The organism is Paenibacillus sedimenti, assembly GCF_014534655.1.
Lineage (GTDB): Bacteria > Bacillota > Bacilli > Paenibacillales > NBRC-103111 > Paenibacillus_E > Paenibacillus_E sedimenti.
Window position 1 is genome coordinate 57,672 of record NZ_JACVVD010000012.1, and the last position, 56,746, is coordinate 114,417.

Below are 56,746 nucleotides of genomic sequence, written 5' to 3' on the forward strand. Positions count from 1 at the left end.
CCGGTACTTACTCCAACAATACGACCAAGGGAACGCCGAGCCTTCAGGCCGACCTGTTCGGCGACTGGAGAGAGGAAGCGATGTGGAGAACGGAAGACAGCAGCGCACTCCGCATTTACACGACTACCGATTCTACCGAACATAGAATCTTCACCTTGATGCATGATCCTACGTACCGGTTAGGTGTAGCTTGGCAGAACATTTCTTACAATCAGCCGCCTCATCCCGGATTTTATTTGGGAGAAGGCATGACGATGCCGCCGGCGCCGAGTATTGCTGTTGTCGGTACGATTCCGCAACCAAAGCCGCCGGCGGATGCAACATTCGAAGCCAGCATCGCAGCGCCAACGAACAATGATGTCGTCGTCACGATTAACTATCCGGAAGATGCAGTCGTGAAGGAGTATAAGATTGGCGAAAACGGCACTTGGACGGTTTACACGGATCCAGTGATCATCACGGAAAATGCGACAGTTTATGCACGAGGAACCAATGCTGCTGGCCTCATGTCCAATGTAACCGACTATGTCGTAAGCAATATCGATAAGATCGCACCAGTAAGTGAAGCCTCTGTAAGCCCTGCTGCTCCTAACGGCAGCAATGGATGGCATACGTCGGATGTAACAGTAACCTTATCGGCAATAGATCATCTATCCGGTGTGGCGAAAACGGAATACCAAATAAATGACGGGGATTGGATCACTTATACGGGTACGATCCCAGCCTTCGAAGAAGGGATGTATAAGGTCGGTTATCGCAGCACGGATCATGCCGGCAACGTCGAGCAAATCAAAACGATCGAGTTTAAAATTGATAAAACGGTGCCGCTTCTAACCGTTCAATTAGATAAAACTTCGATATGGCCTCCAAATCACAAAATGATTGACATTAAAGCCACGCTGAATGCAAACGATGCGCTCTCAGGGGTAGCATCTGTGGTGTTGACTTCTATTACCATTAACGAGCCGGATAGCGGTCAAGGCGACATTCAAGCTAATTTGGGTACGGAGGCTGCAACATTCAGTTTACGTGCGGAAAGACTCGGTAATAAGTCGGGACGAATCTACACGATTACGTATACGGTTACCGACAAAGCAGGCAATCAATCCACCGCAGTAAGCACAGTCAGCGTACCGCATAATCAATAAGACTTCCGCGGAAAAGCCGCATCCGGTGCTTTTTTAGACTCGATGCGGCTTTTTTCCATTTCTCGCAGAGCCCATACGCTTGCTTACATTCGCAGTATTCGCACTCTGCTCTTTGGATCATGTAAAATAACAGTATGAAGGGAGTAGGTGAGTGCGATGTTATTCTATCTGATTATTGTCATTGTGACAGCAGCGGATCAATTGTCCAAATATGCCATTCGTTCTATGCTGCAGGTTGGTGAATCGATGCCGTTTTATAGAGATTTCCTTACATTCACGCATTATCAAAATACCGGTGCGGCCGGCAGCTCATTTCCGGGTTCGGCACGCTATTTAGGTGTTCTCGCAGTCATTTTTATCATCGTTGTCCTTTATTATCGGCAAAAGGGAAAGATACAAGGATTCTTGAAAGAAAGTGGAGCGGCCTTTTTCGTCGGTGGCGCGGTCGGTAATGGCGTAGACCGGTTGCTTTATGGAAAAGTAACGGATTTCCTCGTCTTTCGTTCCGGTAACGGAGTACTGAATCTCGCGGATTTAGCTATAAATCTGGGTGTATTGTTGATCGTTGCGGACTTGCTTGTCTCCTTGAGAGAAAGAAAAATGTGAGTCTCGGAACCTATATAGATAGATCAAAAGAACTAATTATGTTATTCTTCAGATAGATATATTTATCGACGAGTTTGACGTAATTAGGGAGATGGTTGGTTTGTCGGCACATAGACAAGATTTAATTGATGATTTTTTTGAGATGATTCGCAGTTTAAATCGTACCGGCATGGATATTATTCGGGTAAGAGACTTCTTCTGGAGAGCATCGGAGATCCGGACATTTATTCCTCCAACGGTGGAGTTTATGTCTGTACTTAAGACGTATAATGCAGTCTTGTTCCACGAATTCAGAACGTCGCTTGTTCCGAATTCAAGCATGCATCTGCTCGCAAGTGTCCATATGGAAGCGGGAGATGCGCTGATCAGCTTGGGCATCACGACGATCGAGGAGCTGGAGGTTGCGGTAAAAGGGATCGCGAGTTCAGGACGAGTATCATCTTGATTGGAGGAATCGTAAGACTTCCTTTTCGACGTAGTTCATCCCGGCAGTTTTCTCCGTTATTTCTTCAAAGTACCTCCCCATGAATTGCTGCAGCATTTGCTCGCACATGCGAGGCTTATCCTTCACATCGTCATAAGCAAAACGAAGAATCTTACATCCATCGATGACAAGATGATAAGTATTGGCAGGCTTATTGATGAAATTCATGCCTGACAACGAACAAAGGGCACTATTAACGATACATTTAGGCGTAATTTTCATTGAAAAACGGTAAGTATATATGGCTCAAGCGAACAAAGTTCTCTAATTTACGAACAAATGTTCGTTATATAGGGAACTTTGTTCGCTGTTACCATCCAATTCAGACTTTCTCACACTTTTAGCGTATCAAAGGTCTTTATTTGCTAATGCTGGGCGCTATTAAGTATGATGGGGCATTGGCAAATTAATTATGATATTGATTCTTAGTCTTTCTTCTCTTGCAGCGCAGCTTTGAGCTTATCAGCAAGACTGTTGCCCAGCGGCGCATTGTCTGAGAATTTCTCGATCAGCTGCCGGTTGGCCTTGGCCGAAGCGCGGCGACCGCTGGGAGCCTCTTGATCAAGCTTTTCGACCATGTTGCAAGGGCGGCATTGAAAATATTTGCCCGCTTTCCCTGTATGAATCTCCATTTTTTTGTGACATTGCGGGCATCGCCGGTTCGTCAGCTGTCCGTCCGCTTCACGTTTATACGAGCACTCTCTGCTGGAGCACACCAGGTAGCGGCCTCGCTTGCCCTTCACGTCCTGCAGGAACTCACCGCAGTCGGGGCATTTGCTCCCCGTCAGATTATGCGGTTTATACGCCGCCGAACTCGTTTTAATTTCTCTCACCAGCTCATCAGCTTTGGTGCGAATGCCGCTCAGGAATTGTTCCATGCTTCCCTTGCCTTTGGCAATCCGTTCCAGCTCAAGCTCCCAGCGGGCCGTAAGCTCCGGCGAACGCAGCTCTTCCGATGCCAGCTCAATAAGCTGGGCGCCTTTGCCTGTCGGTATCAAAAGGGAACCCTGACGCTCAATTGTGTCGGAAGATACCAGCTTTTCAATAATATCAGCACGCGTTGCGGGAGTTCCGAGATTATGCTTCTCCATCTGCGATAGCAGAGAAGCCTCTGTGTAACGGGCCGGCGGCTTCGTTTGGCGGCTCAATTGCCGGCCGTTCTTGACGGTTACGGCGTCCATCGCCTTGGCCGGCGGCAGCAATTGGGACGCTTCTTCATCGGAAGCATCCGTTTCGTCACGGTCCGGATCCGAGAAGTCGGCTGTTCCATAGACTTCCTTCCACCCGGCCTGCTTAATGACTTTGCCTGAAGCGTAAAGCTTCTCACCTGCTATTTCCACTGTTAGCTTGGTCTCATCATAACGGCACGGTCCATAAAAGAGAGCAAGGAACCTCTTCACGATAAGGTCGTACAAGCGGCGTTCGTCTGCACTCAAAGTAGCCAGCGAAATGGCTTCGCCCGTCGGGATAATCGCGTGGTGGTCGCTCACTTTGCTATCGTCGACAATGCGTTTCGTAATCGTGAGCGGCTTCCGCATAAAAGGTGCGGCAAGCGCCGCATACGGACCAATTGCTGCGCCCTTAAGCCTGCCCGGCAAAGTGGCGACCATATCGGAGGTCAAATACCGCGAATCGGTTCGCGGGTAGGTGACCAGTTTATACTGCTCATACAACCGCTGGAGCACATTGGACGTCTGTTTGGCCGAGAAGCCGAATTTGCGGTTCGCGTCCCGCTGCAGCTCGGTCAGATCGTAGGCTAGCGGGTGCGGGATTTGCTTCTCGGTTTGTTGAACCTGAGTAATCTTGCCGCTTTGGCCTTGCAGCTTTGCTTTCAGCGCATCCGCGCGCGCACGGTCGAAAATGCGGGTATCTCCCGTCTTCGGGTCCCGCCAGGTCGCGCGGAAAGATCCAAGATCAGCCTCGATGATCCAGTAATCGACGGAGCGGAAATCGCGAATCTCCTTTTCGCGATTCATCATCATCGCCAGCGTGGGCGTCTGCACGCGCCCTGCGGACAAAGACGCGCCGAACTTGCTCGTCAGCGCGCGCGTTACATTGAGGCCGATCAGCCAATCGGCCTCGGAACGGCAAACGGCTGCCTGATACAGCCGGTTATAATCCGTGCCCGGCTTCAGCTGCGCGAAGCCGTCGCGAATCGCCTGATCCGTCTGCGACGAGATCCAAAGCCGCTTAAACGGCTTTTCCCAACGGATCAGCTCCATGATCCAGCGCGCGACGAGCTCGCCTTCGCGCCCGGCGTCGGTCGCAATGACCAGCTCCGCGAGGTCATTACGACGGCTGAGCTGCTCAATCGCACGGTACTGATGCGACGTCTCTTTAATGACCTTGAGCTTCATGCGCTCAGGAATGATCGGCAAATCTTCAAGACTCCATGTTTTGTATTTGGCATCGTAATCATCGGGCTCGGCAAGGGTAACGAGATGGCCAAGCGCCCAAGTGACGACATATTTGGGACCTTCATAATGATGTTTTTGTTTTTGCGTGCAGCCAAGGACGCGGGCAATTTCTTTGGCGACGCTTGGTTTTTCGGTGAGTACTAATATTTTCATACTGCCAGCTACCTCATTTCAGAGTTCTTTTCCATAAAAATCATAAGTTAAGTTTAACACAGCGATAAGCGTCAAAAAAACGGCCCGTCTGCAACCAGGCAAACAGAGCCGTAAATCGGTAAGCATTCATACATGAAAAAGCAACGTCCATACTTGCTTGCCGATCAGCAGGACCGTGACAAGAATGAAGAGTGGCTTCACGAAGGTGCTGCCTTTGCGGATAGCCACTTGCGAGCCGATGAGTGCGCCAAAGACCATAGCGATTCCCATAGGCAGGCCATAATACCAATTGACGGATTTCATTAGGAAAAAGGTGCCGAGACTCGCCACATTACTTGCCAGGTTCAAGACTTTGGCATTAGCGGAGGCTCCGACAAAATCAAAGCCGACCATTAAGAATAGGAAGATGAGAAAGGATCCTGCGCCAGGGCCAAAAAATCCATCATAAAAGCCGATAGCCAACGCGCCAATGATTAACAGCGGGACCGTTTTCTTTGTCATCCCTCCGTATGTGGAGGTGGCTCCCCAGTTTTTCTTGGTGAGTGTATAAATGGTCACGGCGACCAGCATGCAGACAACGAGCGGTTTGAGAAAATCGGAAGGAATCTGCTTCACGGTATATGTACCTAAGATCGCACCTATAAAGGAAAGCGGGAAAAGCCAGGCAGCGAGCCGCATGTTCACTTTTTTGGACAGCAAAAAAGAACTGGTGCTGGTCAGCGATGACATCGTACCGCCAAGCTTGTTTGTTCCCAGACCGTACACAGGAGGAAGTCCGGCAAAGAGCAGAGCAGGCAGGGAAATCAGCCCGCCTCCCCCGACGACAGAATCGATGAAGGCCGCTAGGAATCCGGCCCCGATCAAAAATAGAAGCATTTCTAGACTTGGATATTCCATGGTGTTGGCTCCTTACCAGCGACATATGCATAATACAAGTTAGCATAAGCGATATAAGCCTGCTTTTCAACGACAAATGTTGACATGAAAGATTCTATATGCGTTGGGAAACAGCGTTGACTGCAATTTTTTCCAGAAGTATAATAATGCTATGAACGCGCGTTCACTAAATTATTGGATGCGCTTTCTTCCTGGCATAACGCAACGTAGTTTACAGCGCGATGATTCGATGTTTGTCAGAGAATCTTGCAAAGGAAGATGGAGCAATGGACAAAAACGTACTAGGAACGAATATTATCGCCCAAATCGGACTGCTGGTACATGATATTGAGGCGACAAGCAGGGCTTACGCCGACTTTTTCGGTATGGAGAAGCCCCAATGGTTCTGGACGGATGCGGTTGATAAAGCGCAGACGCAGTATAAGGGAGAAATAACGGAAGGCAGATGCAAACTGGCTTTTTTCAATATGGGATCTTTGCAGCTGGAATTGATTGAGCCTGACGATAAGCCGAGCGTGTGGCGCGAATGTCTGGATAGAGACGGCGAAGGCTTTCACCATATTGCGTTCATAATTGAAGGCATGCAGGAGAAAATCAGCATGATGGAACGCGGAGGTATGCCGCTTCTGCAAAAAGGCGAGTACACCGGGGGGCGTTATGCGTACCTGGATACAATTCCACAGCTGAAAGTGATGTTGGAATTGCTGGAGAACGACAAAAAGTAATACGGATTTGCAGGAGGTAAGCATGAATGTACTTATAACAGGAGCCAATCGCGGCCTTGGTTATGCGTTAGCCGAGTTGGGCGCAGAACGCGGGTTTGCTATTTATGCAGGTGTCCGGAGACTGGAACGTGCGCAGCAACTTCAAGATTTGAACAAACGCTATGCAGGGCGTGTACAGCCGGTAGCACTCGATGTGACGCAGGAATCTTCCATTGCAGCAGCTGCGAATGCGCTGCGTTCGCAAGGCGTAATGCTGGATGCCGTCGTGAACAATGCAGCCGTTCTCTTAGGACGATCGGTTCAAATAGAAGAGCTTGAGCTTGCCGATCTGATCGATTCATTCACCGCTAATTTATTTGGCCCGATGATGGTAATCAAACACTTTCTTCCGCTCGTAGCCAAAGGCCCGCAAGCCACGTTGGTCAATATAAGTTCCGAAGCGGGCAGCATGGCCGGCGCATACGGGGGAGATTATCCCTACGCGCTGTCCAAAGCTTCTCTTAACTATTTCTCCTTGCAGCTAAAGCAATATGTGAAGGATGCGGGCGTGCATGTTTATGCGGTGCATCCCGGCTGGATTCAAACCGACATGGGAGGAAGCGCGGCCCCGGGGGATCCTAATGTCTCGGCGAAAGGCATTCTGGATGTTATTGAGCGAAAAATAATGATCGGGCACGAAGCAGTCTTCATCGATCATAACGGTCAGCCTATGGCGCTTTGAATGTCGTGGATAAGAAGGAGGCAGACAGATGAAACGGGTTGTTGCCGTTGCGGGCGATTATTATCATCCACAGCAACTGATTCAGCAGACATTGCTTACTGCCATGAATGCGGATATTGCAGACCGCTCCATGCATATCGACTTCTGCGAAACCGAACATTTGGTGAAAGTTCTGCAAGAGCTGCCGGATGCCGTCATTCTTTTTAAAGAGGATCGTATCAACCCGCAGGATGATCAAGTCAGTACTTGGATGACCGAGGAGATTGCGGCGGCGATCGTTCGTTATGTGAAGGAAGGCGGAGGCTGGCTTGCATGGCATTCGGGTCTTGCCTCTTATTCAGTCGATGGTGCATATACGACTATGCTGCGCGGCTATTTCAACTACCATCCGGAACAGCACAGTGAGGTTACTTACTCTATCCTGGAAGATGGGGAGGCCAACCCAATACGTAAGTTTTCATTCATGGATGAACATTATTTCGTTCATTGTGATCAAGAACGAACCGAAGTCTTTCTGAAATCGGAGTCGAAAGACGGTCAAGCTGTCGCCGGTTGGCGGCATGAAGAAGGCAGCGGCAGAGTATGTTGCCTGACCCCGGCGCATACAGCGGCCGGTTTAAGCAATGCGGAAATGCTGGATCAATTGGCTTCATGCATACGGTGGTGCTGCAACAGCAATCATAAATGATTTCTTTCAATATCCCTTGGGAAGCTGCGATGAATAACGATCGCTTTCCAAGGGATGTTTTCGTTCATGGGTTCTAATAGGAAAAAGAAGATATATGTCGAAAAAAGTGGGTTTTATCTTTCTTTATCCTAGTTTATGGGTATAATCAAGAGATAAAGCGTGTAGGGGAGAACAAAACCTTGAAACGAGGGATCTATTCTTATTTTTTGAACCAGACGATACAGCAGCGGTTTCGCTTTTGGATTGCCGTTGTTATTGTTGTGCTGGGTTTTTCCATTATCATTCCTTTTTATTTCACGGAAAGGCACAGCCGCCTGACCGAAGTTGAGAGCCAACTTCAACAAATTGTAGCTTTGCAGAGCTTATATATTGAAAAATGGAGTCAGGAAAAGCTGGATACGATCAAAAGGTTTGCCAATTCCGACAATGCCAAGCGTCTCCAGATCGCAGCGCTAATAAAAGAAGTTGAAGTTTATTCACGGGTTCATTCCGAGTTTGACATGTTTTTCTTTGTCGATCAAGAAGGGTATACGTTGCCCGGTAAGGACTCTAATTCGAAGACGTATGTCGGGGACCGCCCCTATTTTGAACAGGCCGTAAAGAACAAGGAACATATATCCGGCGTCATGGTTAACAAGGTGACAGGGGAACCTATGATTACCTTTTCAGCCCCAGTGCATAGAGAGAGCGGAGAATTTCTAGGCGCAGTCGTCGGCACCGTATCGGTAGATATGTTGGATACGTTGATGGAGCAGCTTAGCTTCGGCCAAACGGGTGAAGTTTTTGTCCTGGATACGCAGGGCAAGGTAGTCACCGCTTCGAGAGCTCAGAGCAAGTTGGAAGTTAATGCCATGATGACGACTGACATTGTTCAGAGAGCCAAAGCTAAAGTCGCGTCAAATGAATCTTACATCGGATTTCACGGCAAAAAAGTGTATGGCCAGTACAAATGGTCGACAGGAAACAGATGGATCATTATCGGGGAAATCACCGAAGATGAAGTTTTCCGGAACCTCCATAAAATTAGCATGACGATTATTGCGATCACCCTGATCGCGCTCATATTGAGCTTTGCTGCTGCGATCGTCATCACATCGCGTATAGAACGGTCTATCCGTTATCTGATTCGAGGTACGAAAATCATTCAAAGCGGCAATTATGACTTTCAAATCGACGAGGATAAAATCAAACTTGCCCCCGTTGAGCTAAGACAGTTATGCAGAACGTTTAATTTAATGTCCAGCAAGCTTAAGGATAACATCGCGCTGCTGGAACATTCGGCGCTTGTAGACCAGTTGACCCAGATCCATAATCGGCGTTATATGATGCTTGAAGGCGGCAATAGGCTGCAAGCCTGCATAGCTGCGGGTCAAACCTGTTCGGTCATGATGATTGATATCGATCGTTTTAAGAAAATCAACGACACCTATGGTCACTTGATCGGAGATCGTGTCCTCCATCATGTGGCTTCCCAATTGAAGCGGCATGCGGCAGAATATATGATCGTCGCCCGTTATGGCGGGGAAGAATTTATTATCTTGGTTCCCTATCATAATGTGGAAGAATGCGCTCTTCAGGCTGAGAATTTGAGAGAACGGATCATGGAAGCGCCGTATGCGGATGAAAATATCGACATTCCAATTACGGCAAGTATCGGAGTGGCCGAGTACTCGCCAATCCCGGAGTATGGAACTAATGTCTTGGAGGATATGGTGTCACGCGCAGACCATGCGCTCTATCGAGCTAAGTCTGGCGGACGGAATAGAGTGGAACTAGATCGATCAAGTGTCACTTAACCGAATAAGATTGCCGCTTAGGCAAAGCTTATGCTTCCATTTTAACGCGGTAAACTTATGCTTCCTAAACAAAAAAGCCCTTGAATCCACCCAAATGGCCATAACGGTTTTTTGACCATGCGTATTGAACTTAACGTTCTTTATTAGTCTCATGTTCTTACTAGCGGCTGCTCTAAGACCTCGAGCATGCGTTCGAGCAGTGCGATACCAGACGTCTCGGCGGCTTTAGCCTCCAGTAGCAGTGTCAATGCGCGCTCGGCTTGCGCCTCGCTGTTCGGTTCGCCGCCGTGCGGGAAGGGGAACATGTCACGCATTTCGCCTAGCCGTTCGGCAACAGCAGCGTATTGCTCCGACGCTTCCCTGGACAGGGTACGGAGCCGGTCGTCCTGTGGAGATACCCCTTTCCAGTTCTGCGAAAGCTCAAGCAGGAACTGGGCCGCAAACTCCCGCGTATCCCACACTTTGCCAGTGTTGACGCCGTTTCCGAACGGATCGACGGTCCGTTTCTTGAACACTTCGATCCAAGCGTCGTATGCGGCCAGACCGTTACGATGGCTGGCGTGCTCGCCCTCGAAATTTTGCCGGTACGCATGTTTAACTGCAAGCTTCAGCGCGCCTTTCAGCATGCTGCGCTTATCGACAGGGAAGGAGCCGGTGATCGTCAGCACATACAATTCCGTCACTTCACCCCGGCCAAGCTTCTCATATGGAAGATCGCCGTCCTTCCGCACGTCGCGGCAGCGAAGCACTTTGTTCTCGTCGTCATAGCCGTAAATTACGCCCCACTCAGGGATGAATAGATCCCAGCTGAGAGCGGGAATACCCTTGTCAAGGCTCGTCTGTATGTAACCAATCGCTTCCTCCAACTCATCCGGAGTAGGAGGGATATGGTTCGGTTTGCCCGCAGTCTGCACTGTAAAGCCAAGATTTTGCAGCTGCTCCGTATGTTGAAACGGCCAATCGAAAGCGGAGTAGCTGCCTACTTCGACCGCTTCCCGGTCAATAATGATGCGAAACGCATGGGCGGTGTAGCCCATAACGTCGACTAACGACATGCCTGCTTTGTCGGTATACTCAATCATGCTGTGGATCGCGATCGTGTCCGTATTCTTGCTCCATGTAAAATCGTCCCTTGTCCTTTTCCCCATGCGAACTCTCAATCCTTCCATAATGGTTTGAATGAAGGCGGGGCAAGTAGCACTTTGCCCGGTTTGCCCATTTTCCTGCGTTGCTGTACATACATGCTAATGTGGACGCGAATTCGCTCCTGATGCATCTTGCTGCGCGCCCGGGAGATGCTGTTGTACACGTTTGCTACCGCGGTGTTCAGCAGAGCGGCGATATCTTGCGGGGGAAGCTGTTCAAAGAAATAGGCTTCAAAAATTCGCTTCTCCCTGGGGCTTAAACAGTGAAGCATGCTGCGGATGCCGTCGACCAACTCTTTGCGTAATAGAGCTGCGGACGGGTCGTGCGCCTGTCTCGCGGAGTCCAGCGCCGAGCGGCTAAGTTGGAAGAGGACGCGGTCGATGTCGTGCCAATCGTCGGCGCCGATTTCCGGGGATGTGCCTTCCAGGCTGGTGAACGGCCGTTCCTTCCCATGCGGACCGCCCCGCCGTATCTTCATGTATGCCTCGTTGCGAATGATTTTCGCCAGCCAAGGCGAGAAGCGGGCGGCGTCAATCAGCGTGCCAAGATGGAGAAACGCCCGAACAAGGGCATCTTGAACGACATCTTCGGCCAAGTGATGGTCCTGTGTAAGTGAGTGAGCTATCCCGAACGCTTTGGCGCGGTGCCGACGTACCAACTCACCGAATGCGTCAGGATCCCCGATCCTCGCTTTTTCAACCAATTCCTCCTCACTCGTCGGCTCCGGGCACCCGCCCCCATCAGGATCCGTCTCGCTACGGAAGCCGGATATAAGTTTCGATTCCTCGTTAGCCCGTTTGCCCGCCGACAAATCAATTAAAACTTCCTGCATCCTGTAATGAGAAGCCGTCAAACCCGCTCGCTCCTTCCATGTCCACAACATATCGATGCCATAAGCTCACATTTTCTATCGTAGAATAAAAAAAGATTTTATATTAGTCGCTTCGTCCTTATTTCCATACGTTTTAGCTTTAAGCATTACAGGTCCTCCCTGTATATAATTTTCCATACAGTATTCTACAAGGTAACAACAAACCCTTTTCTCCCCTAGCTGCCCCCTTACTTCAACAGCCAACATCGTAGCCGGAATAGTTTGCAGATTATGGTAACCATATGGGTTAATTCAAGTCATTGACGATGATGATTTGGGCTAAATACCTGGCCTTCTTGGAAAACTTATGATACAAGGTCTAGCAAGATTATGAGTAAAGTCATATGATGGCGTTTGTTGATCTAGTTTTTTGTTCATGTAAAATGTAGTCAGAAATCTGAGCGTTTAGTGTATAATAGGCAGAGGATAGACCAAATTACCAACTTTTAGGGGGATTTCCATGCTAAACACGCCGCTAAGGCCAATGGGGATTGGAAGAATTTTGGACCGGAGCTTCCAGTTGTATCGCAAACATTTTGTGAAATTGACGCTAGTCATGCTGATCTTATATGGTCCATTCTACTTGCTTCAGCATTTGCTGTTATACCAAGAAGCTGCGAATACGACGGTTTCCATACTGGATCAAATTCGAACCGGAGCTTCATGGCAAGAAATTCTCCAATCGGGATCGGCTTTTCGAAGCGCGGCATCCGGTGTGGATGTTTGGAAAACGCTTCTTTTCACGCTTGTGCTATTGCCGCTGTTTTTACTCGGCTTGATGCCGGCATCTGTGGCTTCGGTTGTGCATTTGGTAAAAGCGAACCTGCTCGGAGAAGAAATACCGGGCGCCACCCAAATGCTTAAAAAATCGTTTCGCCGTTTCTGGCCATTAGCGGGCAGCACGGTTTTGGATTTGTTGATTATGGTCGGCATGTACATAGGATTTGCGTTAATTGTAATTGTGCTGGTGATGATTTTCGTATTCGGAGCGGGGATATCCAATGCTGTGGGCGGAGGGGCTGGCGGGCTTGCCGTATTTGGTATCATCTTCTTCATTGTACTGGGATTAGCGGTTATCGTGACATGGTCCTATTTCTTCATCCGTTGGGTTTACTATCTACCGTTTGTGGCGCTAGGGGAAGATTCGATAGGTCTAGGACATAGCTGGAGATTGACGCGGAAAAATTTTTGGCGTTTATTCCTCATGTACGTTGTACTCACGCTGATTTTGTACCTATTTCTAGTAGTGATCGAATTGATTATCGCTGCCGTCTTCGGAATGGGGCTGGGTGGCCAGCTGCTGACAAGCTTAGTCTCTATTTTGGTGTCACCGCTGTGGCTGCTGCCTTATGCGATCAGCTTTTTTGATTTGAAGGTAAGGAATGAAGGGTTAGGGCTTGATTCCCTGATCAACAATATGGTGCATAATGATGAAATCGAACCAACGAACGAAGAGGCTGCACCTGAGAAGGATGCGAAGCCGGAGGACGCGGATAAAAAGAATGAATAGCGTAGTGCCAACTTCTTCCGTACAGCACGACAAAGAGCAGATTCAAAACATTTTGAACCAAGATGAGTATACATCGTACCACCCCGTAACAAACGGTTCATTCTGGGATTGGCTGAAACCCCTATTACAACCCCTATGGCGTAAAATACGGAGCTGGCTGCCTGATTTTCATGTATCTGAAGCCGCCAGTAACTGGCTTACGCTTGGCGTTACGGTGCTGCTTATAGGCATTGCAGGATTCGCGATCTATTGGTTCTCTAAGCAAATTATCAGGCAAAAGCGCATCCGGTCCGAAGCTTATCTGCCGGCGGGTGAGCTAAGCCGCTCCTACGATTATTACTGGCAGCAGGCTTCGGAGATGAGGCGTACAGGCGAATGGAGAGAAGGCGTGCGTTCGGTCTTCCTCTCCTTTCTGTTCTACTTGGAGTCCAAACGATCGATTCGCGTTGAAAAATGGAAAACAAATTGGGAGTATGCGGAGGAGCTGACAGGAGCAGCACCTCATCTCGCTCCATTATTTCAAGAAAGCTCGCTGGTTTTTGAACGAATCTGGTACGGCAAAGAAGATGTGACTGAAGAACAGTTCGCATCGATGTACGAGCAGGTGGCACAGGTGATCGGCAGAGAGGGGGACAGCCATGAGAGGGCTAAATAAGCTGCATGCGGGACTAGCGCTCAGCATTGCGCTGTTTCTTCTGCTGGGTTACTGGATTATGAAGCCGAAGGTTGCCGATCAGCCGCCTTATTTGTCCTTTTCAGCGGATGTGGATGGCACCAAAGCCTGGAGAGAGCTGCTAAGCCAAAAGCAGCCAACTGTCAAAGAGTGGCGACTCACGTGGGAGCATTTACCGAACCAAACCTCGATGCTGCTTGTCTCCATTCAGCCGTCGGCTGTGACCAAAGCGGACCGTGAGAAGCTGCTGAGCTGGGTTCAGCAGGGGAATGACGTGATTCTGTTCGACCGGCAACCGGAAGGATGGTCGCAATGGGCGGCCGAGACTGTTAAGGTCGATGTTGAGGCTAAGGTTTCAAAAAGCGCCGGCGTGATCATTACGCCTTCTCCAGGTTACTTCCCATCCGAAGGGCCTTATACCGGTGAGGTGGACACGCTTTACCGGCTCAAGCCGGATGGACAAGGGGAGACTTTGTTTGCCGATGAGCGCGGCGAGCTCGCCAGGCGCGTGACCGTAGGAGCGGGCAGCATCACCGTGGTGCTGACCCCGAACTGGATGCTCAATGGGACGATCGATAAAGAGTCCCATTTTGAATTGATCTGGCCGCTGTTCGCGAAGTCCTGGGACGCCGTGTGGGTCGATGAGACCCATCACGGCTTCGGGACGAAGCCAGGACTGCTGGCCGTGTACCCCGCGTGGCTCGTGCTCGCCAGCACGCAGCTCGGCCTCGCGCTGCTGCTATGGCTTTGGCTGCGCGGCAAGCGCTTCGGTCCCGTCCACACCCCGCGGGCGTGGACGGTAAGGCGCGGCGACGAAACGCTGCAAGCCGTCGCCGCTTGGTATGAGCGCCTCGGCTACCAGGGCGAGGCGCTCAAGCACCAGCAGCAGCTCCTGCGGCAGCTGCTGGCTCAGCGCTGGGGGCTTAGCCCCAGCGCTAGCATTGAGCAGGCCGCGGAAGCTGCGCGCGGCCGCTGGCCCGAGACGCAGGCGGCGCAGCTGGCGCGCCTGCTCGCAGATACGCCGCCGGATTCTGGCGGCGGCATTAGTACGAAAGCGTTCGTGCAGCGAACGCGTGAGATGGGCGAAATGATCGCCTACCTGGAGAAGGAGTGAGCGAATTGAATCAATTGATCGAAAAGATGGAGCAGCGCCTGTACGGGCAGAAGCTCAACATCCGTCTGCTGGTAACCGCGATGCTGGCCGGAGGCCATGTGCTGCTCGAAGGCGTGCCGGGTCTGGGGAAAACCAGAATGGCCCGCACACTGGCTGAGCTTTCCGGCGGAGCATACCGCCGTATCCAATTTACGCCTGACTTGATGCCCGGCGATATTACCGGCAGCGTCATTTATCATATGCAGGATGCGACATTTTCAACGATTCAAGGTCCGATTTTCACGAATGTGCTCTTGGCTGATGAGATTAACCGCTCAGGGCCAAAGACACAAGCGGCTTTGCTTGAGGCGATGGAAGAGCGGCAGGTGACGATTCAAGGGAGCACGTATAAACTCCCTGATCCGTTCTTTGTGATCGCGACGCAAAATCCCGTCGAATATGAAGGCACATACCCGCTGCCGGAAGCGCAGCTGGACCGCTTCTTGTTCAAGCTGGTGCTGGATTATCCGGGTGAAGATGCCGAAGTGGAAATCCTTCGCAGACACGTGCCGTTCCGCGGGGAACAGGAGCAGTCGCTTCAAGCTGTGCTTAGTCCTGAGCGGATTGCTGAGCTGCAGCGACGTCTATCGGATGTCGTCGTGGAAGAATCCCTGTACACGTACATCGCAACGCTGATTCGCAAAACCCGCGAATCCAAACGCGTACAACTTGGAGCGAGTCCGCGTGCAGGCATCGCGGTATTGATGGCGAGCCGTGCCTGGGCGCTGCTCGAAGGACGAACGTACGTAACGCCTGACGATATCAAGCTGGTCGCACGGCCGGCGCTGAGGCACAGGCTGCTGCTCACGCCACAAGCGGAATTGGAGGGCGGAACCAGTGACCAGATCATCCAAGAGACGCTCGGCTCCATTCCGGTTCCTCGATAAATTCCTGCTGCAGGATTTCATTCTGCCTACAAGACGGCTTATCGCGCTTGTGGCGGCAGGTGCAGCCGCTTCGCTGCTGGGCTCCGTGTTTGGCTGGGGACTCCCGGCGTTCTGGATCTGTAACGCGCTATTAATAGTGCTCAGCGTTGCAGATCTGCTGCTCCTGCCTCGGCGCGGCGAGTGGTCGGTGGGGCGCAAGCTGCCTGATCGGATGGACGTCCGGCTTGGCTTTGAAGTCGGGCTTGAGCTTCGTACGCGGCGACCGGAATCTGTTCATATAGAGTTGACGGACGATCTACCTGCAGTTTTCAGTGCAGTGCGAAATCGGCTTAGCGGCCATTTTGAAGGCACCGAAGCGTCGTACATGTATACGACCATGGCTCTCGAAAGAGGGAGGTACGTATTCGGTTACGTCTACCTGCGTTATTGGGGCGGCTTAGGGCTCTGGAAAAAACAAGTCCGATTGGAACAAGCGGATGCGATCGATATTTACCCGGATTTATCTGAAGTAAGAGGCGTGCTGGGCGCCGTACAGGATGCATTAATTCTGGAAGGGCACCGGCTGTTCAAAAAACAGAGAAGCGGATCGGAATTTCACTATATCCGCGATTATGTGCAGGGAGACGATATTCGTCACATCAACTGGAAAGCGTCGGCCCGCACAACCAAGCTGATGACGAACATGTATCAACCGGAAAAAGGCAAGACGCTTACGCTTGTGCTTGATTGCGGCAGGCAGATGGGGATCGAGCTGGAAGGTCAAGTGAAGCTGGATCGTACGCTGGAAGCAGCCTTGACGCTAGCGGCAGTGGCCTTAAAGCAAGGTGATCAGGTGGCGCTGCTTGCCTATTCCAATCAGGTGAAAGTGTATGTTCCTCCAGGCAAGGGACTGCTGCACCTGCAGGAGTTAACACGGGCTGTTTACGATTTGCGCACTGATTTTGTGGAATCGAACACCCAAGTTGCGATGTCCCATGTGCTTCGTTTTATCAAGAAACGATCGCTCGTCGTGCTGTTCTCCGATATGGAGAGTTACCTGTACGATAAAGAGCTGCTGCCCTATGTAATGCGGCTGCGCAGAGGCCACCACGTGCTCTTGCTTTCCCTGCAAGATCCGCTGCTGCATCAATGGGTACGCATTCGTGCGGAAGACAGCCGCGGGGCTTACAGGCAAAGTATCGCCCATAAGTTTACTAATGAACGTTATGCCTACGTAACGCAAATGGCCGGCCGAGGCATCCCTGTCATGGATGTCCCGGCCGACCAATTGGCGCTCAGCGCGGTCAACGTCTATTTGGATTTAAAATCTAGAGATGCTTTGTAGCCCGCAACTGTATCGCCATGCTTGATTTGCTCCTTTCTGACACCGTACATGTAATATAGCACCAGTATCAACAAGGTGATACCTGCTATGAGATATTTAACCTCTAGGGAAAGAGTGGAAGGTGTAATATAACCTTCAATAATCCCTGCGATAACGAACAGGGGAATCGTGCCGATCAAGAGCTGGGCCGATTCCTTCGCCGATTCCAGGAAGCGCAGCTTCCGCGGAAACGGTCCGGGAACAAAGAAGCGATAGCCCATATATAAGCCGGCGCCGCCGGCGATGAAAATCGCAGTAAGCTCGATAATTCCATGGGGCAGGATATAGGCCCAGAACACGTAACTTTTGCCCGATTGCATGAACACGGCTGCTAAAGCGCCTACCAGGAGTCCATTGCTGATCAGGAGATAGACGGTGCCGAAACCGAGTGTCACGCCGCTGATGAAGGCAAGGATGGCAACCCGAATATTATTCGTCATGATCGCTGTCGACACGATGGGGCTATGCAGATCCCCGCGCGGGTCGGCCGTTTTGGAAGGGTCGATGTTGTCGGCCATTCCTCCCGGCATGATCAGATGGAGGTTGTGCGGATCTTTCCATACGGATAGAAAGCCAAGCAGGCCACCCAACAGAAAGAGCAAGAGCGCAAAACCGACGAATAACCCTCTTGCTTGAATAAGCGATGGGAAGTAATGAAGGAAAAACTCCTTCATCTGCCTGCTGCTTTTATTATTTTCTTTATACATCGCGTTATGGGCTTGTGAAACGAGATGGTTCAAATAGATCGTCGTCTCGTCCGCGGGCCTGTGTGTTTGCATCGTGGCCAGATGCGCCGATGCGATTTTGTACAGCTCCGTGAACCTGCTTAAGTGGCTGGGCTGCAGACGGCTTTTGCGCTTGGACAGCTGTATGAGCAGCTGTTCCAGCTCGGTCCAAAGTGCTTTGTTTTCTTTAATAAAACGCGATATTTCCATGGGGCCCCCTAGAGCATAGACTGAGTTTTGCGCAACTTTCATTTTACCATAATTTTGCAATGATGAGGAGACGCTATGAACAAGCCTCTGGACAAAGAACTGACGATTATTACCCCGGAGCAGGTACAGCTGCAGTTCCATACCGCAGGACTAGGCAGCAGGGCGTTAGCGCATCTGCTCGATACATTGATTCTGCTTATTGTTAACGGGATATTGTTACTATTCGTGATCGGTATCAGCAGGTTGTATGCGGGAGAATGGCTTCCTGCGGTTGCCGACTATATGATCGCCATCTCCATTATACTGTTTGTCGTCCTGAATTTGGGATACTTCGTGTGCACGGAAGCTTTCATGGGAGGACAAACACCGGGCAAGAGAGTCATAGGGCTTCGCGTCCTGCAAAATAACGGACAATCCGCAACGCTGCTGTCTATTATTATCCGTAATTTGTTCCGGCTTTTGGATATGCTGCCGACCTCCTATTTCCTGGGTGCTGTAGTGATGCTTTTTAGCCCCAGAGATAAGCGTATCGGGGATATGGTTGCCGGGACGATCGTTGTCATCGAAGCGCGAAGCGAACGGATGAATCGCAGACGACGCATCGAGAAAGCTTTATCAAAGTGGAAGCTCGCCCTGCCGCATATGGAACTGGAAGAATCGAAGAGACAGTCCATAACCTCCGACGATTGGCAGCTCTTGCAGGCTTGGATCGAAAGACTGCCTACGATGCATAACGTCAGGCTTCAGCAACTGGCTGTCCCGATTTCGCAGCATTTTGCGCGTAAATTGGAGCATAATTTGAGCGGACAGCCGAATCCGGCAGCCTATTTGATTGCGATCTACGACCGGATTCGAGATGACTGGGAAGTTTGATATTACGATGCAAGTTTTCTACGAAAACTCTAAGGAGGAGTTGCCGTGACAACTATAGCGAATGCTGAAAACAAGATCGCTGAAACCAATAAAGCCGAGGCCCTCATATCGAGGAGCTCGGCTTTTTCTCTCCACATAGGAAAGTTTAACTTCGTTAAAGCACTAACGTGCTTAACAAACTTTCCTATTGGCGATAAAAACTTCCGCTAAACGCGGTCGCTTATCCTCGAAATTACGTCGATAAACGTTTTTCTCACTTAAACCATCCCTTTTTTCTAAACCACATAAACATGCCAAACCCGATGCCGAACATGACCGCAAGCGCTATAAAGTATCCCCATTGCCATTTCAACTCCGGCATGTTGTCAAAGTTCATTCCATATATCCCTGCTATGAACGTTAACGGCATGAAAATGGTCGTAATAACGGTCAATGTTTTCATGATGGTATTCATTCTATTCGCATTCAGGGAGATGTAGCTGTCCCGCATATCCGCCGTCATGTCCCGGTTGGAATCAATCATTTCAGAAAGCTTTAACAAATGGTCGTAGACGTCGGTAAAGTAGTGCAAGAGCCCTTTTATACCCTCGATTCGTTCTGAATTCAGAACCCGGTACAGCAGATCTCTCATTGGTACGATCGTTTTTCGCAATTTTAATAATTTGGAGCGGATTTCAAAGATGTCTTCCATAAGTGCTTGAGTGGATTCGGATTCCACATTATTTTCAATTTCGTTTAATTGGTCCTCGATTTGATAGACACACGGAAAATATTGATCGACAAGCTTATCCATAACTAAATAGGTAGCGTACATATGACCTTTATCCACGCCTTTTTTTTGCTCTGCGATCCGGCACCAGGCATCTTCAATCTCTCTGGAAGGGTTAAAATGAAACGTGACGATAAAGTTTTTCCCTAAAAATAAGTCCACCTCTTCAGCGGCAAGCGTTTGTTGATTGATAGCATGCATGACGAAAAAATGCACATCTTCATAATGATCTAATTTAGGCCGTTGCAATAAATGAAAGCAGTCTTCAACAGCAAGCGGATGAAAATGAAAATGAGTTTCCAAAAGCAATAGCTCTTCTTCGTTAGGTTCCTTAAAGTCGACCCAATACCATTTGATATTCGGATCCGAAAGCTGAGCGAGCTGCACATCCTTGATAACCTCTGAATCTTTTGTAATGGCCAATGAACGAATCATTCTTGATGGGGCTCCTTATGAGTTGGTGGGTGCCTATCTGCTTATCTTACCATATTAATTGAAGTGGATAAAAATGGGCTGAAAGGGAACCATTTAGAGGAAAAGATCACATGGAGGACTGCTAGGATGTTGAACTTAACCGAGCTTGAAAATGTTCATGCGGATATTGAAGCCGTTCATGAGGTTGTCCAAAGCTTAAAGGCTCGAATTGACGGGACGTCAATCGGGATTAATATCCTAAAGAACCGGGCCGGCGATTACTTTTATGAATTGAGTCACTCTTACAGAGGCGCTGATAATGCGGGACCTGGTGCGGCCATAGAAAATCGTTTTTCGACTATAGAAGAGGCCGCCAAAGGGGCGCTCAGGTCGGCTACAATGTGCTACCGAAGCGCCGATGAAGGCGGTTCTTGGCTGAGAAACGAATCCTTTGTTCAATAAAGCGGCGATATGAATGAAAGGTTGGGCGAAGGATGCAGCATACGTTACTCTCGGAGTTAGAGCAGCTTGTCAGCCATCTCAAACAAAAAGAGGCCGAAACCGTATATACGATTCCCAGTGATGTTATGGGCGCCGTTAAAAAGGCGAAACACTTGGAGAAGTTTTTGCATGAAATACTTCAAGTGGCGAACGGCAGCGGCGGAATCAACATTAGCAGTATGATCCGCAGAGAGTTTGGCATGAGATCGGAACTCATCAATCATATGCATCAGTGGGCACCGTACAGCAAGGATCAATTCGAGGATGAGCTTCATGATGCCATTGACCGGGCTGAAATTCGTGCGGGGAAATATGAGCTGTTTTTTGAAGGTACTCCGGACAAAAAAGAAGCGGCAGAGGCGCTCCGCTTGCTTAAGGGCATCGCCCATGCGGTTGTCAGATGCCAGTTTAACCCGAAGCGTGCCGGTACGGATGGATATATTGACATTCTGGATCATCTCATCCGGTTTTACGGACTTCCGAACACGCATTCCGCCGGCAATATGATCAACTACAGGAATCTGATCTCCTCAGATCGGCTTTATGCCATGTCGGGAAACGATGATACGATTACAGCTGCTTTGAAAGCTCATGTTAAAGAATGGTATCAGCGTTCATCCTATGCATTCCTGGAGAGCTGGGATTGGTACTATTCGTACGAATCCGTCCGTGACTATACGTACATCTTAACCGGAGAGCAGCTGGAACGATTGCGGGGTGATTTTATCCGGCATATCCGCGAAGAATTCACCATGGTAAAAGCCAAACCGGAGCTTTACAGAGCGGAGCAGCTGAAAACCATGTTGGAGACCGTGCTGAGCTGGGATGTTCCCGGCGGTGCCGTCTAAAAGCGAAATCCCGCTCCGCATTTCTGCAATTCCCCTGTCGAACGAATAGAATTCCAAAATCCGCGTTATGGTACGACCAACATAAGCGCAATAACCGCTCTTTGATACTCATCAAAGAGCGTATTTTTTTATTCAGAAGAGGGGAATCTTTGTCTCTATGATTAATATAAATATAAACAATTAAAGTTGATTTCTATGATTATACTTGTGGTTAAATAAATAATTGACTTTGAAAGCGTTTTGAATTAGTATGTTAATAACAAATACATTTAATATTAATAAATTGGTTAATGATACCAAGGGAACTTCCGCCAGCAAGATGAAATTATTTTAAAGCGTTTTATTAAAGCGGTTTCAAAGTGCCTCGCAGCGCTATTGAATATAAAAATCCAGGAGGGGTTTAAATGGTAGGAAAAAAAGGTCTTGTATCTGTTTTATCGCTTACACTCATTGCCGGCGCGGCTCTTGCGGGTTGCAGCAAAAACGCCGGTAATACCGGAGGTGCGGCAAGTGCAACCCCTGCAGCAACCTCTGTCGGCAGCAGCAAAAGCAATGAAAAGAAAGAAATGACCTTCATGTTCAGGGGAGGTCCTGACGAGGAGAAAGCTTACAAAAAGATCATTGAGAAATTCGAAGGCAGCCATCCGGGCGTTACTGTCAAAGTCGTCATGACGACGGCGGATCAATATGCGACAAAGCTGAAGGCAGCCATTACGGGAAAAAGCGTCCCTGACGTGTTCTACTATGGCCCCGGTGATCTGAGAGCCTATGTGAACAGCGGTATTTTGCTGGATATTACGAAGTATGTTGAGAGTTATAAGGATGCCGACATCAAAAACGTATGGCCGACTGGCATTAATCTCTACCGTTATGACGGCAAGCAGGTAGGCCAAGGCAATATTTACGGTATGCCGAAAGATTTAGGTCCGTTCGCCCTTGGGTATAACAAGACGATGTTCCAGAAAGCGGGCATCCCGTTGCCGGACAAGAATAAACCGTACACTTGGGATGAGTTTATCAAAGTGAACCAGCAGCTGACCAAGGATACGAATGGCGACGGCAAGCTGGATCAATGGGGAACAGGCTTCAATGTCAATTGGTCCTTGCAAAGCTTTGTATGGAGCAACGGCGCGGACTGGCTCGATTCGACGAAAACGAAAGTGGCGATTGACGATCCGAAGTTCGCCGAAGCGCTGCAATATTTCGCCGATATGCAAAACAAATATAAAATCACGCCTTCGATTGCCGAAGCGCAAACGCTCGATACGTATCAACGTTGGATGAAAGGACAGATGGCCTTCTTCCCGGTAGGTCCATGGGATATGAGCACGTATGAGAAGCTGCCGTTTGAATACGATTTGATTCCGTACCCGGCAGGATCGACCGGCAAAACGGCAACTTGGTTAGGCTCCCTCGGCATTGGCGTATCCAGCAAAACGAAGTATCCGCAAGAAGCGGCCGAGCTTGTTATGTCGCTGACAGCCTCCAAAGAAGGGATGAAGGAGCTTGTTGACGCCAAGGTTCAAATTCCGAATTTGATGGATATGGCAAAAGACTGGGCTGCCGATACGTCCACAAAACCGGCCAATAAACAAGAGTTCATGAAAATCGTTCAGGATTACGGAAGAGGGCTTCCGGGCAACTATACCTATAATGAAGAATGGTATCAGCTTTTCTTCACGGATATTCAGCCTGTGTTAGACGGCAAAATAACTGCCGCGGAATACGTGAAGCAGGAACAGCCGAAAATGCAAAAGCTTCTGGATAAAGCGATTGAACAAGAACAAAAAACAACGAAATAAGGCAAGGCAAAAGCAGGGTATTTAACCCGATTGAAATGATGTTAGTTGCCAATGTGAGCAGCAAGGCAGCTAACATCATTTTCCTATCGAATTCATCAGGGGTGAAATATGAAAACCAAATCCAAACTCTACCGCAAAGAGATGTATAACGGATATTTATTTATCCTTCCGCCAGTACTTGGATTTCTTTTATTCGGTCTTTTTCCGGTGGTCTACTCGTTTTACGGCTCTTTTACGGACTGGGACGGGTTAGGACATATGGATTTTATCGGTCTGGACAACTACAAGGATATTTTCACGGATGAACTGTTTTACAAAGCGATGTTTAACACGTTATTTATGATGCTGGGCATTCCGGTCGGAATCTTCCTGTCCTTGATGCTCGCATTAGGCCTGAACCGCGGAATACCGGGAACAACCGTCTTTCGCGTTGTTTATTACATTCCGGTCATTTCTTCTCTGGCGGCGATCTCCATCTTGTGGCAATGGGCGTATAACGGCGACTATGGTCTTGTTAATCAGTTTTTGGATCTCTTCGGCATTAAGGGCCCGAACTGGTTGATGGATAAATATACAGTGAAGCCTGCGATTATGATCATGGCGATCTGGAAGGGCTTGGGCTTCTCCATGCTTCTTTATTTAGCTGCACTGCAAAGTATTCCTAAGGATTACTACGAAGCAGCACAGCTCGACGGCGCCAATGCGCTGCAAACGCTGAGAAAGATTACCTGGCCGATGGTTAAGCCCGTTACCTTTTTTATCGTTGTCACCAGCATCATCGGCGGATCGCAGATTTTTATCGAGGTCAACATCATGACGTCTACCGGGGGACCCGAATACAGTTCGGCATCGGTTGTATTTTACGTATTCCAAAAAGCCTTCGGCAACCTGCAAATGGGCTATGCATCCGCGATGACGGTCATATTGGGCATGTTCATATTTATCGTTACGCTAATTCAATTCAAAATGAACGAAAGAACGTCCTACGATATCGATTAAATCCGGCGTGAAAGGAGTGCAGCAGGCATGCAAACAACTAAACGAAAAATAACGAACTTCTTTATATTTATTATTTTATCTATCGGCGGTATCTTCATGGTTGCCCCATTGCTTTGGATGGCATCGACTTCGTTCAAATCCAAAGAAGATGTATTTGCCTTGCCGCCTAAATGGATACCGGATCCGTTTCATTTCGAGAAGTATAGCGAGATTTGGGAAAAGGGACCTTTACTTAGCGGGTTTGAAAACAGTTTGATCATTGCTCTTTCGGTAACGATCGTTGGTACGCTTACATCAAGCCTGGCGGCCTTTGCCTTTTCGAAGCTGAAATTTCCTCATAAGAATAAACTCTTCTTGATGCTGATCGCTTCCATCATGATTCCTTACCCGGTTGTGATGATTCCACAGTTCATGATGTTTTCGAAAATCGGATGGGTCGATACGCTGCTGCCGCTCATTATTCCCGGACTTTTTGGGAACGTGGCGATGATTTTCTTCTTGCGCCAGTTTTTAAGCAGCATTCCGAATGCGCTTGTGGAAGCGGCCAAAATCGACGGATCATCCTATTTCGGCATTTTCTCGAAAGTGATATTTCCATTGATGGCGCCAGGGGTCGCCGCTCAGTTGATTTTATGGTTTATGGCGATTTGGAACGATTATTTGGCTCCGATTATTTATTTGAATTCACCGGAAAAACAAACGCTTCAATTGGTCATAGCCAATTTCAACGCTGCTTATGCGATTCAGACAGATTATCCGCTGATCATGGCGGCGTCGACGATCGCGCTGCTGCCTGTTTTGATCGTATTTATCGTATTCCAAAGGCAGATTATCGAGTCTGTTGCGATTTCCGGTATTAAAGGATAAATAAGCAGATTCAAGTTTAAGAGAATAGAAGAAATATATAGGAGAACGGAGACTTACATCATGAAGAAATTGAGAGAAACGAATTTATATGCCAACCCGCTTATTGAGCAGCGCGCTGATCCATGGATTTATAAGCATAAAGATGGAGCCTATTATTTCACGGGTTCCGTTCCGGAGTACGATCGCATTGAGCTTCGCCGTGCCGATACGATTTCGTCGCTTAGCACGGCCGAGCCTGCCGTCATCTGGAGGAAACGAACGGAAGGCGAGTTAAGCTCGCATATTTGGGCGCCGGAGCTGCATTATATCGATGGCGCTTGGTATGTATATTTTGCTGCAGCCAGAACCGGGGCTAACGGCGAAGGGCTTTTTGATCATCGCATGTATGTGTTGGAATGCAAATCAGACGATCCGCTTAGGGGAGAGTGGACGGAAAAAGGTGAAATCCGCACCGATTGGGAATCGTTTTCCCTTGATGCGACGACCTTTGAACATCAGGGCCGGCAGTATCTGGTTTGGGCGCAAAGAGATCCTAACATTCCGGGAAATTCGAATCTGTATATTGCGCAAATGGAGAATCCGTGGACGATCAAAAGCCCGCAAGTCATGCTGACCAAGCCTGAGCTGCCTTGGGAAACCATCGGTTTCCTGGTCAACGAGGGGCCGGCGGTCATTAAGCGTAACGGAACCATATTTATTACCTACTCCGCCAGCGCGACGGATCATAATTATTGCATGGGCATTATTAGTATATCCGATACGGAAGATATAATGAATCCGGACAATTGGAGCAAATCGCAAACTCCTGTATTTACAACTAGCGAGCATAATGGGCAATATGGACCGGGACATAACAGCTTCACTGTGTCGGAGGACGGCAGCGAGGATCTGATTGTCTATCATGCGAGAAGCTACAAAGAGATCGTAGGGGACCCGCTTTATGATCCTAATCGGCATACGCGCGTTCAAAGGTTTACCTGGAACGCGGACGGCACGCCTAATTTCGGCGTTCCTAGAGCGGATACCGTGGAAGGCAGATAGAGGGGAGTGTTGTAAATAAAACGGCAGACTGCCCTTATCTAGGCAGTTTGCCGTTTTATTCGTCTTGATCGAAAATAGGGAGGATTATTAATGGAATCTAATGTTGCACGCAATAGGGCGGAACTTTCAGGAAAGGCAACAAATGTTTTAGACTTTCGAACATTAGCATCCTCTCACAAAAGGTTGGCGGAGCTGCTTACAGAAGGAATGACGGTTCTTGATGTTGGTTGTGGTGCAGGAGCGATAACTCATGGAATTGCCAAAATCGTTGGACCAACAGGGCGTGTTGTAGGAATTGATAGCAATCCAGCACTTATTGAAAAAGCTAAGAAAACATTCGGTGATATTCCAGGGCTAGAGTTTGAATGTGGTGATATCTTCAACCTTCATTTTAAAGAAGAATTTGACATAGTTACTTCTGCACGAGTCTTGCAATGGTTATCTAATCCATTAGAAGCTTTGACTGTTTTGAAATCCTCAACCAAGCCAGGTGGACGGGTCTTGATTCTTGATTATAACCATGAAAAGATATCTTGGGAACCAGTACCTCCTTCAAGTATGAAATCCTTTTATTCTGCATTTTTAAAGTGGCGTTCTGACGCGGGAATGGATAATGCGATTGCTGATCACCTTCCAAACTTGTTTGAAAAGGTCGGAATCAACGAAATAATTATCACCCCTCAACATGAAACAGTAAAACGAACGGATAATGACTTTAATTCACGCATAAGTATCTGGGCAGACGTGGCTGCTAGCAGAGGGATTCAAATGGTTAAAGATAGGTATATTACAGAGAGCCAACGTGCCACCGCTGAAATGGAGTATCGAGAATGGATTAATGAAGTCGCTATGTCTCAAACGATGTATTTATTAGCGGTTGAAGGGCGCAAAAATAATTTATGACAAATTATACGTCAAAAGACAGCGGAAATCGCTGTCTTTTTTAATCGTTACTTTCCGGCAAGGAGCCCTTTTTCTCAATTGGTTTCGCTATTCTTCTGCCTGTGGCTTATTGTAGTAAAGCCGCATGACAATATCCTGATTATAGTTGCCAAAGCCTTTACCGAACAAGGTGACTCCTCCGACGTGCTCCGAACCCTTTTCTGTACAAATCCTTAAGGTCCACTGCCGGTCCCATACGTTCACTTGCTCGAGAGTAACATCGGATAGTCGGTTGCCATCGATGAAGGTACCATCCGAAGATATGCTAAGGTGCTTGAGCAATCCGTACTGATTTACGTCTTCAGGCCACCAGGATGGACTGTATTTGCCTCGCTTGTCGCCGAAGTCCCCAGGACTCGTCCAAGTACCTAATTTAATCTTGTTCAAGTAAAACGTAATATCTGACGGCCAGTTGTTATTAGTCAAAGGAGCTTCTGAAGATATCTCCATGGAAATGACCAGTTTCTGCGGATTTTGAGTGGATAATAGGAAATTAGGGATTTTATACTCTACAAACCCTTCGCTAAACCAAAGAATTTTTGCGTGAAAACGCTCCGAATCCAGAAAGTAACGAGGATCGTCCACTTCTCCTATGAATCTTTCGGTTGTAGCTATTCCGCATGTCGGTTCCACCAGGAAATCGGTATAATGGCCGATTGATATTACACTTTCATGGAATTCCCGGATATGATCCGACTTCACTGGAAAAAGAATCTCAGCCTGCTCTACCTGAAGGGTGCACACCTTTTGCGCACCTCCTTTGCCAGGCAGCATATCGGTTCTAATGATACCGGCTTTCTCCAGCTTCTTGACGTGCATCGTCATAATCGCGCTGCTCAAACCGAGTGCATCCGCCAACTCGCGAAGATTCATAGAGCGATTGGCCAAAAGTTGTATGATGTTTAGCCGGACGCTGCTGGCCAAGGCTTCGTAGAAAGGAAGAGATTTTTCAGTAGTATCCAGTTCCATTCATTCTTCTCCCGAAATATATGATTGTTAATTTTGTATTAATATTAATGTTAATATTAATGCAAAAATGTGAAATATGCAATTATAGTTTTCATTTCTCATCATTAATGCGGCTTCCCCAAATAGCAACGCCATCTTTGGACAATGCGGTAAAGGTCATTACATGCCGTAAAGTTCCATTATCCCACTGATGCAAGAATACGCCTTTATAAGTAACGCCGTCGATTATAAGTTCGGCCGTATGATCTCCATGGAGCCTCCATTTGCCGCTTACATTTCCTGAAATGCTGCCATCCTTGGACAGCTGAATGACGATCGACTCTTTCACATCGGCTGAAATGTCATTTCCATGGTTTACAAATTTATATTCCCCGACGATTTCTTTTTTGGCATACTTGCCGATTGATTCACCAGCATACCGGTGAGGAGCGACGACAGGCCAGCCTTCCGAATTTATAAACATTTGGTGGGTCCTGACCTCATGCGACTCCCCTCTGGAGGGGAAACGGGTATGGAAAATAAGGAAATGCCGGCTGGTTTTGCCGTCATAATAAGCGGAATTGTGTCCGGGAGAAACATAAGCCGTTCCCAGACCGGGCAATTCGTCCCCGACATTTTCAAAATTGATGTTGCCCATCAGCTTCGCCCCGAAAGGCTCGATAGACTGATCATCGAATAAGGTTCCGGGTTTACCAAAAGCATCGAGCATATTGTTCCCTGCTGTGTCATAATAGGGGCCGTCAGGTTTCTTGGAGCGGGCCACCCGGATATTGTAGCCGCCGCTTACGTCCAGACCGCCGAAGGACAGAAACAAATAATAGTAGTCTGTTTCGGGGCTATACAAGATATAAGGTCCTTCAATCCGGCTGTGATTGCCGCCCAGCAGCTTTTTGCCGTAACCTTGGTTCGGATAAGGGAATCCGGTTTTGGGGTCCATTTTTAGCATATAGATGCCGCCGGAATAAGAACCGTAAACCATCCACAGGTTTCTGTCCTTATCAAAGAACGTATGGGGATCCACCGTATTCGGATGTACGGTTGCGTCATAGATGCTTCCATCTTCACTGGGCTCTCCCCACATGCCGGATTTTAAAAAGATACCCAGGTCCTTATAGGGACCTTCTATTTGATCCGCCACGGCAATGCCGAGAGCCGATCTTGGAGAGTCGCCTTTGCAGGCATCATAATACATGTAAAATTTTCCATCGTCTAGTTGGACCACGTCAGGCGCCCAGAGGGTATCGGACTGAGCCCATTCAAAGGTAGCTTTCAGTTCTTCTTTGACATTCGGCATTAATTTGTTTCCATCGTGTACGCCTGAAGACAGTTGCGTCCAATTTATTAAATCATCCGATTTCGCCGACGCCAAATGGGAACCGAATACATAGAACGTTCCGTTCACCTTAATGACGGAGGGGTCATGTACGGATACGTTATGAAAAGAGGGGGGCTTATCGGACGATGCAGCTCCAGCATCTGTGAATGCGGTTGCAATAGGTGAGACGGCGCTGTTATTGCTGCATGATGTTAATAAAAATATTGATAATAGCAATGTGGGGGCTATAGCTTTAGGTGTCAAATTAATTGATCCTCCTCTCATTCTTGACTTAAATAATGATATATTATTTCTGTTAAGTCAATAATAAAATTATGAATTAATTAATGTTTATATGAATTATATAGATTCTTCCTGATTCGTATACAGCACCCTCGCCAGCAAATCCTGGTTGTAGTTGCCGAAATGCTGGCCATAAATCGTTAAGCCGCGCTTGTTTTTCGATTTATCGTCCACGGCCATTTTGAAATTAATCTCGCTCTTGTAATCGAGTTTAATGTCCGACAGTGTCACGTCGGAAATACGGCAGCCATCAATGAAGCTTCCTTCGTCATTCACGCGAATCAGCTTCAGCATACCGTATTGGTTCAGGTGCGGCGGCCACCAATCCGGATTAAATGTGCCTCGCGCATCGCCGAAGTCGCCCGGACTCGTCCAGAAGCCAATCTCTTGACCATTGATATAAAAGTAAATATCGGAAGGGTAGTTGTTGCAGTAGCCAGGCGCTTCCGAGCTTAGTTCCATGGAGAATTGAATTTCTTTGAACGTTTGATTCGGTTTTAAATAGTTCGGAATGCGGTACTCGAGAAAGCCTTCCGAAAGCCAGATGATCTGTGAATCGATGCGCTGCGGATCGGCGAAATACCTGGGATCGTCAAAATCGCCGACAATGCTGTCTTTTGTCGCAAGACCGCATGTGGGCAGTGCTTGATAGTTGCTGTAGTGGCCTACTTTCATATTAACTTCGTAGAGGTTATCAATTTCCTTGCTCTGCAAATCGACCATTAGCTTCTCTTCAGTAAGGTAGCATATTTTTTGAATACCGTGCTTGCCGACAGCCGTATTAATTTCGATTAAACCGCTTTCTTCCAACTTTTTAATATGCATCGTAATGGCGCCATTAGTCAGATTCAATTTATTCGCCAAATCGTTTAAGTTCAGGCTTTGATTTTTGGCCAAGAGTTCGAGAATTTCGATTCTTATTTCTGAGCTTAATGCTTTAAATATATTTAAACCAGATCGGAGCTCTTTTATATAGATCATATAGCCTATCCCCTTGTTTATTTTAGATTTATTATAAATGATGGGGGGACATAAAGGAAGGGTTTGCCCCGGATATTTGTTAATGGCCTAAATGAAAGCGGATTCATATAGAAAAAATTAAATTTATTCAGTATTATTCGAAATATTCGATATGTAAAATCTAAAATAAAAGTTATAATGAAATAAATGTAGAAAGCGCATTCAAAAATTTTATTGACAAATATTTGAAGCGAAAATAAAATATAAATATGAAATGATTTAGATTTATTTAAAACAAAAGATGTTCATCACGAGTATACCACATAACCATTCATACCAATTTTTGAAGGGGGAAAGGATCAATGAAGAAAGCGATTATCACGGCAATGGTATTGGTTCTCAGCATGGTCTTGGTATTGTCGGGGTGCAGCACAAGCACTTCAAGCGGCGGGTCGGGTGGCAAATCAGGCACGGGAACGAAGCTGGTTCTCTGGACATTCAATGAACTGCACGGCAAGTTCTATCAGAGCATGGCGGAGATGTGGAACAAAGCGAATCCTGATCAACAGATTGAATTGCAAGCGGATACATTGCCTTATGACGATATGCACAATAAGCTGCTCGTTGCTCTGCAATCCGGTACGGGAGCACCTGACCTGGCGGATATTGAAATTAGTAAATTCCCGAACTTCTTGAAAGGCACGCCTCAGCTGGTTGAATTGAACAGCATTGTTGACCCGGAAGTAAAGAATATCGTCAAATCCAGAGTCGATATTTACGCCAAAGAAGGCAAATATTACGGCATCGATTTCCATGTCGGCGCAGCGGTTATTTATTACAATAAAGAAATTCTCGATAAAGCAGGCGTCAATGCGGATTCGATCGTGACTTGGGCCGATTATGAGGAAGCGGGTAAAAAGGTGCTTGCAGCGACGGGCAAACCGATGACAACGCTGGAAACATCCGACCAATGGTCGTTCTGGCCGCTCATTTCCCAGCAGAAATCCGATTATTTGGATAAAGACGGCAAAGTCATCTTAGATAACGATATCAATACGAAAACATTGCAATTCTTGCAAAAGCTTGTCAAAGAAAAAGTGGCTGTCACCGCGCCAGGCGGTGGTCATCACGCAGAAGAGTATTACGGTTTCATGAATAAAGGCGGCGCAGCTTCCATCTGGATGCCAATGTGGTACATGGGCCGTTTCACCGACTATATGCCGGACCTGAAAGGCAAAATCATCATCAAACCGATGCCGGTTTGGGAAAAAGGCCAATTCCGCTCAGCGGGTATGGGCGGTACGGGAACTGCCGTTACGAAGCAATCCAAAAATCAGGATTTGGCAATGAAGTTCCTTTCTTACGCGAAGCTGTCCAAGGAAGGCAATATTCAGATCTGGAAGCAGCTCGGTTTTGACCCGATCCGTATCGAGGTGTGGGGCATGAAGGAACTGCAGGAAGAAAACAAATTTACGCAATTCTTCGGCAAAGATATTTTCAAAACGCTGGATTCAGTGAAAAATGAGATTTACCCGATCAACGTCGGCGAGAAAATACCGGTAGCCTCGGATGCGGTCAAAACAAAAATAATGCCAAGTGTGCTGCAAGACGGTAAAGATGCTGTACAAACGCTTAAGGATGTTTCGAACGAACTGCGTAAGTAGTATGACTGTCAGGTAGAAAATGTCACTAGCTTTGTGAATAGCGAAACTATTTGCAGGGCTAGTGATTATCGCATTGGGAAGGAGGGCTATGATGGAGACTCAACAAGCAGTTGTATCGACGACCCGGAAGAAACGTGCTGCCGGCGGCGGTCTGCTTTATTCGCAAAAAGTTGCGCCTTATGTGTTTGTTTTGCCGTTTATTCTATCATTTTTAATTTTTTTCGCTTATCCCGTCGTCAGCACGGTCATCATGAGCTTTCAAGAGGTGCTGCCGGATCAAACGCGCTTTATCGGCTTTGCTAACTACAAGAAGTTGTTGAACCCGGATTTCTACAAGGCTTTGCTGAATAACACGAAATATACGTTCTGGACGCTGCTTATACTGATTCCCGTTCCTTTGGTGCTCGCTGTCTTATTGAATTCGAAAATCATGAAGGCACGCAATTTTTTTCGGGCCTCTCTTTTTATTCCGGCCTTAACTTCCGTCGTTGTGGCGGGTACGATCTTCAGGCTTATATTCGGGGAGCTGGACGGTTCCTTGCTCAACTCATTCATGCATATGATCGGGCTGGAAAGCCAAAAATGGCTGCGAAGCTCGGGGACTGCGATGTTTGCGATGGTGCTGCTGGCGACATGGCGCTGGACGGGCATCAATATTTTGTATTTCTTATCGGCACTGCAAAGCATTCCGAATGAACTGTACGAATCAGCAGAAATGGACGGAGCGAGTGTATGGCAGAAGTTCCGCAGCATCACGCTTCCGCTATTGAAGCCGGTGACGATTTATGTTCTGACCATCAGCATCTATGGCGGATATTCGATGTTCGTCGAGAGCTATACGATGTTTAATGGCAATAACTCACCGAATCAGATTGGCCTGACAATGATCGGCTACATCTATAAACAAGGTTTAGAGTCCAATAATCTCGGTTTTGGCTCGGCCATCGGTCTGACGCTCCTCGTGATCACGCTGCTTGTCAATCTCGTGCAACTAAAATCTTTCGGACTTTTCAAAAAGGAGGAGTAAATCAATGAAAGAACGCGGATCCTGGTCGCTGCCGTCAGTCCTGATGCTCCTTCTGTTTATCGTGCTTGCGATAGCTTCGCTTTTTCCGCTGTACGCCCTCTTTCTGGCTTCGCTCAAGCCGTCCAAAGAGCTGCTGCGATATGGCCTGAATGTCAAACTGCAATGGGAAATCATGAGCTTGAAAAATTATTCGTTCATCTTATCAGGCGCTGCCAAAAACTATTTTAACTGGTACAAAAACAGTTTGGTGATTACCGTGATTTTCACCGCCGTCAGCTTGCTTTTCTCCTCCATGGTCGGTTACGGACTTGCCAAATATAACTTTAAAGGCAAAAACCTGATCTTCACCATGGTGCTTCTCGTCATGATGATTCCTGTAGAGATCATTATGCTCCCGCTGTATAAACTCATGATCGGGCTGAAGCTGATCAACACCATTGCTGGGGTGATTCTGCCTTTTGTCGTTGCGCCGCTGCCGATCTTCTTCTTCCGCCAGTATGCGGCCGATCTGCCGAAGGATTTCCTCGATGCCGGACGGATCGACGGCTGCTCGGAGTTTGGCATCTTCTTCCGCATCATGGTGCCTCTGATGGCGCCGGCTTTTGGCGCGATGACGATTCTGCAAGCGATGGGAAGCTGGAACAATTTCTTATGGCCGCTTATTGTCCTGCGTACGAATGAGAGCTTCACGCTGCCGATCGGGCTTTCCAGCCTGCTCACCCCGTACGGCAACAATTATGATGTTCTGGTTGCTGGCTCGGTACTGGCGATTCTGCCGATCCTCATTCTGTTCGTTTTCTTCCAGCGTTATTTCGTGTCAGGACTGACTGTCGGCGGGGTAAAAGGTTAGCGGTGTTAAGGTAAAGCTGCGCACACCATGGACCCCAAATGATAAAGAGAGAAGGAACCTACATGGAATCATCTGAATTGATGCTAGAGAAGTTCGTCAATCCGATCATTGAGCAGCGGGCCGATCCGTGGGCATACAAACATACGGATGGTTATTATTACTTCACGGCTTCCGTTCCCGAATATGATCGGATTGAATTGCGCCGGGCACTGGCCATCCAGGAACTTGCTGCAGCCGAGCCTGTTACGGTATGGCGCAAATATGCGGCCGGACTCATGAGCTCCAACATCTGGGCACCCGAGATTCATTATATCGATGGCAAATGGTATATCTATTTCGCAGCGGCGCGTACGACGGAAACGAACAACGGCCTGTTTGATCACCGGATGTTCGTGCTTGAAAACGACTCGGAGAATCCGCTGGAAGGCGAATGGGTCGAAAAGGGCCAGCTCCGCACGAACTGGGAGTCGTTCTCCTTGGATGCGACGCAATTCGAGCATAACGGCGTTCATTACCTCGTATGGGCGCAGAAGGATCCGGCCATTTACGGCAACTCGAATCTGTACATCGCTCCGCTGGATAATCCATGGACGATTCGCGGACAGCAAGTGATGATTTCGAAGCCCGAGTACGACTGGGAAACGATTGGTTTTCACGTGAACGAAGGCGCCGCCGTCATCAAAAAGAACGGAAAAATCTTCATCAGCTACTCGGCCAGCGCGACCGACTACAACTATGCGATGGGGCTATTGACTGCATCCGCAGACAGTGATTTGCTGGACCCAAGCTCCTGGAGCAAAAGCCCGAAACCCGTGTTTACGACAAGCGAAGCAACCGGGCAGTATGGTCCGGGGCATAACAGCTTTACCGTTTCGCGGGACGGGAGCGAGGATATCTTGATCTACCATGCGCGCAATTATAAGGAGATCACTGGTGATCCGCTGTATGATCCGAACCGCCATATGCGTGCACAGCGACTGGGCTGGAACGAAGACGGGACGCCGAATTTCGGCGTACCTGTCGCTGATGGGGAGTAAGTCTGACGAACTTATGGATTAGGAAACTAAGCAGCATTCTCGATTTGATGTCGAGGGTGCTGTTTTCTGTTTTTTTGCCCGCATACGCTAATAGGGAGGAACAAACTGCAAAAAGTGCCGCTAAATCAGCCAAACAAGTGGCTTTTTCCATTTTTGCCTCAAATACCGGCACAATATGCAGGTAAATAGATGAATGAGGCCGTTTGCCTAAAATTGACGGCATATTATGCAGTTCGCTTCTTGAATGGCAGGAGATGAGCACATAACGGATAATCCTATTTCGCGAATCGTGAAAGATGCGGAAAGAAAAATCTCATTGACACGATACAGAACTGTACTGTATCATTACACATGGAACAAGACAAAACTGTTCCGTTCCTATTGTGATGATATCAATCTTAGGAGGATTCTTATGGAGAAATACGCAGGCAAGAAGGCAGTCGTAACCGGAGGGACGATCGGCATGGGGCTTGCGATCGTCAAGGCGCTCATCGATGGAGGCGCGGAAGTGCTGTTGACCGGTCGGAACGAAAAGAACCTCGAAGCGGCACGACGAGAGTTTGGGCCGCGGGTCCACGTTGTGCGATCCGACGCGGCGAGCTTGGCTGATATCAACGCACTTGGAGCGATCGTTGAAGAAAAGTTGGGTCAGATCGACTTCGTGTCCATAAACGCCGGCTTCTCGCAGCTCGAGCCTTTCGATCAGGTAACCGAGGAATCGTACGACCGGCAGTTCGACATTAATACGAAGGGAGCGTTCTTCACGGTGCAGCGCCTGGCTCCGCTCGTCAAGGATGGCGGGTCATTCGTCTTCACCACCTCCGTCGCCAACGTGATGGGCATCCCAGGCATGAATGTCTACTCCGGGGCGAAGGCGGCTCTTCGATCGTTCGCCAAGGTATTCGCCGCCGAACTGCTGCCGAGGGGAATTCGAGTGAACGCGGTAAGCCCCGGGTTCGTCAAAACGCCGACGATGGGCGTTGCCGGAGCATCCGAAGAGGCACTGGCAGCCTTCGAGAAGGAAGGGAACGAGATCACGCCAATGGGGCGCATAGGTATGCCTGATGAGGTCGCTCGAGCGGTGCTGTTCCTGGCATTTGACGCAACATTCACAACAGGGGTCGAGCTGGCTGTCGATGGGGGTATCGCGCAGGGCATCACCGCTCCGCATCAGTAGAAATTATATTTATCACAAGGAGGAAATAAGATGAGTGAAGTATCCATTATCGGTTTGGGCCCAATGGGCTCGGCGCTCGCACGGGCGCTGCTTGCTAACGGCAAGCGTGTCACGGTTTGGAACCGGACCGGCGCCAACGCGGAACCCCTGGTTCGTGAGGGGACGGTCCTAGCACCTAGCGCGGCTTCTGCAATAGAGGCGAGCCCTGTCACGATCATCTGCGTCGCCAATTACGAGACTTCGTACAAAATCCTCGATACGAAAGAAACCGTTTCTGCCCTCGCCGGTCGAATGCTGGTTCAGCTGAGCACGGGCACCCCTCAGCAGGCACGAGACAACGAAACGTGGGCCCATAAGAGAGGTGCCGATTACCTTGACGGCGCTATCGCGGCCACTCCGAGCCAGATGGGGAGACCGGACACCACGATTTTCACATCGGGTTCAAATACCGCTTTTCGCAAGAGTGAACCGTTTCTGAAGGACCTTGCCGGAAATGTGCTTTATCTGGGTGAGCAGGTCGGTTCGGCGTCAGCGTATGATTTGGCATTTCTCGCAAACTTATTCGGTTCGATGTTTGGGTTCGTTCACGCCGCACGTATTCTTGAATCGGAGGGACTTCGCGTGGATTCTTTCGGAAGCATGATGGCCGATATCGCTCCGATTATGGGTGAAATCAATAAACACAATGGTCAAGTAATGCAATCAGGAATGTACGAGAATCCCGAAAGTACGATGAAGACCTGCGCGAACACTGGAGAACTGTTCGTGCAGCAAGCTCGAGAAGCGCAAATTAACTCCGAGTTTCCGGTATTTGCCCAGGGCCTTTTTAGAAAAGCGATGGCTGCAGGTTACGGAGACGAAGAATTTGGCGCTCTCATCAAAGTACTGCGCGAGAACGCCTGATTCTTTTACATATAGGGGTATTTCTTTGAAGTTATTTTATTTGGATGCGAGCTTGCGGCTCGGCGGGCGCAGTGCCCATGATGCGATGACTAATGCGAGAAATACGAGAGGCTGTGCGATCAGCGCTGGACCTTCGCCTGAGAAGGCGTGCGATAGAGCCGCGCCGGAGAGTTCGAAGAAAAAACCGGCATAGGCCCATTCCTTGAGGCGCGGAAAGCGCGGTATCACTATGGCGATAACCCCAAGAAGTTTCCAGAGCCCTAGGATGGTGGCAAGATATGCCGGGTAGCCCAGACCGCTCAATACCTCGATTTGATGTTCCCCATGGGTGATGAAGAAGGCATATTCTAGCAAATAAGCTATGTTGAGATTTCTACGGATTGCTCTGTTTGCTATTGGCTGTCCGTAATGATGTGCCCTTGTCCGGGCTCGATCTCAGTGAAGCCTGCCATATTGCGCAATTGGAATCCGATCGGCTTGTTTCTGCCAACGATAATGATGTTTTGGATGTCGGCATTCCCCTCTGACCGCAGGGCAAACGATTGGGTATAAGCGAACTCTTCGCGAAGAGTCGTATGTATAGCGTTAATTAATGGGTCATGGTCACCTTTTCCCATCAGATTCATGATGATAGATCCCCCGGAATCAAGTTTATCTCTAGCTATTTGGAAAAATTCCTTGGATATCAAATGTCGTGGAGTCCCCTTTTCGGTGAAAGCATCCAAAATCATATAATCATAGTTATGTGCATCTTCGCTACAGAGAATATGGCGACCATCACCAACGACTACATTATCGAGGCGGTATCCAAAATACTTCTTGCTTAACTCCAAGACCTTGTCGTCCAGCTCAGCAACTTTAAACCGTTTTTCCGGAAAATGACCGGCTATCGTTCCAATCCCGTGTCCGATGACAAATACGTCTTCGAAAGACGGATTGTTAAACTCCATGAAGTGGATTATGGCCCTCGGATATTCAAACAGAATTCGTGCAGGATTATTCAAATCCATCGCACCCTGTACAGCCTGATTGGCAAACTGCAGGACTCGGAATTTGCCTTTTTCGCCATATAACTCCGTAGTGTCGTAAACAGATATCTCATGATTATGGCTGGACTCCTTGAACAATAAATGCAAGTTAACGCTCTCCTTCGAGATGAGTTTTAATAATAAAGGATCATCAGGCAGCGAAAACTACCTGGTGATCCTTTTATTTTAAGCATGCTCGATAGCGCTTTGATCCATATAAATCAATTCCCAAAGATGACCGTCGATATCATGAAAGCTCCAAGCATACATAAAACCCTGGTCCATCGGATCATTTGCTGGTTTTCCGCCGGCGGCCAGCGCTTTATTGACAAGCTCATCCACTTCTTGCTTGCTTTGAGCGGATAATCCCATAATAACTTCTGAATTTGAAACGGTGTCCGTGACTTCTTTTTTCGTAAAAGATTTATAAAATTCTTCCATCAACAACATGACGAATGTATTCTCGTTAATTACCATACACCCTGCGTTGTCATCGGTAAATTGGGAGTTGAATTCAAAGCCTACTGTTTTAAAAAATTCAATGGATTTACTCAGATCTTTAACCGGGAGATTCACGTAAGTTTGATTCGCTCTAAGTGCCATATTATTTCACCTCTTCAAGGTAATCGGCGAGTTGATCAAAGGTTCCTGTAAAGCCTTGTTTCATGCTCTCATACATACCGACAAAGAATTGGAGTTCTTCTTCTGTCGCGTTAATAGGTCCGCCTTTAAGGGTGATCGTTGTCTTGCCCTCTTGCTCGGCGAACGTCAAAGTATTCATAATTTCCAGAGGGAAGGTGGAGCTGAAAGGAGAACGGACCGTATTGCCATTCTCATCGGAGAAGGAATTGATCCAGACGATTTTCTCCTGCTTCTCGATTTCGTGATAAACGAACTTGCCCCACATGGTATGGCCGTCTGGGGTTTGCATGTTGTAGTGAAAAATGCCGCCAGGACGGAGATCGAACTTGAAAACGTTGATCTTAAAGCCTTTGGGTCCCCACCATCTTTGCAGGTGCTCTGCCTCAGTCCATACCTTGTACACGAGCTCGAGCGGCGCATTGAGGGTGCGCGTAATTACCAGTTGGTTATCTTCCATGGTCGTCGTCATGTTGTTGGTCTTGTTCTCGGACATGTCAATTCCTCCAAATTAATTATTTTTGTTCTTTTCCTTACTCTGCAGTTCCTGAAGGTACTCATCCAAGCGATCGAACCTCTCTTCCCAGATACGGCGGAAAGAATCCAGCCAGGTGTCCAGCTCTTGCAGTGATCGGGGGCGCAGCTTGTAAATTCGCCGATTCGCGATTGGATGAACATCAACGAGACCGGCCTCACTAAGTACGCGAAGATGTTTGGATACTTGCGGTTGCTGGAGCCCAAGCCGATCGGCGATCTCCCCTACTGTAAGGGGGCCGTCGCGCAATAATTCGAAAATGTGTAAGCGGTTAGGTTCAGCCAGAGCGCTAAAGGTTGTGTTCATGGTTTTAATATACCCTATAAAGAATATTCTTGTCAAGGAATATTCGAGGGGTAAGAAAAGCACAGGTTTCTAAATTGCGACCTGCGCTTTTTTGTGTGCTAACCGAAGTTAACAACGTTCAATCCGAAAGCAGCGGCAGCTGTCAGAAGCGCACTCCAAAAGATGATGCCGATCGTCATCCATATAAACAGTTTGCGCGGCTCTGCGCCGAATGAAATCCCTATAGCAGCACCGAGTGGTGCTCCGGTTATCAAAGGTGACAAGAAGCCGAGGCCGGGAATCCCGTATTTGTCCCAAATGCGGGTCATGCGGCTGCCTCTGCCGCCGGTTTTGCTTTGAAATCGCTGTACGAGCCAATTCCGCAGCGATGTGCCAAAGAAGATAACGATGATAGCGCTCAAGATCGAGCCTAAAGCGCTTAGTACCCCCGTCGTGACGGGATGCAGTTTAAGGGTAAACCCAAGAGGAATCGCCGCCCATAATTCCAATATGCCTGCGCCGATGACGGAAACCCATGCCAGCAAACTACTCATCTGAATCACCATTCGCCGTATTTATTTTGTTCCATTTCAAGTTGCCTTCATCCCTTCCATAATGGTAAATATTCACATCAATATGAAGTACAATACGGATCAGTTGCGAAAAGGTATCAAATATCAATGAAAATAACGCTTGCCCTTTGCATTAGGTTGTGAAGAGCGTTTAAATTAGAAAAGGACATATGTCCTATTTGCTATTTTCTTTATTCTTTACACTGTAAATGAAAGATAGCACACCAGGCGGTGCTATTGGAGCGGAGGAAAGCAACTTGCAGAAGATCAGCGATGCCCGGACGATTCAGGCGCTTATGCATAAGAATGGTTTGACCGACATTTTCGGACCGGACGTTACGGGGATGGAGTTGAGAACCTATGCGGATCGAGAGATGATCTGTTCCATGGGCGATACGCTGGATGGCTTGTATGTGCTCGTATCGGGCAAACTGAAAGTTTACACATTGCTGCCGAATGGGAAGACGATGCTGCTTCGATTCTCCAGACCACCGGCCTTGATCGGGGACGTGGAGTGGATGGCGCAATATCCCGTCAAAAATAATGTAGAAGCCGTTGGCGCCTGCTCGCTGCTAGTGATAACCAGGGAGCTGATTCTTGAGAAGCAAGCGAATAACCCTGCGTTTTTGTGGTTTATGATTCAAAATCTGAGCCATAAATTGTATACGCTCGGCAATGCTTCGGCGATGAATTTGCTGTATCCGGTGGAGAATCGGTTTGCGAGCTATTTGCTTTCACTGATTTCTGAGGAGAACAGTACCGGTCAAGCGGAGGAAATACGTACGTCTACACTGACCGAAACGGCGGAGATGCTGGGCACCAGTTATCGACACTTGAATCGAGTCATTCAACGTTTGATTCAGGAGGGCGTGCTCGTCCGTAAAAAGGGGCGTCTACTCATACTGAACGAGATTAAATTGAGAGAGCTGGCGGGCAATCATCTTTACAACTAGAGAGGAGCTAAGGTCTTGGCAGGAATTTTGTTTTCATTATTGGCCGGTGCTTTTATTGCTGTTCAGGGTGTCTTAAACACCAAGTTAAGTGAAAAAGCGGGGTTTTGGTTAACGAACACGATTGTGCACGCATCGGGGTTTGTGGTATCGCTCATTTTGTTCGCGCTGCTCCGCGACGGCAGTTTGAGCCAATTGCAGAACGTGAACAAAGGCTATATGCTTGGCGGCGTGTTCGGTGTTGTTATCGTATTCTCGGTTATGAAGGGAATCGGTCAGTTGGGCCCTGCTTATTCGATAGCGATTTTACTCGTAGCGCAATTAATTTTTGCTTTGGTTATTGATACCTTTGGATTATTTGGCGCGCCTGCAGTACCTTTGGCTTGGAATAAACTAGTCGGAGCACTTATTATCGTTGCAGGTATCGTGGTTTTCAAATTAAGATAACTGAAAGGTCTAGGTATCGCGATGAAATCAATCTATTTATTACGAACGTTTAATTTTCTTTATTTTGCGCTGCTTGCACTGTTTGTTTCCTTTCTTCCGGTCTATATGGATGCGCAGGGACTGACGACTTCGAAGATCGGCCTTATTATTGGGACCGGAGGGATTGTGACGATCTTCTCCCAGCCGTTATGGGGGATGATTAGCGACAAGACCCGAACGGTTAAGAAGATCATGCTGCTGCTGATGGCTTGCTCTACCGTTGTGGGTTATTTCTTGTACGCATCGGGCAGCTTCATCGTGCTGTTGCTATTTACCATGTTGTTATATTTCTTCTTAATGCCTTTGGATCCGCTCACGGAAAGTCTTAATTTTCAAACCGCGGAGGCTAACAAGGTGAGCTATGGTTCCGTTCGGACGTTCGGAGCTGTCGGCTATGCGGTCATGTCACTTGCAGTCGGCTATGCGATGTTGTATTTCGGAATCGAGAGTCTGGCGCTGTTGTTTGCGGGTATCGGAGTGATCGGATTCCTGGTCTGTCTCGGTTTGCCGGATGCGCCGGCGACGGGGAAGCCGGTATCGCTCAAAAGTTTACGTAACTTTTTGAGTCACCGCGAAACGTTGGGGTTCCTGATATTGATTCTTATCTCCGCTGTTCCTCAGCGTACGAATGATATTTATTTAGGCGTGTATATCCGGCAAATGGGCGGTACCTCAGATCTGGTCGGTCAAGCGTGGTTCCTGGCTGCCGGAAGTGAGATACTCGTTTTTGCACTCAGCTTTTGGTGGCTGCGGAAAGGCAAAGAGATGATACTGATTTCATTCGCCTGCTTCTTTTACGCCTTAAGGTTTTTTCTTTCGGCGTGGATCACTGATCCGCATTGGCTAACGTATCTGCAACTGCTTCAAATTTTTACATTCCCTGTGTTTTACTCCGCGGCCATCCAGTATCTGTACCGGATCGTACCGGAAGAGTGGAAAGCCACAGGTCAGACGGTGCTTGCTCTGCTTTTCTTTGGGGTGTCTGGCATCGTGGCGTCCTATCTGGGCGGATGGGCGTATGAAATCTTAGGAGGACAACAGTTATATTTGTCGATATCGGTGCTTTCTACCGCTGGTTTGCTGCTTAGCTTTGTCTTGCATAGAATCTATGGGGAAAGATTAGAGGTCACCAAAATCTTGGTAAGGTGATGAAAGAGAAAAAGCGGCGAATGGGTAGAACACCCATTCACCGCCTTTTTGGCATTAACCGATGATTGCAAAAGCAGAAATTCCAGAACGAACGGTACGTGTGCGGAATAAGTTGTCGTCTGCGTCGAAGGTACGGATCACCAGGGTACGTGCTGTTGGAGTAGGGATTGTATTGAATATGGCAGTACCGAAGTTATCGAAGTTAGCTGTAGCGAGAAGGGTTCCGCCAGTAGAAGATGCTCTACAAGTAAAGCCCGCTGTGGAGAATGGAACACCAGCGGTGTTTACCCAAAGTACGGTAAAGCGGGAAAGCAGTTGTTTAGGTCTAAGTTTTCTGTTTAAAGGGGCTCTTCGGATAAAAACTCTGCCTCTTTGTCCATTGTCTTTCCGGGGAGGTAAAGCGCGTTTAACGTATACCATCTATATTTCACCTCCTTTCCTCTGATCTGCTTATAGTAAATGTCAAAAGGGGGTTGCCCGATAAGTAGTTTTACCTAACTTAATAGAAAATGTGTGAATAATAGGGAGTCAAATGCTAGATTTGTAGTGAGGCGGGGAAGAGTCCAAGCGGGTTTATTTGACAAAGGAATTGCATGGCGCAGCAACGAAGGACGAGCTATCCTGCCCGGAAGTATGAAACAACGAAGTTAAATATTTCAGCGGTTCGGATAGAAATATATTTTTGTGGATGATGATTTGGGAGTAGAAAGCAGGGAACCGGTCGTCACGGAGTCTTATGCCATGGAGAACCCCTTTATCTAACTCCTCCCTGGCTGCAATCCGTGGGATCAGGGCTGCCCCCATGCCTATGATGACGCATTGTTTTATCGCTTCAATGCTGCCAAGTTGAGAAACAATTTGATAGAGGACTTGCGCGTCTTTTAATGAGCTCTCCAGAGCCATTCGGTAAGTACAACCGTTTTCAGTCAGGATAAGGGCACTATGGTTTAGATCTCGGATGGCAAGCTCCTTTCTGGCTTGAAGGGGATGATCAGGCGGGCAAATGACGATGAGCTCCTCCTCTCGAATCAACGTCGTATGGATTTCCGGATCCATGAATGGCTGATCTAGAATGACGCCTAAATCAATTTCGCCCTTCTTCACCTTTTGAATGATTTCATTTTTGTGTGATGGAAGAATCGTCACATTGATATCGGGATAAGCATGACGAAAGGATTGGAAATAGGGCGGCAAATAATAGGCGGCCAATGATTCGATGGTACCGATCGTAATATTCGTCTTCTCTGGTGCTGCGAAGCATGCTTCCGATTCCATATAGGCTTCGACGATCCGGTCAGCATATTGAAGTAACTTCAAGCCGTCACTGCTTAACTGCATCTTCTTGCCGCTTCGCTCAAACAATTTCAATTGGTAATGTTTCTCCAACTTTTGAATTTGAACGGAGATGCTCGGTTGCGCATAGCCAAGCCGTTCAGCCGCTCTTGTCAAATTAAGACACCGTGCCACCTCGCGGAAGGTGATATAGTATTGGATATCCATAGCAAGCCTCCATTTGTTTATCATTAAAGATTGTAATGATAAATATTAATTAGTATAGATAATTGTGATGATAATCCTTGTGGTATAGTATACCTAAATTTCACTTACCATTGAAGGAGAGGATTTGCAGATGCATACGGTTATTGCGCGATTGAATGAGTGGATCAACGAATTACCGGGTCGCTTGGCGGCATTAGAGGAGGAACTAGCGTTAAAGCCTCAACCGCAGAAATGGTCGAAAAAGGAAATTCTCGGACATTTATGTGACTCCGCTACCAACAATTATCAGCGCTTTGTTCGGGCACAGTATGAAAAAAGTCCTTTTATCGTCCCCAAATATGACCAAAATCAATGGGTGGCTGTAAATGACTACCAAAACATGGCGATAAACGATATTATTAAATTATGGACAACTTTGAATGGGCAGATTGTAGCAGTCGTCAGCGGTCTCCCGGAAGAAAAACGGAATCTGCCTTGTGAGATCGGCGGAGCTCAGCCGGTTACGCTGGAGTGGCTCATACGGGATTATTTGGATCATATGGAGCACCATGTTAGGCAGATTTTAGCATGAAAAAAAGCAATAGCCCTTTTGCTTTGAACGTAAGGGAGGACTCGCATGCGAAGCGAACAAGAAATGCTTTCACTCATTGTTGATTATGCCAAGGAAAACGACAGGGTACGGGCGGTCATCATGAATGGGTCACGTCTGAATTCGAATGCGCCACGCGATTGTTTTCAGGATTATGATATTGTCTATGTCGTTACGGATGTTAATATCTTCGTAAGCGACCGTGACTGGATCAAGCGGTTCGGTGAACCGATGATCATGCAGACGCCGGAAGAAAACGGCCACCCGCCCCGGGAATCCTATGAATTCTTCAATTATCTCATGCAATTTACAGATGGCAATCGTATTGACCTGAATCTATATTCGCTTGAGGCATTCAATCAGGTGGACAAAGATAGTCTGAGCCTGCTTCTCTTGGATAAAGACGGGCAGATAGAACCATTCCCGCCTCCAAGTGACAGCGATTACATCACTAGAAGACCATCCCCTAAGCAGTTCGCCGACTGCTGCAATGAATTCTGGTGGGTCTGTCCCTATATCGCCAAAGGGTTATGGAGAGGCGAGGTTCTTTATGCCAAGCATATGTTTGACGGACCTGTACGAGACATGCTGATTCAGATGCTGAGATGGCATATCGGCGTTCGTTCCGGCTTTACCCTCGATTCCGGCAAGTACGGCAAATATTTCGAAAAGCAGCTTACGCCGCAGCAATGGGGTCAACTGATGAGAACATATTCTGATGCTGATTATGAGCATATGTGGCAGGCGCTATTTGTCATGGCTGATCTCTTTAGACAAACCGCGGTGGAGGTCGCTGCTCATCTGGGATACGAATACCTGCACGACGACGATCGCAGAGTCACGGCTCATCTTGAACATGTGAGGAACCTGCCTCAAGATGCTGAACAGATGTACCCATAAAAAACCAGGTTGGAACCCCGGATCGAGGTTCTGGCCTGGATTTTATTATTTCATATGCTCGAGCGAAACATTGAAACAAACAATAAGTACCCCGACATATGCAGCCGAAATGGCAATGCCAAGTAAGGGATTTCGGAAGTGGATGCGCAAAACGAGAAACATGACGATATCAAATAGTAATGAATAAAATAGATTCCACCTGTTATGGTAGGTAATTGCATCTAATCTCACTGATATATATTCAAGCACGACAAATAGAGCAGTAAATAAAAGAATATACCTTAACTTCTGTAAGATCGGACGTTCCGTCGGATAATGTGAAAGATAAATCCAGGTCGAAAGGGGCATGCCAATCAAGGTAAGCAGCAAAATAGGAATCATGGAGTACTTAACCCCGTTGGCTCCATTTGCCAAAGCGGATAATTATAACAGAGCAATTCGTATAGCGAATTGCCGAGTGACGCGTATAGAATCGTCGGATAATAGGGCTTCCAGTTGCGATCGGCAAATTTGAAGGCAGCCAGAATCCAAAGGATCGAATAGGTGACAGCAACCAACACGGACCAACTCCTTCTTTAGGTAGATTACCCGAAAGAAGAATTAACAAACAATTCATTTCATTCAATAATATGGCAGGAATAACTCAAGTGCTGCTTTCGATAAGCGGACGGAGCAACACCGCTCCACTTGCGAAATTGCTTGGAGAAATATAAGGCATCGTTGAATCCGACCGAAGAAGCTACCTGATCAATCGTCATGGACGTTTTCAGCAGCTGCTTTGCGCGTTCCATCCGAATTTTGAGCAAGTATTGCATCGGGGATAATCCGATGGATTGCTTGAACATTTTGCATAAATACGTGCGATGATATCCAAGCGAATGGGCCAAAGATTCTATGGACACAGGCTGTGTGTACTGCAGTTCCAAATAGCGAATCGCTTGACCGATCTGGCGCTCAATATCGGATTCAGCCGCCCGTTTATCGGTCAACCGATGCCCGTTGGTCTGCCCAAGCTCACTGAGCAGGAGGCGCAGCCAGCCCCCGGCTTTCAAATCCTCAAGCACAGGATACTCCGATTGCTGAAAGCTTGAACGGATTCGCCGGTACAAGTGACGAATGGAGCGCGAGATGCTGCCTGAGATGACCGCATTCTCAGGGGTAACCCCCATCGAGGACAGTGTCATGCCCACAGCCCGGCCGACAAAAGCGACCCATACATAATGCCAAGGCCGGTCGGCATCCGCGATATAGCTGAACAGCTCGCCCGGGAATATGACGAACGTGTCCCCGGGCCCGCAGCGGTAGGTACGATTGCGTATTTCAAAGACGCCCTCTCCAGAGAGGACCGTATGAATCAGATAGTAATCATGTACGGCAGGACCCCATTGATGCAAAGGGACGGGTTTGCCTTCCCCGCTAAAAAGCACCGATAAATCTGCTTTATTCGCAATGGGGTTGATGCTGACCGTAAAATACGTATGGTCCGGATTCATGGGATCACCCTTGTGCTTTTTGCTTTAGGGTAACGTAAAAAACTACAAATGTCCATATTGATGTTCGTTCGATCCATATGCATGATTGCGCCCCTGAGCTATAGTGAAATGGAGGAAGCACAAGAACATATGGAGGAGTTGACCCCATGTCCAAAATAACATTTTTAGGGGCAGGCAGCACCGTATTTGCCAAAAATGTACTCGGCGATTGTATGCTGACGCCAGCACTGCAGGGCTTTGAATTAGCGCTATTTGATATTGACCATGAGAGATTGAAAGATTCCGAGAATATGTTGAATAACATCAAGAAGACGAGCGGAAGCACCTGTGTAGTGAAAGCGTATACGGACCGGAAGGAAGCTCTGCGCGGGGCCAAATATGTGGTCAATGCAATCCAGGTTGGCGGCTATGATCCTTGTACGATTACCGATTTCGAAATTCCGAAAAAATACGGCCTGCGTCAAACGATTGCGGACACCGTCGGTATCGGGGGGATTTTCCGCAACCTGCGTACCATTCCCGTAATGCTTGATTTTGCTGCGGACATTCGCGAAGTGTGCCCGGACGCATGGTTCCTCAATTACACCAACCCGATGGCGGTATTGACCAATGTGATGAATACCTACGGAGGCGTTCGCACCGTTGGATTGTGCCATAGCGTGCAAGCCTGTATTCCGCACTTGTTTGATCACCTTGGCATCGACAAGGAAGGCGTGCAGGCCAAAATTGCCGGAATCAATCACATGGCATGGCTGCTTGAAGTAACCAAGGACGGCGTTGACTTGTATCCGGAGATTAAGAAACGGGCCGCCGAGAAGCAAAAGGAAAAGCATTGGGACATGGTCCGCTACGAAATGATGCTGAAATTCGGACACTATATCACGGAGTCCTCTGAACACAACGCCGAATACCATCCATATTTCATCAAACGGAATTATCCTGAGCTCATCGACCGCTTCAATATTCCACTGGACGAATATCCGCGCCGCTGTGTTGAGCAGATCGCCCGTTGGGGTAAAATGCGCGACGATCTCGTGAACGATACGAATTTGACGCATAAGCGTTCTCATGAATATGCTTCTTATATTTTCGAAGCGATGGAAACCGATGTTCCGTTCAAAATCGGCGGCAACGTCATGAACACCGGATTAATTACGAACTTGCCGCGTGAAGCTTGTGTCGAGGTACCTTGCCTGGTTGACCGCAATGGCGTCATTCCTACCTATGTAGGCGACCTGCCTCCGCAATGTGCGGCGCTCAACCGCACGAACATCAATACGCAGCTGCTGACGATCGAAGCGGCGATTACGCGCAAACGCGAGCATATTTACCATGCGGCGATGCTCGATCCGCACACATCGGCTGAGCTCTCGATGGACGATATTATCGCAATGTGCGACGATCTTATCGAAGCACACGGCAAATGGCTGCCCGAGTATTACTAAGCAGCAAATAAAACCCCCGGTGAAAAGAGAATGAAATTTCATCGGGGGGTTTGCTTTGTCTGCTCAGCCGTTATAAATTATTCTCCGTTTTGTGTGATTTCTCACAGAATCTATCTGCCAATTTGTGTATGATAAGACAGGATTCAATGCGGTGGCCGCCAAGTTGACAGCAGTTCGTTCAAGTAAACCCTCTGATTTTTCTCAATATACCCGTTTTTAATAACATCCCGTATTAAGAAATACCTTCCCACATTCTCTTTCCGTTTTACATCCCATTCCCACATTTAGTCCGATTGATCAGTTGAAAAGGAGTAACTACAAATGAAAATAAGTATGTTTAAGAAGCCGTTAAGCTTGTTGTTTAGCCTGCTGCTTTTATTTACCTTTGCTGTGCAAACAACTTTCGCTGCGCAAACTAACGTAAAAGTTATGTTAGATGGGAAGCAACTTCAATTTGAAGATGCTAAGCCTGTTATTGTCGATGGCAGTACCCTCGTACCGTTCCGGAAATTGTTTGAAACCTTAGGGTTTCAAGTGAAATGGGAAGACTCGGGGGATGTGCAGCATGCGATCGGGACGAAGGACGGTCTCGTAATCGATCTTACGATCAACGGCACAAGCGCAACAGTGAACGGCAGTGCGGTTTCATTGGAGGTGCCGGCGCAAATCATCGACGGCAGTACGATGGTTCCCCTGCGATTTGTAGCTGAAAACAGCGGTAAAGAAGTAACTTTTGCGAGTGAAAGCGACGCGTTTGTCATTTATATCGGTAAAAACGAAGCTGCTTGCAACCCGCCATCTGGCGGTGACTTTACTGCATATATGAACATGATGAAGGCATTTGAAGAAGTGAAAAGCTATTCGTTCCAAGGCACGATGAATATGAAAACCAGTGATTCGGACACGGCGATGAAGATGGAAGGAGACGTCAATCTCCAACCGGAATTTGCCCAACACATCAAATCATCTATGCAAATGGCGGAGATGAATCTGGATCAAGAGATCATCATGATCAAAAATAAAGTTTATTTCAAAGACGCAACCACAGGGGCATGGACAGCTATGGATATCCCTTCCGACACCATGTCAGAGGAAATTTTGTCCCAATATTTCACATGCGAGATGCTGGCGGCGATCAAAGATATCAAGGTTGATCCGAAAGGAAACGAGTTGATGGTTGACGTCAATTTTGACCCGCAAAAATACGATCAAATTGTGCTTAACAACAGCTCCAGTTCCAAAACCGTTGCGCTTAAGCAGCAATATGTGATCGACGCCAAAACCAATTTGCCGAAATCAGTCGTCTTTACGATGGATTCGGAAGATGAGAACGGAGCGTTAAGCATGCAGGCCGAGTATTCGTATACATTCGGTCCGGTTAAGCAGATTTTACCTCCGGCTGGCGTTAATTGATAATAGGACGAAAAAGTAAAGGGGCTTTCCACGGGTCAAATTAACCCGGTGGAGAGCCCTTTTCATTTGAGGGTGATATCTCATTGTTTGAATGAATTATCCGCCAAAGGCGTTACGGAACGCATGGTTCAGCACAGACAGTTCGACGTTCCATATGGGTGCAATTTCGGGACCGACATTCTCATCGAACCAATCCGCAAGCGCTTTACGATTGCTGCCGTTTTCGACAATGAAAGGGAGGTTCAACATCACCTTTTTCACATAAATCTCTTCAGCTTGGGCTATTTGCTCAGGTGAGACCCATACTTTTAAACGTTTAACGGTACGATACAACTCCTTGGTGCAGGCACGGCGAATCCCGCGTGCACTTGGGTACTGTTGTTTATGCTTTTCGTTCGTTTGATTGTTCACCATGGAAGCTTCCACGCTCCTTAGAGTTTTGCGTTAGCAAAACCAGCTTCGTAAGCATACGCTTTATGCTATGTGTATGCATGGAGAGAGCGTATAGCCACTGGAGACATGTGCCGGGGTGCGCCCAAGTTCATTGCGCAAATCTAATCTACTACGATATAGCCGATCATAGGGCCCCCATGCGCAATGTCGGGATGTGTCATACAAATAAGGCGGTATATGCCTTCTTGCTCGGGAGTAAAGGTGATGACGGTTTCTTTCCCTTTCTTGACTTCACCGCTGATATTCAGTCCTTCGATCAAAAAGGGATGGCTTTCACCGTTCACGCCGTAGATGCTGAGTTTGACCTTCTCCCCCTTATTCACAACGATGGTACCAGGGTCCCAGCGGTAAGCTTCAATCGTCTTCCCATCGCTGGTCGTCGATTTGAATTCGCCCGTAACCATGTGGAACGTTCTCAAGGCAGTCGGCTCAGCAAGCGTAGGAATGATGCGCTCGCGGTTTAAATACAGCAAGCTGGAGAGGATCAACAGCAGCGCTAAGGCAGCAAGAACAAGATGTGTACGTTTAATAACAATAATTCGGGACATGGCTGGTCCGCCTCCTGTACAAGGTTCTTGTACATCTTATGCAGAGGCTTGTCAGCGCATGATTAAGTTACCACCACTTCGTGGGATAGGATACCTTTGTGGCCCTGTGGTAGCCCAGCGCCACGAGTACGAGCAGCACTGCGCCAAGCAGCACCGGCGTGAACAGAAAGCTCCACTTCGCGCCGGCGAGCATCACGAGCAGCGGGTCTGCGCCGGCAGGCGGGTGCAGTGTGCGCGTCGCAAGCATGAGCACAATCGCAGCGCCGACGGCGAGCGCCAGGCTCCACGCGTGCACGCCGAAGGCGGTCAAAGTGCACAGCCCGACGAGCGTGCTGAGCACGTGGCCGCCGATGACGCTGCGCGGTTGTGCGAGCGGGCTTTGCGGCAGCGCAAAGGCGATGACGCAGGTAGCGCCGAACGGCGCCATCAGCAGTGAGATCCCGGCGGTATCGCCGAGCAAGCTGCAGGCAAGTATGGCCAGGAAGCCGCCTGCACCCGGCAGCAATATGCTGAGGAAAGATTTCAGTTTAGGATTCATTCCAACCACTCCTTCTTTTCTAATTCTGAACCTGATGATATCATGGGTTTATATATTTGAATAACGAATGATTTCGATATTTAATATTTGTAAACTCGATAGGTGGGTGACAAGACATGATTGAACACATGGATGGGCGAAGCATGAAAACCTTCGTGACCGTTATGGAGGAGCGAAGCTTCAGTAAAGCAGCTTTGAAACTTGGCTACGTGCAATCAACCGTTACGATGCATATTTCTCAATTGGAACAAATGCTGGGCAAACCCTTATTCCGGCGCTTGCCCCGAGGCGTTGAGCTTACAGAAGCGGGCAAGGAAGTAGTGCCGTTCGCCTACCGCTTCCTGAGTCTTGGCGAATCGCTCCAAGACAAGCTAAACGGGCTTGACGAGCCCAAAGGGATCGTTCGCTTGAGGGCTCTCGAATCGTTTTGCGTACCGCATATGCCGAAGCTGCTGCCGGCGATCTTTGAACGATATCCGCAAATTCAGTTGAATCTCGAAACAGGGTTTCAACGCGATATTACCCAAGAAGTCACGGCTTACCGCGTAGATTTGGGCATTGTTCCACGCAATCCGCAAGCGCGAAATCTCGAATTCGTACCGCTCATCGAGGATAAGCTTATTTGGATCGGTTCTCCCGAGCTTGTCCGCAAGCTGGAGAAGGAAGGCTGGGGCACGGCTGCAAATACCAAAGTCATCGGCTTCGGCGGCCGTTGCATTTACCAAACGATGGCCGGGCAGCAGCTCGCCGAAAAGGGAATATCCGCTTTCGCCTCCCTTGAATTCGATAGCTCCGAGATGATTAAGCAGACAGTCATCTGTGGAATGGGCTTGGCATTACTCCCATTAACAGCAGTGGAAAAGGAGTTAAGAGAAGGTAAACTGGCACAGCTTGCATCAGAGCAACCTGTTCCGCTGGAACACGGACTCATCCATATGAAAGGTAAGGATTTAAGCGCTCCGGTACGAGCTTGCAAAGAGCGGATTATATCCTTCTTTTTGAAGCACAAACGTAAGTAGAAACTAGTTGAGAAGAGCAAGTCTATGGTAAAATGTCATATAGACAAGATATGGATAATTTTGTGGAGAGAGGGCTAATGAATGAGTGAATTGATTCACAGTGTATTAGTGTATTTGGAAGGGCTTGGATACTGGGGTATTTTCATAGGATTAATGCTCGAGGTCATTCCCAATGAGCTTTTGCTGGCCTATGCGGGCTACCTGGTATCAAAAGGTGAAATTAACTTTATCGGTGCCATCGTTTGCGCTGTAGTCGGCGGAACATTAGCACAAGTCGTGCTTTACTGGATCGGTCGATACGGCGGCAGACCTTTTCTGGAAAAGTACGGCAAATATTTGCTGATCAGCAAACACCATATTGATGTTGCTGAAGCCTGGTTTAACCGTTATGGTACAGGAATGATTTTCACGGCTCGCTTCATTCCGATTGTTCGTCATGCGATCTCGCTTCCCGGCGGTATGGCCAAAATGCCTTTAGGCAAATTCACGCTCTATACAGGTCTTGCTCTCATTCCTTATTCATTCTTGTACGTATATCTCGGCATGGTGCTCAAAGATAACTGGGAGACTATAGACGAGGTTGCCGGTCCTTACATTAAACCGTTGATTATCGCAGCCTTGACGCTGACGATTCTATACGTAGCCTATCAATTTTACGTGAAAAGAAGAACGAAATTACAGAAATAAGCCCAGATCAATTTGGAGCTTTTGCCTGTATTTGCTACAATAATACTAGGAATTAACTTATACATATTGGAGGTTGGAGACTGATGAGTACGAATCTTGCAAACAAGCTGCGTACCGGCTTGAAACCGCAGCAGTTCATTGATGGCATGACCAAGAACCAAGAACAATTTCTCGGCTATTACAACGGGTTCGAATGGGCGAATGAAGAGGACCAAGAGTTCTTCGAATCGCTGAACAATCGCGACGATCTGCGCTGCCTCATCGTAGCGGCAGATTGGTGCGGAGACGTTGTTCGTAACGTACCGGTCGTATTCAAGGCGCTGGAGAACAGCGGCATTCCTGTGGAAGTGCTTATCATCGAGGAAAATTACGATGTCATCGACCAGTTTCTGACCGGCGGCGGAAGAGGGATTCCCAAAGTGATCTTCACCGATACAGGCGGTTTTGTCTTAGGCCATTGGGGTCCTCGCCCGGCGCATGTACAAGCGGTTATGACCCAGTTCAAAAAAGAGAACCCGGATCGTGAAGCGCCGGATTACAACGAGAAAATCCAAGTGGCCAGAGCTGAAATGGGCCGCCAATATGGCGAAGGCAACGGCTATCATCCCGTTATCGTCAAAGAACTTCGTGAGCTAATCTCTACTTTCTAAATTCAACTAAGCGCAAAAGATTGAGAGCGAATCGTTATGATAAAAATAGATTCTTTTCCATTAGGGCCGTTGAGCACGAATGCGTACTTGCTTTCGGATCCGGACACCAAGAAGGGCATTATTATCGATCCGGGCATGAACCCGCAGCCGCTGATCAAAAAGATTGCCGATCTGCATATTGAGGCGATTCTGCTGACGCATGCGCACTTCGACCATATCGGCGGCGTGGATCAAATCCGCAAGCTCAAAGGCTGCCCGGTTTACATCCACGATCTGGAGGCGGATTGGCTGACCAATCCGAAGAAGAACGGCTCTGCGCGCTGGCCGGAGCTGGGTGCCGCCATTGAAACGGAGCCCGCGGAATATGCGCTGGACGAAGGACAAGCGCTTGAATTCCTCGGGATTCGGCTGCAGGTGTTCCACACTCCCGGTCATTCTCCGGGGAGCGTGAGCTTCTTGTACGACAATCACCTGTTCAGCGGCGACGTATTGTTTAAGCTTTCGGTAGGTCGAACCGACCTGCCGGGCGGCGATTCGAATGCGCTGCTCGATTCGATTCAAGAGAAGCTGTTCGTTCTGGACGATGACGTGATCGTTTATCCCGGACACGGCGCTAAGACGACGATTGGCTTCGAAAGAGACAACAATCCATATGTTTAAAAGGAAGGGCTGCCCGATTCGTCGGACAGCCTTTTTTGCTGGTAAGGGGATTAGTGGCTCGTTCGCCCATGACAGCCGACTATTTTTGGGTGATCTGGGTGTTTACCGTGTTCCGGATAGGTGCTCTCCCATAGACTGATGTTGTAAGTAATTCACCTAACCATTAACGATAACTACAACTTCAGTTAAGGATTAAGGAGGTGCTTTTCCCATGGAACAAATAAAACCAGGCTATGCTGCTCCAGTTTATCCGGCACAACCAATGCCGGCACCAATGCCAATGCCAATGCCGATGCCAGCTCCAATCGTTCAAAAGCCAGTGCACAATGATATTCACCTGCATGCTTCTTACCAACAAACGTCCGTCGTATTCCCTAAACCAGTCGCTGCAGCCCCTGTTGCTGCAGTACCTTGTAAACCTTACAGCTCAGCCGGAAGTATTCTCGTTCTTTTCATTCTGCTGGTTATTATTACTCGCGGCTTTATTGCTAAATGCTAATAAACTGAGCAAAAACAATCCGGAAATTTAACGCTCTCATGAATAGTACAAATTGAAATGGAACATAATACTTTTCGGCGGTGAACCAAGAGAGGTGTCGTGTCGCAGATCAGCAAACGATATAATACCAGGGAAGTTGTTGTTGAATCTATATAGAAGCGAGGAGATGTGCCGCAGAGTTATTAATGTAGTATATGTACTGCAATAATACGATGAGGTCGTGACCAAGCTAATAAGATTCAAGGCAAATGTACCCACTACTCATTCACCGCTGAAGGACTCCGAAAGGGGTCCTCCTTTTTTTATTTTATTACTTGGTTGGTTTTGGTTTGGGTGTCTTGACAGAGAAGGGGTCCAATTTTATAATTTAAACAAACGTTTAATTTAAACAAGTGTTTAATGAGGAGTGGTATTTTATGAAAACAACGATATTGGGGTTTCTTAAACCAGCAACAACCAAAGTTGGCATTATTACAGCTGTGATGTTTCAATTGCTGTTTAGTATCATTTGGATGACGGGCTATGCGGGGGTAACCGACAACACGAAAAATTTGCGAATTGCCATTGTGAATGAAGATCAAGGAATGGGCAACAAAATTGTGGACAATTTGAAAGGCAATTTGCCTTTTCATACAGAAGTCGTCAGTTCCAATGAACAAGCGCAATCGATGCTGAACGAACGTAAAGTGCAGATGGTGCTGTACATATCGGCCAATTTTTCTAAGAAGCTTCAAACGCAGGGGCAGACGGCTCCGATTACGTATACGATTAACGAATCCAATCCTTCCATGACCAAGTCCATCATGCAAGCAGTTGCCGGAAATGTGACTGCGACTGTCAACAAAGAAGCTGTGGCAGCAGGCACGTCGGCCGTTCTAATGCAAATGAATCCGAAACTTCCAGCAGAGCAGGCCGGACAGATTGCACAAGGTTTATCAAGCAAAGTTGTTTCTGATATTCAAAGCACGAACAAAGTGAAGGATATGCCGAATCAAATGCTGCCGATGATGCTCGTTCTTGCTTCCATTGTTGGAACTATGATTATGGGAATGAACTTCAATGTAACTAGCAACATGCTTGGAGCGTCACTGTCAAAAAGTCAAAAACTGGTTGCACGATTGGCGATCACCGTCTTTGCAGCTGTAGTTGTTGGTTTAATTGGCTCTTCGATGGTTGTCGCATTGGGAGGGCATGTAGAGAAAGGCTATTTGGCTCTTTGGGCCTTCCAATCCTTATTTTTACTTGCTTTTGCGCTGGTCGCTCAAATGTTTTTG

62 protein-coding genes (2 of these 62 only partly in view) are annotated in these 56,746 nt (G+C 48.0%); 39 read left to right on the plus strand and 23 right to left on the minus strand.

All coding sequences use genetic code 11. From position 1 onward, the window contains the following. The 3 genes from ICC18_RS34480 to ICC18_RS26420 all read left to right on the plus strand — a co-directional run. Positions 1-1,148, plus strand: partial view of a rhamnogalacturonan lyase family protein gene (locus ICC18_RS34480; protein WP_282559210.1) — the 3' end only. 5,053 nt of this gene lie to the left of the window's left edge; the window shows 1,148 of its 6,201 coding nt (coding positions 5,054-6,201); the start codon falls outside the window, past its left edge; its stop codon occupies positions 1,146-1,148. A gap of 156 nt (positions 1,149-1,304) precedes the next feature. After that, a complete protein-coding gene (gene lspA / locus ICC18_RS26415) occupies positions 1,305-1,754 on the plus strand; it encodes a signal peptidase II (RefSeq protein WP_188177433.1) in 450 nt (149 codons plus the stop codon). Between the two features lie 100 nt (positions 1,755-1,854). After that, positions 1,855-2,199 (plus strand): hypothetical protein, encoded by a 345-nt coding sequence (locus ICC18_RS26420; protein ID WP_188177434.1) that lies wholly within the window; start codon positions 1,855-1,857, stop codon positions 2,197-2,199. 464 nt (positions 2,200-2,663) lie between these two features. Here the strand turns inward: ICC18_RS26420 and ICC18_RS26425 are convergent, their stop codons facing one another. Together ICC18_RS26425 and ICC18_RS26430 are read right to left on the minus strand one after the other, a co-directional pair. Beyond that, positions 2,664-4,808 carry a DNA topoisomerase III gene (locus tag ICC18_RS26425; RefSeq protein WP_188177435.1) on the minus strand — a complete coding sequence of 715 codons (2,145 nt, stop codon included), beginning with the start codon at positions 4,806-4,808 and terminating at the stop codon, positions 2,664-2,666. Between the two features lie 126 nt (positions 4,809-4,934). After that, positions 4,935-5,705 carry a TSUP family transporter gene (locus ICC18_RS26430; RefSeq protein ID WP_188177436.1) on the minus strand — a complete coding sequence of 257 codons (771 nt, stop codon included), beginning with the start codon at positions 5,703-5,705 and terminating at the stop codon, positions 4,935-4,937. 266 nt (positions 5,706-5,971) lie between these two features. Here ICC18_RS26430 and ICC18_RS26435 point away from each other — a divergent pair, with 266 nt between their 5' ends. The 4 genes from ICC18_RS26435 to ICC18_RS26450 all read left to right on the plus strand — a co-directional run bounded on the left by ICC18_RS26435 (position 5,972) and on the right by ICC18_RS26450 (position 9,635). Then, positions 5,972-6,430 (plus strand): VOC family protein, encoded by a 459-nt coding sequence (locus ICC18_RS26435; protein WP_188177437.1) that lies wholly within the window; start codon positions 5,972-5,974, stop codon positions 6,428-6,430. Between the two features lie 22 nt (positions 6,431-6,452). Next, positions 6,453-7,151, plus strand: coding sequence for an SDR family oxidoreductase (locus ICC18_RS26440; RefSeq protein ID WP_188177438.1), 699 nt, complete (start codon positions 6,453-6,455; stop codon positions 7,149-7,151). Positions 7,152-7,179: 28 nt separating this feature from the next. Next, a complete protein-coding gene (locus tag ICC18_RS26445) occupies positions 7,180-7,839 on the plus strand; it encodes a ThuA domain-containing protein (protein WP_188177439.1) in 660 nt (219 codons plus the stop codon). A 179-nt stretch (positions 7,840-8,018) separates the two neighbouring features. Further along, positions 8,019-9,635: a sensor domain-containing diguanylate cyclase gene (locus ICC18_RS26450; protein WP_188177440.1), complete on the plus strand. Its 1,617-nt coding sequence runs from the start codon at positions 8,019-8,021 to the stop codon at positions 9,633-9,635. 149 nt (positions 9,636-9,784) lie between these two features. On the opposite strand, the gene ICC18_RS26455 is transcribed toward ICC18_RS26450, so the two are convergent. Together ICC18_RS26455 and ICC18_RS26460 are read right to left on the minus strand one after the other, a co-directional pair. After that, positions 9,785-10,783 carry a hypothetical protein gene (locus ICC18_RS26455; protein WP_188177441.1) on the minus strand — a complete coding sequence of 333 codons (999 nt, stop codon included), beginning with the start codon at positions 10,781-10,783 and terminating at the stop codon, positions 9,785-9,787. An 8-nt stretch (positions 10,784-10,791) separates the two neighbouring features. Continuing rightward, positions 10,792-11,634, minus strand: a complete 843-nt coding sequence (locus ICC18_RS26460; RefSeq protein WP_188177442.1) for an RNA polymerase sigma factor — start codon at positions 11,632-11,634, stop codon at positions 10,792-10,794. Between the two features lie 478 nt (positions 11,635-12,112). Between ICC18_RS26460 and ICC18_RS26465 the strand changes: the two genes are divergently transcribed. The 5 genes from ICC18_RS26465 to ICC18_RS26485 are packed head-to-tail and all read left to right on the plus strand — an operon-like array spanning position 12,113 to position 17,199. Further along, positions 12,113-13,162: a hypothetical protein gene (locus ICC18_RS26465; protein ID WP_188177443.1), complete on the plus strand. Its 1,050-nt coding sequence runs from the start codon at positions 12,113-12,115 to the stop codon at positions 13,160-13,162. After that, the gene (locus tag ICC18_RS26470; protein ID WP_188177444.1) at positions 13,155-13,817 is read left to right on the plus strand and encodes a DUF4129 domain-containing protein; all 663 of its coding nucleotides are present in this window, start codon (positions 13,155-13,157) and stop codon (positions 13,815-13,817) included. The genes ICC18_RS26465 and ICC18_RS26470 overlap by 8 nt, the downstream gene beginning before the upstream one ends. Continuing rightward, positions 13,801-14,949, plus strand: a complete 1,149-nt coding sequence (locus ICC18_RS26475; RefSeq protein WP_188177445.1) for a DUF4350 domain-containing protein — start codon at positions 13,801-13,803, stop codon at positions 14,947-14,949. The genes ICC18_RS26470 and ICC18_RS26475 overlap by 17 nt, the downstream gene beginning before the upstream one ends. A 5-nt stretch (positions 14,950-14,954) precedes the next feature. Beyond that, positions 14,955-15,875, plus strand: a complete 921-nt coding sequence (locus ICC18_RS26480; protein ID WP_188177446.1) for an AAA family ATPase — start codon at positions 14,955-14,957, stop codon at positions 15,873-15,875. After that, positions 15,826-17,199 carry a DUF58 domain-containing protein gene (locus tag ICC18_RS26485; RefSeq protein WP_312029611.1) on the plus strand — a complete coding sequence of 458 codons (1,374 nt, stop codon included), beginning with the start codon at positions 15,826-15,828 and terminating at the stop codon, positions 17,197-17,199. The genes ICC18_RS26480 and ICC18_RS26485 overlap by 50 nt, the downstream gene beginning before the upstream one ends. On the opposite strand, the gene ICC18_RS26490 is transcribed toward ICC18_RS26485, so the two are convergent. After that, the gene (locus ICC18_RS26490) at positions 17,166-18,173 is read right to left on the minus strand and encodes a stage II sporulation protein M (RefSeq protein ID WP_188177447.1); all 1,008 of its coding nucleotides are present in this window, start codon (positions 18,171-18,173) and stop codon (positions 17,166-17,168) included. The genes ICC18_RS26485 and ICC18_RS26490 overlap by 34 nt on opposite strands. 75 nt (positions 18,174-18,248) lie before the next feature. On the opposite strand from ICC18_RS26490, the gene ICC18_RS26495 reads away from it, so the two are divergent. Further along, a complete protein-coding gene (locus ICC18_RS26495; protein WP_188177448.1) occupies positions 18,249-19,046 on the plus strand; it encodes an RDD family protein in 798 nt (265 codons plus the stop codon). A 253-nt stretch (positions 19,047-19,299) separates the two neighbouring features. Here the strand turns inward: ICC18_RS26495 and corA are convergent, their stop codons facing one another. Further along, on the minus strand, positions 19,300-20,250 hold the full coding sequence (corA, locus tag ICC18_RS26500; RefSeq protein WP_188177449.1) for a magnesium/cobalt transporter CorA: 951 nt from the start codon (positions 20,248-20,250) through the stop codon (positions 19,300-19,302). A gap of 126 nt (positions 20,251-20,376) precedes the next feature. Between corA and ICC18_RS26505 the strand changes: the two genes are divergently transcribed. The 7 genes from ICC18_RS26505 to ICC18_RS26535 all read left to right on the plus strand — a co-directional run bounded on the left by ICC18_RS26505 (position 20,377) and on the right by ICC18_RS26535 (position 27,190). Continuing rightward, entirely contained in the window at positions 20,377-20,691 is a 315-nt protein-coding gene (locus ICC18_RS26505) for a hypothetical protein (RefSeq protein ID WP_188177450.1), read from the plus strand. Positions 20,692-20,723: 32 nt separating this feature from the next. After that, positions 20,724-21,578 carry a hypothetical protein gene (locus ICC18_RS26510; protein WP_188177451.1) on the plus strand — a complete coding sequence of 285 codons (855 nt, stop codon included), beginning with the start codon at positions 20,724-20,726 and terminating at the stop codon, positions 21,576-21,578. A 404-nt stretch (positions 21,579-21,982) separates the two neighbouring features. Beyond that, entirely contained in the window at positions 21,983-23,380 is a 1,398-nt protein-coding gene (locus tag ICC18_RS26515) for an ABC transporter substrate-binding protein (protein ID WP_188177452.1), read from the plus strand. Positions 23,381-23,488: 108 nt separating this feature from the next. Further along, complete coding sequence (locus ICC18_RS26520) at positions 23,489-24,379, plus strand: carbohydrate ABC transporter permease (RefSeq protein WP_188177453.1); 891 nt, start codon at positions 23,489-23,491, stop codon at positions 24,377-24,379. Positions 24,380-24,406: 27 nt separating this feature from the next. Continuing rightward, entirely contained in the window at positions 24,407-25,246 is an 840-nt protein-coding gene (locus tag ICC18_RS26525) for a carbohydrate ABC transporter permease (RefSeq protein ID WP_188177454.1), read from the plus strand. A 60-nt stretch (positions 25,247-25,306) separates the two neighbouring features. Continuing rightward, entirely contained in the window at positions 25,307-26,287 is a 981-nt protein-coding gene (locus ICC18_RS26530) for a glycoside hydrolase family 43 protein (RefSeq protein ID WP_188177455.1), read from the plus strand. A 90-nt stretch (positions 26,288-26,377) separates the two neighbouring features. Next, a complete protein-coding gene (locus ICC18_RS26535; protein WP_188177456.1) occupies positions 26,378-27,190 on the plus strand; it encodes a class I SAM-dependent methyltransferase in 813 nt (270 codons plus the stop codon). Between the two features lie 87 nt (positions 27,191-27,277). On the opposite strand, the gene ICC18_RS26540 is transcribed toward ICC18_RS26535, so the two are convergent. From ICC18_RS26540 to ICC18_RS26550, 3 genes are all read right to left on the minus strand, one after another. Continuing rightward, complete coding sequence (locus tag ICC18_RS26540; protein WP_188177457.1) at positions 27,278-28,198, minus strand: ArsR family transcriptional regulator; 921 nt, start codon at positions 28,196-28,198, stop codon at positions 27,278-27,280. Between the two features lie 91 nt (positions 28,199-28,289). After that, complete coding sequence (gene abnB, locus ICC18_RS26545) at positions 28,290-29,738, minus strand: arabinan endo-1,5-alpha-L-arabinosidase AbnB (protein WP_512699406.1); 1,449 nt, start codon at positions 29,736-29,738, stop codon at positions 28,290-28,292. Positions 29,739-29,873: 135 nt separating this feature from the next. After that, positions 29,874-30,797, minus strand: coding sequence for an ArsR/SmtB family transcription factor (locus tag ICC18_RS26550; protein WP_188177459.1), 924 nt, complete (start codon positions 30,795-30,797; stop codon positions 29,874-29,876). A 341-nt stretch (positions 30,798-31,138) separates the two neighbouring features. On the opposite strand from ICC18_RS26550, the gene ICC18_RS26555 reads away from it, so the two are divergent. From ICC18_RS26555 to ICC18_RS26580, 6 genes are all read left to right on the plus strand, one after another. Beyond that, positions 31,139-32,440 carry an ABC transporter substrate-binding protein gene (locus ICC18_RS26555; protein ID WP_188177460.1) on the plus strand — a complete coding sequence of 434 codons (1,302 nt, stop codon included), beginning with the start codon at positions 31,139-31,141 and terminating at the stop codon, positions 32,438-32,440. Between the two features lie 91 nt (positions 32,441-32,531). Next, positions 32,532-33,467: a carbohydrate ABC transporter permease gene (locus tag ICC18_RS26560; protein ID WP_188177548.1), complete on the plus strand. Its 936-nt coding sequence runs from the start codon at positions 32,532-32,534 to the stop codon at positions 33,465-33,467. A 4-nt stretch (positions 33,468-33,471) separates the two neighbouring features. After that, positions 33,472-34,317: a carbohydrate ABC transporter permease gene (locus ICC18_RS26565; RefSeq protein ID WP_188177461.1), complete on the plus strand. Its 846-nt coding sequence runs from the start codon at positions 33,472-33,474 to the stop codon at positions 34,315-34,317. Positions 34,318-34,379: 62 nt separating this feature from the next. Beyond that, positions 34,380-35,354, plus strand: coding sequence for a glycoside hydrolase family 43 protein (locus ICC18_RS26570; RefSeq protein ID WP_223192890.1), 975 nt, complete (start codon positions 34,380-34,382; stop codon positions 35,352-35,354). Positions 35,355-35,598: 244 nt separating this feature from the next. Then, positions 35,599-36,531, plus strand: coding sequence for an SDR family oxidoreductase (locus ICC18_RS26575; RefSeq protein WP_223192891.1), 933 nt, complete (start codon positions 35,599-35,601; stop codon positions 36,529-36,531). Between the two features lie 30 nt (positions 36,532-36,561). Further along, positions 36,562-37,434 carry an NAD(P)-dependent oxidoreductase gene (locus ICC18_RS26580; protein WP_188177462.1) on the plus strand — a complete coding sequence of 291 codons (873 nt, stop codon included), beginning with the start codon at positions 36,562-36,564 and terminating at the stop codon, positions 37,432-37,434. Positions 37,435-37,470: 36 nt separating this feature from the next. Here the strand turns inward: ICC18_RS26580 and ICC18_RS26585 are convergent, their stop codons facing one another. From ICC18_RS26585 to ICC18_RS26610, 6 genes are all read right to left on the minus strand, one after another. Next, positions 37,471-37,788 carry a DoxX family protein gene (locus ICC18_RS26585; protein WP_312029612.1) on the minus strand — a complete coding sequence of 106 codons (318 nt, stop codon included), beginning with the start codon at positions 37,786-37,788 and terminating at the stop codon, positions 37,471-37,473. A 38-nt stretch (positions 37,789-37,826) separates the two neighbouring features. Beyond that, positions 37,827-38,570, minus strand: a complete 744-nt coding sequence (locus ICC18_RS26590; protein ID WP_188177463.1) for a spermidine synthase — start codon at positions 38,568-38,570, stop codon at positions 37,827-37,829. Between the two features lie 78 nt (positions 38,571-38,648). Continuing rightward, positions 38,649-39,065 carry a VOC family protein gene (locus ICC18_RS26595; RefSeq protein WP_188177464.1) on the minus strand — a complete coding sequence of 139 codons (417 nt, stop codon included), beginning with the start codon at positions 39,063-39,065 and terminating at the stop codon, positions 38,649-38,651. Between the two features lies 1 nt (position 39,066). Beyond that, positions 39,067-39,597 carry an SRPBCC family protein gene (locus ICC18_RS26600; protein WP_223192892.1) on the minus strand — a complete coding sequence of 177 codons (531 nt, stop codon included), beginning with the start codon at positions 39,595-39,597 and terminating at the stop codon, positions 39,067-39,069. Positions 39,598-39,612: 15 nt separating this feature from the next. Further along, a complete protein-coding gene (locus tag ICC18_RS26605; protein WP_188177465.1) occupies positions 39,613-39,942 on the minus strand; it encodes an ArsR/SmtB family transcription factor in 330 nt (109 codons plus the stop codon). Between the two features lie 98 nt (positions 39,943-40,040). After that, on the minus strand, positions 40,041-40,475 hold the full coding sequence (locus ICC18_RS26610) for a small multi-drug export protein (protein ID WP_188177466.1): 435 nt from the start codon (positions 40,473-40,475) through the stop codon (positions 40,041-40,043). A 275-nt stretch (positions 40,476-40,750) separates the two neighbouring features. Here ICC18_RS26610 and ICC18_RS26615 point away from each other — a divergent pair, with 275 nt between their 5' ends. From ICC18_RS26615 to ICC18_RS26625, 3 genes are read left to right on the plus strand one after another with little or no spacing between them, the layout of a single operon-like run. Next, positions 40,751-41,446, plus strand: coding sequence for a Crp/Fnr family transcriptional regulator (locus tag ICC18_RS26615; protein WP_188177467.1), 696 nt, complete (start codon positions 40,751-40,753; stop codon positions 41,444-41,446). A gap of 15 nt (positions 41,447-41,461) precedes the next feature. Then, the gene (locus ICC18_RS26620) at positions 41,462-41,890 is read left to right on the plus strand and encodes a DMT family transporter (protein ID WP_188177468.1); all 429 of its coding nucleotides are present in this window, start codon (positions 41,462-41,464) and stop codon (positions 41,888-41,890) included. Between the two features lie 21 nt (positions 41,891-41,911). After that, on the plus strand, positions 41,912-43,078 hold the full coding sequence (locus tag ICC18_RS26625) for an MFS transporter (protein ID WP_188177469.1): 1,167 nt from the start codon (positions 41,912-41,914) through the stop codon (positions 43,076-43,078). A gap of 54 nt (positions 43,079-43,132) precedes the next feature. Here the strand turns inward: ICC18_RS26625 and ICC18_RS26630 are convergent, their stop codons facing one another. Together ICC18_RS26630 and ICC18_RS26635 are read right to left on the minus strand one after the other, a co-directional pair. Next, positions 43,133-43,498, minus strand: a complete 366-nt coding sequence (locus tag ICC18_RS26630) for a hypothetical protein (protein ID WP_188177470.1) — start codon at positions 43,496-43,498, stop codon at positions 43,133-43,135. A gap of 153 nt (positions 43,499-43,651) precedes the next feature. Then, on the minus strand, positions 43,652-44,578 hold the full coding sequence (locus ICC18_RS26635) for a LysR family transcriptional regulator (RefSeq protein WP_188177471.1): 927 nt from the start codon (positions 44,576-44,578) through the stop codon (positions 43,652-43,654). A 130-nt stretch (positions 44,579-44,708) separates the two neighbouring features. Here ICC18_RS26635 and ICC18_RS26640 point away from each other — a divergent pair, with 130 nt between their 5' ends. Together ICC18_RS26640 and ICC18_RS26645 are read left to right on the plus strand one after the other, a co-directional pair. Next, positions 44,709-45,149, plus strand: coding sequence for a DinB family protein (locus ICC18_RS26640; RefSeq protein WP_188177472.1), 441 nt, complete (start codon positions 44,709-44,711; stop codon positions 45,147-45,149). Positions 45,150-45,194: 45 nt separating this feature from the next. Beyond that, positions 45,195-46,067 carry an aminoglycoside 6-adenylyltransferase gene (locus ICC18_RS26645; RefSeq protein ID WP_188177473.1) on the plus strand — a complete coding sequence of 291 codons (873 nt, stop codon included), beginning with the start codon at positions 45,195-45,197 and terminating at the stop codon, positions 46,065-46,067. A gap of 45 nt (positions 46,068-46,112) precedes the next feature. Here ICC18_RS26645 and ICC18_RS34485 read toward each other — a convergent pair whose 3' ends face one another. The 3 genes from ICC18_RS34485 to ICC18_RS26655 are packed head-to-tail and all read right to left on the minus strand — an operon-like array spanning position 46,113 to position 47,560. Then, positions 46,113-46,448 (minus strand): CBO0543 family protein, encoded by a 336-nt coding sequence (locus ICC18_RS34485; RefSeq protein ID WP_312029613.1) that lies wholly within the window; start codon positions 46,446-46,448, stop codon positions 46,113-46,115. Further along, positions 46,445-46,627 carry a hypothetical protein gene (locus ICC18_RS34020; RefSeq protein WP_223192893.1) on the minus strand — a complete coding sequence of 61 codons (183 nt, stop codon included), beginning with the start codon at positions 46,625-46,627 and terminating at the stop codon, positions 46,445-46,447. The genes ICC18_RS34485 and ICC18_RS34020 overlap by 4 nt, the downstream gene beginning before the upstream one ends. Before the next feature lie 57 nt (positions 46,628-46,684). After that, positions 46,685-47,560: an AraC family transcriptional regulator gene (locus ICC18_RS26655; protein ID WP_188177474.1), complete on the minus strand. Its 876-nt coding sequence runs from the start codon at positions 47,558-47,560 to the stop codon at positions 46,685-46,687. Between the two features lie 146 nt (positions 47,561-47,706). On the opposite strand from ICC18_RS26655, the gene ICC18_RS26660 reads away from it, so the two are divergent. Together ICC18_RS26660 and ICC18_RS26665 are read left to right on the plus strand one after the other, a co-directional pair. Then, positions 47,707-49,005, plus strand: a complete 1,299-nt coding sequence (locus tag ICC18_RS26660) for an alpha-glucosidase/alpha-galactosidase (protein WP_188177475.1) — start codon at positions 47,707-47,709, stop codon at positions 49,003-49,005. Positions 49,006-49,326: 321 nt separating this feature from the next. Then, entirely contained in the window at positions 49,327-50,418 is a 1,092-nt protein-coding gene (locus tag ICC18_RS26665) for a copper amine oxidase N-terminal domain-containing protein (RefSeq protein WP_188177476.1), read from the plus strand. 96 nt (positions 50,419-50,514) lie between these two features. On the opposite strand, the gene ICC18_RS26670 is transcribed toward ICC18_RS26665, so the two are convergent. From ICC18_RS26670 to ICC18_RS26680, 3 genes are all read right to left on the minus strand, one after another. Then, entirely contained in the window at positions 50,515-50,829 is a 315-nt protein-coding gene (locus tag ICC18_RS26670; RefSeq protein WP_376745672.1) for a dehydrogenase, read from the minus strand. A gap of 143 nt (positions 50,830-50,972) precedes the next feature. Next, positions 50,973-51,419 (minus strand): cupredoxin domain-containing protein, encoded by a 447-nt coding sequence (locus ICC18_RS26675; RefSeq protein ID WP_188177478.1) that lies wholly within the window; start codon positions 51,417-51,419, stop codon positions 50,973-50,975. 67 nt (positions 51,420-51,486) lie between these two features. Then, the gene (locus ICC18_RS26680) at positions 51,487-51,957 is read right to left on the minus strand and encodes an HPP family protein (protein WP_188177479.1); all 471 of its coding nucleotides are present in this window, start codon (positions 51,955-51,957) and stop codon (positions 51,487-51,489) included. Between the two features lie 116 nt (positions 51,958-52,073). Here ICC18_RS26680 and ICC18_RS26685 point away from each other — a divergent pair, with 116 nt between their 5' ends. The 6 genes from ICC18_RS26685 to ICC18_RS26710 all read left to right on the plus strand — a co-directional run. Next, positions 52,074-52,976: a LysR family transcriptional regulator gene (locus ICC18_RS26685; RefSeq protein WP_188177480.1), complete on the plus strand. Its 903-nt coding sequence runs from the start codon at positions 52,074-52,076 to the stop codon at positions 52,974-52,976. An 81-nt stretch (positions 52,977-53,057) separates the two neighbouring features. Beyond that, entirely contained in the window at positions 53,058-53,663 is a 606-nt protein-coding gene (gene uptA, locus ICC18_RS26690; RefSeq protein ID WP_188177481.1) for an undecaprenyl phosphate transporter UptA, read from the plus strand. 83 nt (positions 53,664-53,746) lie between these two features. Next, a complete protein-coding gene (locus ICC18_RS26695) occupies positions 53,747-54,313 on the plus strand; it encodes a thioredoxin family protein (protein ID WP_188177482.1) in 567 nt (188 codons plus the stop codon). Positions 54,314-54,349: 36 nt separating this feature from the next. After that, positions 54,350-54,973 carry an MBL fold metallo-hydrolase gene (locus ICC18_RS26700; protein WP_188177483.1) on the plus strand — a complete coding sequence of 208 codons (624 nt, stop codon included), beginning with the start codon at positions 54,350-54,352 and terminating at the stop codon, positions 54,971-54,973. A 211-nt stretch (positions 54,974-55,184) separates the two neighbouring features. Further along, entirely contained in the window at positions 55,185-55,472 is a 288-nt protein-coding gene (locus ICC18_RS26705; RefSeq protein WP_188177559.1) for a hypothetical protein, read from the plus strand. A gap of 416 nt (positions 55,473-55,888) precedes the next feature. Further along, positions 55,889-56,746 carry the 5' portion of a YhgE/Pip domain-containing protein gene (locus ICC18_RS26710; RefSeq protein ID WP_188177484.1) on the plus strand. The gene runs 306 nt beyond the window's last position, so the window shows 858 of its 1,164 coding nt (coding positions 1-858); it begins with the start codon at positions 55,889-55,891; its stop codon lies beyond the right edge, outside the window.

Bases quoted from the DNA above. Each gene is read 5' to 3' on its own strand.
- uptA (WP_188177481.1), top strand. From the start codon at position 53,058: ATGAGTGAATTGATTCACAGTGTATTAGTGTATTTGGAAGGGCTTGGA.
- ICC18_RS26530 (WP_188177455.1), top strand. From the start codon at position 25,307: ATGAAGAAATTGAGAGAAACGAATTTATATGCCAACCCGCTTATTGAG.
- ICC18_RS26505 (WP_188177450.1), top strand. From the start codon at position 20,377: ATGTTGAACTTAACCGAGCTTGAAAATGTTCATGCGGATATTGAAGCC.
- ICC18_RS26660 (WP_188177475.1), top strand. From the start codon at position 47,707: ATGTCCAAAATAACATTTTTAGGGGCAGGCAGCACCGTATTTGCCAAA.
- ICC18_RS26565 (WP_188177461.1), top strand. From the start codon at position 33,472: ATGAAAGAACGCGGATCCTGGTCGCTGCCGTCAGTCCTGATGCTCCTT.
- ICC18_RS26705 (WP_188177559.1), top strand. From the start codon at position 55,185: ATGGAACAAATAAAACCAGGCTATGCTGCTCCAGTTTATCCGGCACAA.
- ICC18_RS26575 (WP_223192891.1), top strand. From the start codon at position 35,599: ATGGCAGGAGATGAGCACATAACGGATAATCCTATTTCGCGAATCGTG.
- ICC18_RS26430 (WP_188177436.1), bottom strand. From the start codon at position 5,705: ATGGAATATCCAAGTCTAGAAATGCTTCTATTTTTGATCGGGGCCGGA.
- ICC18_RS26635 (WP_188177471.1), bottom strand. From the start codon at position 44,578: ATGGATATCCAATACTATATCACCTTCCGCGAGGTGGCACGGTGTCTT.
- ICC18_RS26610 (WP_188177466.1), bottom strand. From the start codon at position 40,475: ATGAGTAGTTTGCTGGCATGGGTTTCCGTCATCGGCGCAGGCATATTG.
- ICC18_RS26520 (WP_188177453.1), top strand. From the start codon at position 23,489: ATGAAAACCAAATCCAAACTCTACCGCAAAGAGATGTATAACGGATAT.
- corA (WP_188177449.1), bottom strand. From the start codon at position 20,250: ATGATTCGTTCATTGGCCATTACAAAAGATTCAGAGGTTATCAAGGAT.
- ICC18_RS26490 (WP_188177447.1), bottom strand. From the start codon at position 18,173: ATGGAAATATCGCGTTTTATTAAAGAAAACAAAGCACTTTGGACCGAG.
- ICC18_RS26425 (WP_188177435.1), bottom strand. From the start codon at position 4,808: ATGAAAATATTAGTACTCACCGAAAAACCAAGCGTCGCCAAAGAAATT.
- ICC18_RS26515 (WP_188177452.1), top strand. From the start codon at position 21,983: ATGGTAGGAAAAAAAGGTCTTGTATCTGTTTTATCGCTTACACTCATT.
- ICC18_RS26595 (WP_188177464.1), bottom strand. From the start codon at position 39,065: ATGGCACTTAGAGCGAATCAAACTTACGTGAATCTCCCGGTTAAAGAT.
- ICC18_RS26655 (WP_188177474.1), bottom strand. From the start codon at position 47,560: ATGAATCCGGACCATACGTATTTTACGGTCAGCATCAACCCCATTGCG.
- ICC18_RS26580 (WP_188177462.1), top strand. From the start codon at position 36,562: ATGAGTGAAGTATCCATTATCGGTTTGGGCCCAATGGGCTCGGCGCTC.
- ICC18_RS26600 (WP_223192892.1), bottom strand. From the start codon at position 39,597: ATGTCCGAGAACAAGACCAACAACATGACGACGACCATGGAAGATAAC.
- ICC18_RS26445 (WP_188177439.1), top strand. From the start codon at position 7,180: ATGAAACGGGTTGTTGCCGTTGCGGGCGATTATTATCATCCACAGCAA.
- ICC18_RS26675 (WP_188177478.1), bottom strand. From the start codon at position 51,419: ATGTCCCGAATTATTGTTATTAAACGTACACATCTTGTTCTTGCTGCC.
- ICC18_RS26560 (WP_188177548.1), top strand. From the start codon at position 32,532: ATGGAGACTCAACAAGCAGTTGTATCGACGACCCGGAAGAAACGTGCT.
- ICC18_RS26535 (WP_188177456.1), top strand. From the start codon at position 26,378: ATGGAATCTAATGTTGCACGCAATAGGGCGGAACTTTCAGGAAAGGCA.
- lspA (WP_188177433.1), top strand. From the start codon at position 1,305: ATGTTATTCTATCTGATTATTGTCATTGTGACAGCAGCGGATCAATTG.
- ICC18_RS26700 (WP_188177483.1), top strand. From the start codon at position 54,350: ATGATAAAAATAGATTCTTTTCCATTAGGGCCGTTGAGCACGAATGCG.
- ICC18_RS26570 (WP_223192890.1), top strand. From the start codon at position 34,380: ATGGAATCATCTGAATTGATGCTAGAGAAGTTCGTCAATCCGATCATT.
- ICC18_RS26550 (WP_188177459.1), bottom strand. From the start codon at position 30,797: ATGATCTATATAAAAGAGCTCCGATCTGGTTTAAATATATTTAAAGCA.
- ICC18_RS26510 (WP_188177451.1), top strand. From the start codon at position 20,724: ATGCAGCATACGTTACTCTCGGAGTTAGAGCAGCTTGTCAGCCATCTC.
- ICC18_RS34485 (WP_312029613.1), bottom strand. From the start codon at position 46,448: ATGATTCCTATTTTGCTGCTTACCTTGATTGGCATGCCCCTTTCGACC.
- ICC18_RS26555 (WP_188177460.1), top strand. From the start codon at position 31,139: ATGAAGAAAGCGATTATCACGGCAATGGTATTGGTTCTCAGCATGGTC.
- ICC18_RS26455 (WP_188177441.1), bottom strand. From the start codon at position 10,783: ATGGGGAAAAGGACAAGGGACGATTTTACATGGAGCAAGAATACGGAC.
- ICC18_RS26465 (WP_188177443.1), top strand. From the start codon at position 12,113: ATGCTAAACACGCCGCTAAGGCCAATGGGGATTGGAAGAATTTTGGAC.
- ICC18_RS26540 (WP_188177457.1), bottom strand. From the start codon at position 28,198: ATGGAACTGGATACTACTGAAAAATCTCTTCCTTTCTACGAAGCCTTG.
- ICC18_RS26680 (WP_188177479.1), bottom strand. From the start codon at position 51,957: ATGAATCCTAAACTGAAATCTTTCCTCAGCATATTGCTGCCGGGTGCA.
- ICC18_RS26440 (WP_188177438.1), top strand. From the start codon at position 6,453: ATGAATGTACTTATAACAGGAGCCAATCGCGGCCTTGGTTATGCGTTA.
- ICC18_RS26470 (WP_188177444.1), top strand. From the start codon at position 13,155: ATGAATAGCGTAGTGCCAACTTCTTCCGTACAGCACGACAAAGAGCAG.
- ICC18_RS26495 (WP_188177448.1), top strand. From the start codon at position 18,249: ATGAACAAGCCTCTGGACAAAGAACTGACGATTATTACCCCGGAGCAG.
- ICC18_RS26685 (WP_188177480.1), top strand. From the start codon at position 52,074: ATGATTGAACACATGGATGGGCGAAGCATGAAAACCTTCGTGACCGTT.
- ICC18_RS26665 (WP_188177476.1), top strand. From the start codon at position 49,327: ATGAAAATAAGTATGTTTAAGAAGCCGTTAAGCTTGTTGTTTAGCCTG.
- ICC18_RS26525 (WP_188177454.1), top strand. From the start codon at position 24,407: ATGCAAACAACTAAACGAAAAATAACGAACTTCTTTATATTTATTATT.
- ICC18_RS26605 (WP_188177465.1), bottom strand. From the start codon at position 39,942: ATGAACACAACCTTTAGCGCTCTGGCTGAACCTAACCGCTTACACATT.
- ICC18_RS26630 (WP_188177470.1), bottom strand. From the start codon at position 43,498: ATGGTATACGTTAAACGCGCTTTACCTCCCCGGAAAGACAATGGACAA.
- ICC18_RS26435 (WP_188177437.1), top strand. From the start codon at position 5,972: ATGGACAAAAACGTACTAGGAACGAATATTATCGCCCAAATCGGACTG.
- ICC18_RS26695 (WP_188177482.1), top strand. From the start codon at position 53,747: ATGAGTACGAATCTTGCAAACAAGCTGCGTACCGGCTTGAAACCGCAG.
- ICC18_RS26475 (WP_188177445.1), top strand. From the start codon at position 13,801: ATGAGAGGGCTAAATAAGCTGCATGCGGGACTAGCGCTCAGCATTGCG.
- ICC18_RS26640 (WP_188177472.1), top strand. From the start codon at position 44,709: ATGCATACGGTTATTGCGCGATTGAATGAGTGGATCAACGAATTACCG.
- ICC18_RS26645 (WP_188177473.1), top strand. From the start codon at position 45,195: ATGCGAAGCGAACAAGAAATGCTTTCACTCATTGTTGATTATGCCAAG.
- ICC18_RS26625 (WP_188177469.1), top strand. From the start codon at position 41,912: ATGAAATCAATCTATTTATTACGAACGTTTAATTTTCTTTATTTTGCG.